The organism is Flavobacterium psychrolimnae (assembly GCF_003312425.1).
Lineage (GTDB): Bacteria > Bacteroidota > Bacteroidia > Flavobacteriales > Flavobacteriaceae > Flavobacterium > Flavobacterium psychrolimnae.
The window spans coordinates 173,014-230,684 of the sequence record NZ_QNUX01000001.1 but is presented as its reverse complement, the minus strand read 5'-3'; the positions used below and the strand labels follow the sequence as shown (position 1 = coordinate 230,684).

Annotated in this window: 45 protein-coding genes (2 of these 45 only partly in view); 22 read left to right on the top strand and 23 right to left on the bottom strand. The window is 32.9% G+C overall.

What is annotated here, in order from left to right:
- Positions 1-428 carry the 5' portion of a non-canonical purine NTP diphosphatase gene (locus tag DR980_RS00980; protein ID WP_113633400.1) on the bottom strand. Its footprint begins 151 nt before the window's first position, so the window shows 428 of its 579 coding nt (coding positions 1-428); its start codon is at positions 426-428; the stop codon falls past the left edge of the window.
- 1,222 nt (positions 429-1,650) lie between these two features.
- Positions 1,651-3,159, bottom strand: coding sequence for an FMN-binding glutamate synthase family protein (locus tag DR980_RS00975; protein ID WP_113633399.1), 1,509 nt, complete (start codon positions 3,157-3,159; stop codon positions 1,651-1,653).
- Positions 3,160-3,339: 180 nt separating this feature from the next.
- Between DR980_RS00975 and DR980_RS00970 the strand changes: the two genes are divergently transcribed.
- Positions 3,340-5,718 (top strand): hybrid sensor histidine kinase/response regulator, encoded by a 2,379-nt coding sequence (locus DR980_RS00970; RefSeq protein ID WP_113633398.1) that lies wholly within the window; start codon positions 3,340-3,342, stop codon positions 5,716-5,718.
- 29 nt (positions 5,719-5,747) lie between these two features.
- Here DR980_RS00970 and DR980_RS00965 read toward each other — a convergent pair whose 3' ends face one another.
- From DR980_RS00965 to DR980_RS00950, 4 genes are all read right to left on the bottom strand, one after another.
- A complete protein-coding gene (locus tag DR980_RS00965) occupies positions 5,748-6,260 on the bottom strand; it encodes a hypothetical protein (protein ID WP_113633397.1) in 513 nt (170 codons plus the stop codon).
- A gap of 43 nt (positions 6,261-6,303) precedes the next feature.
- On the bottom strand, positions 6,304-7,089 hold the full coding sequence (locus DR980_RS00960; RefSeq protein WP_113633396.1) for an NYN domain-containing protein: 786 nt from the start codon (positions 7,087-7,089) through the stop codon (positions 6,304-6,306).
- Positions 7,090-7,151: 62 nt separating this feature from the next.
- Positions 7,152-7,712: a GDYXXLXY domain-containing protein gene (locus tag DR980_RS00955; protein WP_113633395.1), complete on the bottom strand. Its 561-nt coding sequence runs from the start codon at positions 7,710-7,712 to the stop codon at positions 7,152-7,154.
- A complete protein-coding gene (locus tag DR980_RS00950) occupies positions 7,702-8,985 on the bottom strand; it encodes a DUF2157 domain-containing protein (protein WP_113633394.1) in 1,284 nt (427 codons plus the stop codon). Before DR980_RS00950 ends, DR980_RS00955 begins: the two co-directional genes overlap by 11 nt.
- Positions 8,986-9,272: 287 nt before the next feature.
- On the opposite strand from DR980_RS00950, the gene DR980_RS00945 reads away from it, so the two are divergent.
- From DR980_RS00945 to DR980_RS16450, 3 genes are all read left to right on the top strand, one after another.
- Entirely contained in the window at positions 9,273-10,535 is a 1,263-nt protein-coding gene (locus DR980_RS00945) for an aminotransferase class I/II-fold pyridoxal phosphate-dependent enzyme (RefSeq protein WP_113633393.1), read from the top strand.
- Positions 10,536-10,650: 115 nt separating this feature from the next.
- The gene (locus tag DR980_RS16455; protein ID WP_244199230.1) at positions 10,651-10,866 is read left to right on the top strand and encodes a hypothetical protein; all 216 of its coding nucleotides are present in this window, start codon (positions 10,651-10,653) and stop codon (positions 10,864-10,866) included.
- On the top strand, positions 10,863-11,129 hold the full coding sequence (locus DR980_RS16450; RefSeq protein WP_244199229.1) for a hypothetical protein: 267 nt from the start codon (positions 10,863-10,865) through the stop codon (positions 11,127-11,129). Before DR980_RS16455 ends, DR980_RS16450 begins: the two co-directional genes overlap by 4 nt.
- Before the next feature lie 90 nt (positions 11,130-11,219).
- On the opposite strand, the gene DR980_RS00935 is transcribed toward DR980_RS16450, so the two are convergent.
- Positions 11,220-12,338 carry a GTP cyclohydrolase gene (locus tag DR980_RS00935; protein WP_113633392.1) on the bottom strand — a complete coding sequence of 373 codons (1,119 nt, stop codon included), beginning with the start codon at positions 12,336-12,338 and terminating at the stop codon, positions 11,220-11,222.
- A gap of 21 nt (positions 12,339-12,359) precedes the next feature.
- The gene (locus tag DR980_RS00930) at positions 12,360-13,295 is read right to left on the bottom strand and encodes a transporter (protein WP_167400515.1); all 936 of its coding nucleotides are present in this window, start codon (positions 13,293-13,295) and stop codon (positions 12,360-12,362) included.
- Positions 13,296-13,419: 124 nt separating this feature from the next.
- Between DR980_RS00930 and DR980_RS00925 the strand changes: the two genes are divergently transcribed.
- From DR980_RS00925 to DR980_RS00905, 5 genes are all read left to right on the top strand, one after another.
- Positions 13,420-13,701: a DUF4834 family protein gene (locus DR980_RS00925; protein ID WP_113633391.1), complete on the top strand. Its 282-nt coding sequence runs from the start codon at positions 13,420-13,422 to the stop codon at positions 13,699-13,701.
- 48 nt (positions 13,702-13,749) lie between these two features.
- Entirely contained in the window at positions 13,750-16,158 is a 2,409-nt protein-coding gene (locus DR980_RS00920) for a YfhO family protein (RefSeq protein ID WP_113633390.1), read from the top strand.
- A 64-nt stretch (positions 16,159-16,222) separates the two neighbouring features.
- Positions 16,223-17,515 carry a glycosyltransferase family 4 protein gene (locus DR980_RS00915; RefSeq protein ID WP_113633389.1) on the top strand — a complete coding sequence of 431 codons (1,293 nt, stop codon included), beginning with the start codon at positions 16,223-16,225 and terminating at the stop codon, positions 17,513-17,515.
- Positions 17,516-17,551: 36 nt separating this feature from the next.
- On the top strand, positions 17,552-19,021 hold the full coding sequence (locus DR980_RS00910; RefSeq protein ID WP_113633388.1) for a lipopolysaccharide biosynthesis protein: 1,470 nt from the start codon (positions 17,552-17,554) through the stop codon (positions 19,019-19,021).
- A gap of 175 nt (positions 19,022-19,196) precedes the next feature.
- A complete protein-coding gene (locus DR980_RS00905) occupies positions 19,197-19,505 on the top strand; it encodes a hypothetical protein (RefSeq protein ID WP_113633387.1) in 309 nt (102 codons plus the stop codon).
- Positions 19,506-19,508: 3 nt separating this feature from the next.
- On the opposite strand, the gene uvrA is transcribed toward DR980_RS00905, so the two are convergent.
- Complete coding sequence (gene uvrA / locus DR980_RS00900) at positions 19,509-22,304, bottom strand: excinuclease ABC subunit UvrA (protein WP_113633386.1); 2,796 nt, start codon at positions 22,302-22,304, stop codon at positions 19,509-19,511.
- 187 nt (positions 22,305-22,491) lie between these two features.
- On the opposite strand from uvrA, the gene DR980_RS00895 reads away from it, so the two are divergent.
- The 9 genes from DR980_RS00895 (at position 22,492) to DR980_RS16275 (ending at position 37,376) form a co-directional block, all read left to right on the top strand.
- Positions 22,492-25,293 carry a triple tyrosine motif-containing protein gene (locus DR980_RS00895; protein ID WP_113633385.1) on the top strand — a complete coding sequence of 934 codons (2,802 nt, stop codon included), beginning with the start codon at positions 22,492-22,494 and terminating at the stop codon, positions 25,291-25,293.
- Positions 25,294-25,769: 476 nt separating this feature from the next.
- Positions 25,770-28,895, top strand: coding sequence for a glycoside hydrolase family 2 TIM barrel-domain containing protein (locus DR980_RS00890; RefSeq protein ID WP_113633384.1), 3,126 nt, complete (start codon positions 25,770-25,772; stop codon positions 28,893-28,895).
- Between the two features lie 12 nt (positions 28,896-28,907).
- Positions 28,908-30,314, top strand: coding sequence for a CIA30 family protein (locus DR980_RS00885; RefSeq protein ID WP_113633383.1), 1,407 nt, complete (start codon positions 28,908-28,910; stop codon positions 30,312-30,314).
- 35 nt (positions 30,315-30,349) lie between these two features.
- Complete coding sequence (locus DR980_RS00880; RefSeq protein WP_113633382.1) at positions 30,350-31,189, top strand: glycoside hydrolase family 16 protein; 840 nt, start codon at positions 30,350-30,352, stop codon at positions 31,187-31,189.
- Positions 31,190-31,216: 27 nt separating this feature from the next.
- Complete coding sequence (locus DR980_RS00875; RefSeq protein ID WP_113633381.1) at positions 31,217-33,019, top strand: carbohydrate binding domain-containing protein; 1,803 nt, start codon at positions 31,217-31,219, stop codon at positions 33,017-33,019.
- Between the two features lie 170 nt (positions 33,020-33,189).
- Positions 33,190-35,490, top strand: coding sequence for a beta-glucosidase BglX (gene bglX / locus DR980_RS00870; protein WP_113633380.1), 2,301 nt, complete (start codon positions 33,190-33,192; stop codon positions 35,488-35,490).
- 6 nt (positions 35,491-35,496) lie between these two features.
- Positions 35,497-36,252 carry a glycoside hydrolase family 16 protein gene (locus tag DR980_RS00865; protein WP_113633379.1) on the top strand — a complete coding sequence of 252 codons (756 nt, stop codon included), beginning with the start codon at positions 35,497-35,499 and terminating at the stop codon, positions 36,250-36,252.
- A 343-nt stretch (positions 36,253-36,595) separates the two neighbouring features.
- Positions 36,596-37,180 (top strand): RNA polymerase sigma factor, encoded by a 585-nt coding sequence (locus DR980_RS00860; protein WP_091171946.1) that lies wholly within the window; start codon positions 36,596-36,598, stop codon positions 37,178-37,180.
- 52 nt (positions 37,181-37,232) lie between these two features.
- Complete coding sequence (locus DR980_RS16275; RefSeq protein ID WP_165151563.1) at positions 37,233-37,376, top strand: hypothetical protein; 144 nt, start codon at positions 37,233-37,235, stop codon at positions 37,374-37,376.
- A 108-nt stretch (positions 37,377-37,484) separates the two neighbouring features.
- Here DR980_RS16275 and DR980_RS00855 read toward each other — a convergent pair whose 3' ends face one another.
- The gene (locus DR980_RS00855; RefSeq protein WP_113633378.1) at positions 37,485-38,135 is read right to left on the bottom strand and encodes an endonuclease III domain-containing protein; all 651 of its coding nucleotides are present in this window, start codon (positions 38,133-38,135) and stop codon (positions 37,485-37,487) included.
- An 88-nt stretch (positions 38,136-38,223) separates the two neighbouring features.
- Here DR980_RS00855 and bcp point away from each other — a divergent pair, with 88 nt between their 5' ends.
- Positions 38,224-38,676, top strand: a complete 453-nt coding sequence (gene bcp, locus DR980_RS00850; RefSeq protein WP_113633377.1) for a thioredoxin-dependent thiol peroxidase — start codon at positions 38,224-38,226, stop codon at positions 38,674-38,676.
- A 147-nt stretch (positions 38,677-38,823) separates the two neighbouring features.
- Here bcp and DR980_RS00845 read toward each other — a convergent pair whose 3' ends face one another.
- The gene (locus tag DR980_RS00845; protein ID WP_113633376.1) at positions 38,824-40,284 is read right to left on the bottom strand and encodes a TonB-dependent receptor; all 1,461 of its coding nucleotides are present in this window, start codon (positions 40,282-40,284) and stop codon (positions 38,824-38,826) included.
- A gap of 94 nt (positions 40,285-40,378) precedes the next feature.
- Here DR980_RS00845 and DR980_RS00840 point away from each other — a divergent pair, with 94 nt between their 5' ends.
- The gene (locus DR980_RS00840; RefSeq protein WP_113633375.1) at positions 40,379-41,143 is read left to right on the top strand and encodes an MBL fold metallo-hydrolase; all 765 of its coding nucleotides are present in this window, start codon (positions 40,379-40,381) and stop codon (positions 41,141-41,143) included.
- Positions 41,144-41,154: 11 nt separating this feature from the next.
- Entirely contained in the window at positions 41,155-41,655 is a 501-nt protein-coding gene (locus tag DR980_RS00835) for a hypothetical protein (RefSeq protein WP_113633374.1), read from the top strand.
- A gap of 58 nt (positions 41,656-41,713) precedes the next feature.
- On the opposite strand, the gene DR980_RS00830 is transcribed toward DR980_RS00835, so the two are convergent.
- The 4 genes from DR980_RS00830 to DR980_RS00815 all read right to left on the bottom strand — a co-directional run bounded on the left by DR980_RS00830 (position 41,714) and on the right by DR980_RS00815 (position 46,014).
- Positions 41,714-42,361, bottom strand: a complete 648-nt coding sequence (locus DR980_RS00830) for an alpha/beta hydrolase (RefSeq protein WP_113633627.1) — start codon at positions 42,359-42,361, stop codon at positions 41,714-41,716.
- Between the two features lie 5 nt (positions 42,362-42,366).
- A complete protein-coding gene (locus DR980_RS00825; protein WP_113633373.1) occupies positions 42,367-42,717 on the bottom strand; it encodes a hypothetical protein in 351 nt (116 codons plus the stop codon).
- 4 nt (positions 42,718-42,721) lie between these two features.
- The gene (locus DR980_RS00820; protein ID WP_113633372.1) at positions 42,722-43,975 is read right to left on the bottom strand and encodes a dihydroorotase; all 1,254 of its coding nucleotides are present in this window, start codon (positions 43,973-43,975) and stop codon (positions 42,722-42,724) included.
- Positions 43,976-44,085: 110 nt separating this feature from the next.
- Positions 44,086-46,014, bottom strand: coding sequence for a vWA domain-containing protein (locus DR980_RS00815; protein WP_113633371.1), 1,929 nt, complete (start codon positions 46,012-46,014; stop codon positions 44,086-44,088).
- Between the two features lie 182 nt (positions 46,015-46,196).
- On the opposite strand from DR980_RS00815, the gene DR980_RS00810 reads away from it, so the two are divergent.
- Positions 46,197-47,309 carry a lactonase family protein gene (locus DR980_RS00810; protein WP_113633370.1) on the top strand — a complete coding sequence of 371 codons (1,113 nt, stop codon included), beginning with the start codon at positions 46,197-46,199 and terminating at the stop codon, positions 47,307-47,309.
- A 60-nt stretch (positions 47,310-47,369) separates the two neighbouring features.
- Here the strand turns inward: DR980_RS00810 and DR980_RS00805 are convergent, their stop codons facing one another.
- The 8 genes from DR980_RS00805 to DR980_RS00770 all read right to left on the bottom strand — a co-directional run.
- A complete protein-coding gene (locus DR980_RS00805) occupies positions 47,370-48,722 on the bottom strand; it encodes a DEAD/DEAH box helicase (RefSeq protein WP_113633369.1) in 1,353 nt (450 codons plus the stop codon).
- A gap of 88 nt (positions 48,723-48,810) precedes the next feature.
- Positions 48,811-49,182: a response regulator transcription factor gene (locus DR980_RS00800; RefSeq protein ID WP_113633368.1), complete on the bottom strand. Its 372-nt coding sequence runs from the start codon at positions 49,180-49,182 to the stop codon at positions 48,811-48,813.
- A 10-nt stretch (positions 49,183-49,192) separates the two neighbouring features.
- Positions 49,193-51,364, bottom strand: coding sequence for a DUF4838 domain-containing protein (locus DR980_RS00795; protein WP_113633367.1), 2,172 nt, complete (start codon positions 51,362-51,364; stop codon positions 49,193-49,195).
- A 69-nt stretch (positions 51,365-51,433) separates the two neighbouring features.
- Complete coding sequence (locus DR980_RS00790) at positions 51,434-52,705, bottom strand: YaiO family outer membrane beta-barrel protein (RefSeq protein ID WP_113633366.1); 1,272 nt, start codon at positions 52,703-52,705, stop codon at positions 51,434-51,436.
- Positions 52,702-54,144 (bottom strand): glycosyltransferase, encoded by a 1,443-nt coding sequence (locus DR980_RS00785; protein WP_113633365.1) that lies wholly within the window; start codon positions 54,142-54,144, stop codon positions 52,702-52,704. Before DR980_RS00785 ends, DR980_RS00790 begins: the two co-directional genes overlap by 4 nt.
- Positions 54,144-55,205, bottom strand: coding sequence for a HEAT repeat domain-containing protein (locus DR980_RS00780; RefSeq protein ID WP_113633364.1), 1,062 nt, complete (start codon positions 55,203-55,205; stop codon positions 54,144-54,146). The genes DR980_RS00785 and DR980_RS00780 overlap by 1 nt, the downstream gene beginning before the upstream one ends.
- Positions 55,206-55,562: 357 nt before the next feature.
- Entirely contained in the window at positions 55,563-56,828 is a 1,266-nt protein-coding gene (locus tag DR980_RS00775; protein ID WP_113633363.1) for a YaiO family outer membrane beta-barrel protein, read from the bottom strand.
- On the bottom strand, positions 56,825-57,671 hold the end of the coding sequence (locus DR980_RS00770) for an LTA synthase family protein (RefSeq protein WP_113633362.1). It continues 1,544 nt past the right edge of the window; only the last 847 of its 2,391 coding nucleotides appear in the window; its start codon lies off the right edge, out of view; it ends in the stop codon at positions 56,825-56,827. Before DR980_RS00770 ends, DR980_RS00775 begins: the two co-directional genes overlap by 4 nt.

Here is a 57,671-nt window from a genome sequence, read left to right as displayed (position 1 = left end):
ATTTTTTCCAAAGTAATCTCACCTTTTGCAATTCCTGTAAAAAGATGTTGCTCTCCTTTTAAATTTAACGCAATTACGGTTTTAAATTGCGCTGATCTATTATTTTTATCGGATAGATTAACTAATAATTTATCCATATTATCTTCGGAATTACGTTGCTCGCCGGCATAACGTGCGGAGAAAACTCCTGGTTCTCCATCCAAAGCGTCCACTTCGAGTCCGGTGTCATCCGCAAAACAATCAAATCCGTATTTTTCAGTGACATAATTTGCTTTTTGGATTGCATTGCCTTCAATAGTTTCAGCTGTTTCTGGAATATCTTCAAAACAGCCAATGCTCTCCAAACTAACAATGGTTATGGATTCAGGAAGCATGCTTTGTAATTCGTGGATTTTATTTTTATTATTAGAAGCGAAAACGATTTGCATTTTTTTTAGTTTTAATTTTCAAATATACATTTTCTGCTAATTATGGATAGTGCCAAACAGTTTTTTATTTATCCGATCATATATTTTCAGGGTGCTGAAGGGGTAAGTTTCTCAAAATGAGATGAATTACGTTTAAATGAATATATTAAATATTAGTTAAAATATTGATAATCAGTAATTTAAATGTTTTATAATTGTATCTTTGAATGTGGTTTTGATTGATCACTTGAATAATTTACCAGTTTTGTGGTGATAATATTCAGATACTCAATTATACTGAACGGTAGCGTTGATAATGGTAAATCGAAACTAACAATTGGAGGTCTCTCACGAGACCTCCTTTTTTTGCAAAATATTTTCTGAAACTGTTTTAGAAAACACACAGTGTTTAAAAAGCTTCTATGTAATTAAAAATCAGCATGTTAAATATTAGTTAAACTACTATAAATTAGTTTGTTATGTTTAAAATGTTTGTATCTTTGGGTATGGTTTTGGTTTATTGTTGAATATATCCATCTGCAAAGAGAAGAGTATTTAATAGTTAGTAGTGTCGAAAGATATATACCGATAACAACAAACCAAAGTCCATATTTGGAGGCCCTTTAAAAAGGCCTCCTTTTTTGTTTATTTAGCACCCTAAATAACATATTCATATTAAATTTTTATTGAAACAGTTTAGAAATCATGTATTCAGGTTTCTTTTCAAAATCAAATTTTCAAAATCAAATAAAGGAAACAAAAAAACATTAATTTAATAATTTTAAATAAAAGTTAAAATATTGATTTTCAATTAGTTTAATTAAAAATAGTTGTATATTTGAATGTGATTCTGATTAATTACTTGGGATGTTAATCTTATAATGAGATTGATAACTCATAATTGACTCTATCAGTAACGGTATGAGTTAGTATTGGTAAATCAGAATCGACAATTGGAGGACTCTCAAGGTCCTCCTTTTTTTATTGTTAAAATTAAAAATTCCTCTTTATTTAGAAACTGATAGTAATACGTTAATTGTGAGTTAAAGTGTTTATTTTTAATATTTTATGTATTTTAAAATCTTAAATTTACATGTGGTTTTGATTAATTACTTGAGTTATCCATCTTGCAATAAGATCTGGTCATTCAATAATCAGCTATACGTAAAGTATGAGTTGATAATGGTAAATCAGAATCAACAATTGGAGGGCTGTAAAAGTCCTCTTTTTTTTGTTATTTAATTTAATGTTTGGTGACACTTTTTAAGTTATCAGGAAAATATAAATCAGATAAATGAGTAAATTCATCCCCACGCATAAAGATATTGATATCTACTTCAGCGAAGCTTTTTTTACCAGCGGCTGCAAGAAGTTCATTGGCAGAATGTAAAGTATTTTTGTGAAAATGAAAAACGCGTTCCGCTTTATCAGTAACAACTAATCCTTTCATCAACATTTTATTTTGTGTTGCAACTCCCGTAGGGCATTCATTATTGTTGCATCGCAAGGCTTGGATACATCCCAAAGAAAACATAAAACCGCGCGCACTGTTACAAATGTCAGCACCTAGAGCAACTGCTCTTAATATAGAATATCCTGAGATGATTTTGCCACTGCTAATAATGCGGATTTTGTCCCTAATTCCAAAACGGACTAACGTTTTATTTACAAAAATAAGTCCTGGTTCTAATGGCATTCCTACACCATCAGCAAATTCTAGTGGCGCAGCGCCAGTTCCTCCTTCGGCACCATCAACGGTTATGAAATCGGGATAACAGTTTTGCGAAATCATTTCTTGGCAAATCATCTCGAATTCTCTAGTTTCTCCAATGCATAATTTAAAACCAATTGGCTTTCCATTAGACAACTTACGTAATGTTGCTATGAAATCAATTAAACCTTTAGTGTTTTCAAAAGCTGAATGACTTGGTGGCGAAAGAATTGTTGTATGAGGTAAAACACCTCTTATTTTTGCAATTTGTACTGTATTTTTTGCTGCTGGAAGAACACCTCCATGACCTGGTTTTGCGCCTTGCGATAATTTGATTTCTATCATTTTTACTTCTGGCAGATTTGCTTTTTCAGTAAATCTTCCTCCATCAAAACCACCTCTGTCATCGCGGCAACCAAAATATCCGGTTCCTATTTGCCAGCATATATCGCCTCCTTGTTGATGGAATTCAGTTAAGCCTCCTTCTCCGGTATTGTGATAGAATTTTCCTTGCTGTGCACCTTTGTTGAGTGCTACTATTGCATTTTCACTTAATGAACCAAAACTCATTGCCGAAATATTTAATAACGAGGCTGAGTATGGTTGGGTACAATCTGGTCCGCCAATTGTAACCCGAGGAAGTTCTTCATTGACTGTTGACGGGAAAATAGAATGTTTTATTCCTTCATAATTTGGTTCATTCAGATTGAGTTGTGTTCCAAACGGTGTTGTCGAATCAATATTTTTGGCTCTTTGATACACAAGGGAACGTTCGTTTCTTGAAAAAGGTTTGCCGTCAGTGGAGCGCTCTATGAAATATTGTTGAATCTCAGGCGCTATCATTTCAAATAGATACCTGAAATAACCTAAAACAGGAAAATTTCTTAAAATAGCATGTTTGTGCTGCAGAGTATTGGCAAAACCAACGACTAATAGCAAAATTAATAGCAGCATTAGCAGTAGCCCCTTTTGGAAAAAGAAATAAATGACAGCTGTAATAATTAGTGCGGATATTCCGATAAAGAAAAATTTTTGTCTCATTGTAAAAGTTGTTTCAGCCTGTAAAATACTACTATTATTAAATATTTTGGACTTTTATCAGTGTTATTTAAAAGTAATTGTTTTAATTCACCAAAAAATAATTTTTAATTTGGAAGCTATTTCTAAAACCAAAGATTTTTTTTTACCGTATATATTTTGCTTAATCATAAATTATTAAACATGAATCATAAAATATGTAAACAGATTTGTGCTCCTTTGAAATTATTATTTTTTATCCTGTTTTTTTCAAGCACTTATTCACAATATGTATTTAAAACCGATGCAATACCTCAAGAAATTTCTTTGCACAACTACACCAAAATTGTAGATGTAGGGCAAAGAAGTTTGGATATAAAGTATGTTATTGCAAATTATAACATCTTAAATCCTAGAAAACTTCAAACGGATAATGATGATTTAGGTTTTACTCAAAATAATTTTTGGTCGAAAACAGAAATACAGAATCCTACGAATTTTAAAATGAATTATTATCTGGAAACGGCCCGGCCAATAACAGATATAGTAGAATTGTATATCGTGGATGTTGTTTCAGGTAAAATAACGACCAAGATTAGTGGTGATAATCTGGATTATTCTAAACGTAGTTTTGATAATCGCAAAACTATTTTTAAAATTAAAATAGAACCAAAAGACAATCTGCAATTATTTCTACATCTCAAAAGCGATGGTGAAGTAATAAAAATTCCTGTAAAGCTATATTCTGCGGAAGGTTTCATGGAAATTATTTCAAATGAGCAGCTGTTTTTTGGCATTTTTTATGGGATTTTAATTATTGCAGCGATTATTTATTTTTTCTTCTTTTTTGCCTTAAAGGAAAAGATATTCTTATATTATAGTTTGTATGTTTTATTTGTAGGTTTATTGCAATTTGCTTTAGATGGTTTTTTCTATAAATATGTTACTCCATTTGCGGGATGGTTTTCGAACCACAGTGTATTATTTATTGCAATAATTGCTGTCTTTTTGTCGGGTAAATACAGCGAACTGTATTTAAAAGTTAAAGTAAACAGCAAGAAAATTTATCTGCTGTTTAATACAGCTTACGTGTTATTATTTTTCTTACTGTTTTGCATCATTTTTATTCCATCAATTTTGCTGTTTTCTTATATTTCAATCAATGTGCTTACACTGGTGTTTTTGCTGTTGATTGTTTATACGATAATATACCTTTATTACAAAAAAAAGCCGGTTGATTCTTTTTTTACTGCTGGTATTTCATTTCTAATTATAGGATTCGGAATATTTATTTTATATAATTTTGGATTATTGCCTAACAATTTTTTTACCCAAAACAGTTCTAAAATAGGAACAGGTTTAGAAGTTATCTTTCTTTCACTTTCGATGTCTAATTTAATTAGAAATTTGAAAAATGAGAAAGATGAACTTAATCGTTTGGCTTTAATTCGATCACAGGAAATGAATGAATTAAAATCTTATTTCTTGTCTAATATTAGTCATGAATTGCGAACGCCACTGAACGCAATAATGAATTTAATTGATTCTATTTCTAATGAAGTTCAGGATGATAAAATCAGAAAAAATTGCCAAATCATAAAATATTCTTCTCATAGTTTATTGAGTTCTGTTAATGATATCTTGGACTTTTCTAAAATTGAGAAAGGAGAATTAAAATTGGAAAAAAAACAATTTGATCCTGAACGCGTTTTGGAAAATTTAAAGAATAATGCCACCAATATTGCTAAAGAAAAAGGATTAAAATTTGAGTTTTCCAAATCAGATGCAATTCCAGATTTTTTAATTGGAGATGTTGTACGACTTCATCAGATTATTAATAATGTGTTGAATAATGCCATTAAATTCACTTCGACAGGATTTGTAAATTTTAATGTTGATAGTGAACTTAAACCTAACAATAAAGCCAGTTTAATTTTGACAGTTTCTGATTCAGGTGTTGGAATTTCAAAAGACAAAATGGAGCGTATTTTTGATTCTTTTTCTCAGAATAATATTGACAATAAGCGAAAATTTGGCGGTCTTGGATTAGGTCTTTACATCGTAAAAACTTTGGTCGATATGCAAAACGGAACCATTGAAATGGAAAGTAATCTCAATGAAGGGACAACTTGCGTTATTACAATTGATTTTGATATAGCAGCGGAGCAGAAAAAAATTGAGCCGGCTAAACCGGTTATTTATGATTTGGAAGGAAAATCTATTTTAGTAGTTGAAGACAATCCAATCAACCAAATGGTGATAAAAATGATTACCAAAAAATGGTTGAATACCAGCGTTATGTATGTTAATAATGGTCAAGAAGCATTGGAAGCTATGAAAATAAATCAATTTGATATTGTATTAATGGACTTGCAAATGCCTATTATGGATGGTTACGAAGCGACAATTGCCATTAGAAAAGGTGAAGCAGGTGTGCAAAATACTAACATTCCAATTATTGCAGTTACTGCTGATGTTATGGAAACCACTAAAAATCGTGTCAAAGAAATTGGGATGAATGATTATTTGTCTAAACCAATTAAGAAAGAAACTTTATATGAAATAGTTAAAAGATTAGTCTAGTGTTTCCAAGTGTAATTTTTTCAAAAAATTTATTGTTTTAATTGGCCTAATGTATTTAATGTCTGTGTTAATTCTGCCGGTTTGCAGGTTCCTATTAGCAATTTTTCATTGGTGTTAAATTCAAGTTGGAGTCCTTTGTTGCCCGAAACATTGTAGGCTTTTCCATTACCAAACAAATTGAATCGGATGCCCCAGCCGCCGTATTCTGAGATTGCAGCATATTGTCTGACGAATGATTTTGAAATTGTATTCCAAGCATACTTTTTGAAACTTAAATGAAACGGAAAAAAACGCACGTAAATCCCATCTCTTTTGATAATAGTGTCTAGACGAAAACTAACAAAAAGCAATGTAATTAATGCTGTTAATCCTGCCGTGAGTAGTAGTCCCGTTTCGCTCATTGGTTTATCACCAAACTGCTGACCGTTGATGACTTGTTTGTATACTCCAAAAAGAAATAGTGCGTTTATTCCAATTATAATCATCCAAACCCACCACTGTTTAAAACGTTGTCTTTCGCTAAATAAAATTTCGTTGTCCATTTGTGTTTTTTTATCCTTGTTTTAAGGTAATCTAGCCTGTATATTAACTAAAATGCAATCGCACATAAACGTGTTTAATTCCTTTTTTATCAGAATCTCTTTCATCGATTTCTAATATATCAGTCAATGATTTGAGCATAGGAGTAAGTTTAGAAAAACCATAATTTCTTGGATCGAATTCTGGTTTTCTCTTTACAATCATGTTTCCCACATCCCCAAGAAATGCCCAGCCGTCATCATCACAGATGTCTTCAATAGAGGTTTCAATAAGCTCTATTGTATCTGAATCTATTTTGTTTAATGACTTTTCGACGGGTTTTTCAATAGGTTTCCCAACAGGTTTTTTAGTGTCTGAAGTACGTTTTTTTGCTTTTTTCTTAATGGCGCCATCTAAAACTTCGATGTAGATGAAACGGTCGCAAGCTACAATGAATGAGTTTGGTGTTTTTTGTTCGCCTATTCCAATGACTTTCATTCCGGATTCTCTCAATCTGATGGCTAAACGTGTAAAATCAGAATCACTGGAAACAATACAAAAACCATCTACTTTATCAGAATACAATAAATCCATGGCGTCAATAATCATCGCGGAATCCGAAGAGTTTTTCCCAACCGTATAGCTGTATTGTTGAATAGGAGTAATGGCGTGTTCCAGCAAAACACTTTTCCAGCCACCAGCATTTGGTTTAGTCCAATCGGCGTAAATCCGTTTGGTGGTTGGTGTACCAAATTTAGCAATTTCTTCCATCATCCCTTTTACATTGCTGTATGGAACGTTGTCAGCATCAATGAGAACGGCTAATTTTAATTCTATAGTATCTTGTGACATTTTGTAATGTTATTAATTTTCGTACTTGAAAGGTACAGATTATTCTTTTGAATTGTATTTTTTTATTTTTTGGATGCTAAATCTTTAATGGAAATTTCATTTATACGAACATCTTTCAGTACTGCTTCTCCATTTTTTACAGCCACTAAAGCATACGTTTCGTTTTTCTTTTTGATAGAGAATTCCTGATAGATTTTCTCGGCTTTTTGCGCAATATCTTCATTCATATAATACCGATTGAAAGGAAAGTCAATTATTATTTTGGAGTTTGGATATCCTAAACTAATTTTCGTTTTAATATACGATTCGTTATTTTTTGGTCTAATTTTAGAAATAGAACTGACTTTGGCGAACCCATTTTTGTCAGTATTGAGTGTTGCAAAAACCGTTTCACCATTCCGCCATTTAATATTGTTTTGCACCGTGATTTCTCTTTCTTTAAAAAATAAAGTAATGTATTTCCCTCTAAACGGATCGTAAGGATCTATTGGAGCCGTCTGGAATTTGAATTCGGTTCCAGTTTTCATGATATCTTCCTGATGGAATATCATTTGCAATGGAACGTAAAATTGAGCGATAACAACCAATATGAAAATTAGGATTGTGATTTTCTTATTTTTCATTTCTATTTCTTTTTTTAAGGATGAAATAATTAGCTAAGAAGAATCCTAAACCAATCGTTATAAATAGAATCCCTCGAATGACGAAACTTAAATCCGTATCGAAAAAACGACACGTAATAAGAATAGTAATAAGGAGTAATCCAAAATTCAATATTCCCAGATGATTTAATTTAATACCTCGTTTGACGTCGAAGATGCCAATGAATAATACGATTGCATTGGCGACTATTGAAAACTCATAGCCACTAATAAGAGGAAATATGTTCATCAAGAATACAAGTTCTAAAAGATAAATTTCCTTAAAATTTGTTTGGTTGTTCTTCTTGTAAAAGAAAAAAGCAGCGATTAATGTAAGTACAAAGGCAGTTATGAATTCTATCGAAAGCAATGTTTCTGAAATTGAATCCGTTTTGTAAAAAGATTTATCCCAAAACCATTTAAAACTATACAGCAATAACAGATAAAGTATTCCTAGTTTTCCAATAATCAAAAAGCTGTTGTTTTTTAATTTCTGCTGGTCAAAAAATTGCGTTTTACCAATAAAATAAAAAATCGTGAACAAACTCATGTAGCTAAAATGCATTAAATGTCCATTTTTATGGGCAATCGTGCCGAGGCAAATTACAATTGATACAGCAATAAACCAGTTGTGAAACAGTGTAAAATTGCTTAAAGCTTTGGTTTTTATCAGCTGATAATAATGCGGAGCTATTCCTAAAAGCAGTAACCAATACAAAAAAGAATGAGTACTTGGATAGGTAAAGTAATTAGCATTACAGCCATAATACGTAATTCCTGCAATATATAAAAGTGAAACTATAGAGGATTGAAGCAGATAAACCAGCGGTAAACTCAATAGCATCCAAGAAATAATAAAGGAATTAATATCTCCCGGAATATTATAAACCTGAGCGACTAATGAAATGCTTGCGCCAATGGCAAAGAATAAAAAAACGGACGAAGTTTCTTTCCAAACAGTGCTTTCAGATTTTTTTAAAATAGAATAACCACATAATAATTGACCTATAAGAAGCGGAAGGAACGACAGGATTATTTTAATTAATCGGGAAAGATTGTCCCAATTGTGAGCGAAAACAAGAATAATTCCAAGTCCAACAAGTATAGCTCCCAAAATTCCAAAAATAGAAGAGAGTCTGTTGTGATTTTCTTCTTTTTTTTGGTGGAAATATTCGCGTATTTTTTCGGCGGTTTCTGTAGTCACTACATTCGCTTGAAGTAGTTCTTCCAGTTCATTTGTTATTTTGTCAGACATAAACTATGTTTCTATGAATCAAATATACAATGTTTATCATTGAAAACGACTCGAAGCTTCCGCTTTAGTATAATCCTTTTTAAGTATCATTAGTTCATTTTGTATTGTCATGTAAAGAAATCACGCACTATTTCAGAGTCTCAATAATCATATATTATGTAGCATAAATTAGTTCCAGAGAGACAATAACATAAAGCCTGAAAAATAAATTTGCTTTCAAGTCCATTATAAAATTTAAATAATTATTTTTGCAACTTCTTAAAATTAAAATTATTACTTGATATATTATGGTAAAAGATTTATTCGAAAGGATTCAAAACAATAAAGGACCATTAGGAAAATGGGCTTCACAAGCTGAAGGTTATTTTGTTTTTCCTAAATTGGAAGGTGAGTTGGGTCCAAGAATGCAGTTTGGTGGAAAAGATATTTTGAATTGGAGTTTGAATGACTATTTAGGTCTTGCTAATCACCCGGAAGTGCGTAAGGCAGATACGGAAGCAGCAGCACAATACGGTGCAGCTTACCCAATGGGAGCGCGTATGATGAGTGGTCACACTAAATATCATGAGCAATTAGAGAATGAATTGGCTGCTTTTGTAATGAAAGAGTCGGCATATTTATTGAATTTTGGATACCAAGGAATTATGTCAACAATTGACGCTTTGGTTACTAAAAATGATGTAATTGTATATGATGTAGATGCTCATGCTTGTATTATTGATGGTGTTCGTTTGCACATGGGGAAACGTTTTACATACCGTCATAATGATCTTGCCAGTATGGAAAAAAACTTGGAACGTGCTACAAAATTAGCTGAAGTAACTGGAGGAGGAATTCTTTTTATTACAGAAGGTGTTTTTGGAATGCGTGGACAACAAGGAAAATTGAAGGAAATTGTTGCCATGAAGGAAAAATTTAATTTCCGTTTGTTGGTTGATGATGCGCATGGTTTTGGAACCCTAGGAAAAACCGGTGCCGGAGCAGGTGAGGAGCAAGGTTGTCAAGATGGAATTGATGTTTATTTCTCTACTTTTGCAAAATCTATGGCTAACATTGGTGCATTTATAGCAGCTGATAAAGACATTATTGATTATTTGAAATACAATTTACGTTCTCAAATGTTTGCAAAAGCATTGCCAATGATTCAAACAATTGGATCTTTGAAACGATTAGAATTGTTGCGTAATCACCCAGAATTAAAAGATAAATTATGGGAAAATGTAAATGCGTTGCAAAACGGATTGAGAGAACGTAATTTCAATATTGGAGATACAAATACTTGCGTAACTCCAGTTTACCTTGAAGGAAGTGTACCAGAAGCAATGATTATGGTAAATGATTTAAGAGAAAATTACGGTATTTTCTTATCGATCGTAATTTATCCTGTAATTCCAAAAGGAATTATCTTGTTGAGAATGATTCCTACAACGTCTCATACTTTATCAGATGTTAATGAAACATTAACTGCTTTTGAAGCAATTCGTGAGAAACTTGAAAATGGAACGTACAAAGAAATCGCAAGCAGAACTACGGTTGATTTAGACGCATAGTTTTCTGCTTAATTTAATATCGAAAATCCATCAGCTTTTGTTGATGGATTTTTTTTGGATTCAATCCAAATAATAAAACAGTATATTTATTAAATCAATAGTAAAACAAAAAATTATGAAAAAGATAATTGTATCAGGTCTAGTGTTAATGAGTGTTCTGGTTTCGTGTAAAAAAGAAGAAGAGAAACAAGTGGAAACAATACCAGATGCATTGGAAAAAATAGTTGTTGAAGAACAGGTTTCCGATGAATGTTACAGCGGTAGTATTAAAAAAGATACTATTTTGATGAATTTGACTATCAAAGGGAACGAAGTAACATTGGGAAATTGAGTTATAAATTCTATGAGAAAGATAAAAATCAAGGAACACTTGTTGGGGAACTGAAAGGTGATACGCTTATTGCAGATTACACTTTTATGTCTGAGGGCGTTTCATCCGTTCGTCAAGTTGCTTTCTTGAAAAAAGGAAATACGTATGTTGAAGGTTATGGCGATGTTGTTGATGATAATAAAGGCAAAGTGACTTTTAAAGATAAAAAACAATTAAAATTTGATGGAAATGTAGTTTTGTCAAAAGTAGATTGTAAAATGTGATTGTATTAAAAACATTTTATAAAAAAACTAAGAAAATCCATCAGCACAACGTTGATGGATTTTTTAGTTTTTTTATAAAATGTAATTTCTTTACAATTCTTTTCTATAAGTACATCGTCGTTTGTGAATTTGTGGATCAAAATGTTTCCATAAATTGATGCTTGCTGCATTATCAGCTAATTCAGGAGTTCTGAAACAATTTATAATTCCTTTTTCTCTGAAAGTTTCGTAATATTCTTTAAATATAATGGCTGTAACAGCTTTATTTTGGTATTCTGGCAATACACCAATAAGGTAAAAAATCACGTCCTTACTTTGTTTTTTAGCTCTCAGCAAATGAAGGAATCCAAACGGGAATAATTTTCCTTTTGCCTTTTGTATCGCCTCTGAAAAGGAAGGCATTACAATGCTGAAAGCAACTATATTATGGTCTTTGTCTTCCACAAATTTGATAAACTCAGGATTTATGAAACTGATGTATTTCTTCTTGAAATATTCTTTTTGCGTGTCTGAAATAGCTACAAACGAAGATAAGGAAGCATAAGACTTATTGAATAAATCAAACATTTTATCTACATGTGGCATTACTTCTTTGGTGGTTTTAAAATTAAGCGGGCTTAATTGATACCTTCTTTTTACCAAATCATTTGCCTTTTCAAAAAATTCTGGTTTTACGTTTGAAAAAGGAAATTTACTTTCAATATATTCTTTTTCTTTAACATAACCCAATTGTTCAAAATGAGTTGCATAATACGGATTATTGTACCACGTAATCATCGTTCCCATCTCATCAAAACCTTCGGTAAGCACACCAACTTTATCCAAGTTTGAAAATCCCATTGGACCTTCAACATATTCTAAATTATTTTTTCGACCTAATTCATAAACTTTTTCTAAAAGTGCTTTTGTCACTTCAATATCATCTACAACATCAAACCAGCCAAAACGAACTTTCATTTTTTGTTGGTCTTTTACTTCACTCCAGTTGATTATTGCAGCAATTCTTCCTACTATTTCGTTATTTCTTTTAGCTACGTAAAAATACGCTTCAGCAGTTTCGAAAGCGGGATTTTTAGTTTTATCAAATCCTTCAACTTCTTCTCCAATTAGTGGCGGAACCCAGTTTTTATTGTTTTTGTATAGTGAAAAAGGGAATTTGACAAATTCAGTTAATTCACTTTTTGTTTTTGCTTCTTGTATTGTAATCATTCTTTTTTTGAAATTCTATGTTTATCCTTTTTTAGTCTTTTTTGCTCTTTTCTCGGCTTTCTTTCCAGAATCACCGGAGTCTATATTTATGCGTACTTCTTTATAATTAGCATCGTAACGCCATGAAAATCCAATTCCGCCATACAGAGCAGAAGGTGTGTCTTTCAAACTTGTACTAATCGAAGCGTCAATTTGCATGTCTTTATTCAATAAATAAGCGGCGCCTCCTCTAACAATTGCATCGCTGTAAAAATCACTTTTAAAGCCTTGATTTTCCACGAAACCGGACCATTTATCATTAAATCCTCGGGTTAATGTTAAGACATATCCATAACTAGGAAAATCAGTGGTTATATAATCAGCTATGATATTAGTTACAAAAACCCATCTTCCGTCACCCAAATGGTTTTGCGTTATCAGTATTATTTTTGGGGAGATACTGGATTCCGCAGAAAAGGAATACGGATTGTCTGCCATGGTGAAATTGGCTCCGGCAAAAACAGAAACTGCTGGAACTAGTTGGCGCCAATTAAAAGCTCTGTTGGCTTTCCAGCTGTAAATATTTACTTTTTTTTCGTAATTTTTAAAAGGATCGTAAATCAAATATTTAGCTCCTAGAACGGTTTGCTTGAAGTCTGCTCTTTTTGAACTATTGAATAAGTTGGTGTATTTCTCGTTTTGGTATTGTATGTCGGCAATCAATTCTAATTTCTCCATAAATAATCCCCATCGTAAGGTGGCGTCAATTCCAAAACCATTGGCATCATAATTCAACAAACTATGATTTTGTTTGATACCATAAACGCCTGTTTCTATCTGGATTACTGATTTTCCAACTGCGAAAGCCGACATCGTTTCTCCAGGTCTGTTCGAATTTATTTGATCAGTATGTTGGCCATAATGAATACCAGGAATCATTAAAACTGCAGCGATAAGTAAGATTTTGATTTTGGACATATTATTTTTTTTGAGTTAAAAAGTAATAACGCTTTTCAAATGTACTATATTTTATTATTTATTTAAGAGAGATATTTTAATTTTGAACGGTTGATTTATTAATTTTGGAAAAAATTACACTTATATGCAAACAGCTTCTTTCATTGGTTTTATAAAAGCAATATTTTATATGATCGCTTTCTACTATATTTTCAGATTTTTAGCGAAATTGTTTTTGCCATTAATAGTTAAAAAAGTAGTCGAAAAAGCAGGTGAAAATATGCAGAAGCAACAGCAATATGCGCAAGACAATACTTGGAAAAAAACACAAAGTAAGGATGAAGTAATATACAATACCGCAAATGCTAAAAACCCACGCGAAACCAAAAAAGTGGGAGATTACGTTGATTACGAAGAAATAGATTAAATTTGTCGTTATTTGCAGTTTTTTTATTCTAATCCAAACTTTTTTAAATTGAAAATAATAAATAAGTTCTATCCGCACGCCCTTGCCATACTTGGTTTTGTATTCGTTTCTGTTCTTTATTTTTATCCTGTATTACAAGGAAAACAAATTTTTCAATCGGATATTATGCAATATACCGGAATGGCTAAAGAGCAAAATGACTTTAGAGCCACGGATCATATAGAACCTTATTGGACTAATTCAGCTTTTGGTGGAATGCCAACGTACCAATTAGGAGCAAAGTACCCACACGATTACATTGGCGCTTTAGATGATGCATTGCGATTTTTACCGCGTCCTGCAGATTATTTATTCTTGTATTTTCTCGGGTTTTATGGTTTGATGCTGGTTTTAAAAGTCGACCCTTTGAAAGCCTTTTTTGGAGCATTGGCTTTTGGTTTATCTACTTATTTAATAATCATTCTCGGCGTTGGTCATAATGCTAAAGCGCATGCTATTGCTTATATGCCGCTTGTTATTGCCGGATTTATTCTGGTTTTTCAAAAAAAATATATTCTGGGAGGTTTGATTACACTTTTTGCGACAGCACTGGAAATCAATGCGAATCACTTCCAAATGACATATTATTTATTAATTTTCCTATTGATTCTTTCTGGGTATTTTATCTATCAGCAAATCAAAGAAAAGGAATATAAATCGCTGTTGTATTCTTTTGGGACGTTAGCCATAGCAGGAATTTTTGCTCTTGGTGCAAATGCGACTAATTTATTGGCCACAGCGGAATATGCAGATTTCAGTACACGTGGAAAAAGCGAATTGAGTTTTAATCCTGATGGTTCAAAAAATACAAACAGCAGTGCGCTGACGCATGATTACATCACGGAATACAGCTATGGAATAACCGAAAGTTTCAATCTTATAGCACCTCGACTATTTGGTGGTTCTAATAATGAAGCTGTAGGGAGGAATAGCAATATGTTCGAATTTATGATTGGTCAGGGCGTTCCGGAAGACCAAGCTGTTGATTTTGTTTCAGGAATGCCAACTTACTGGGGCGATCAGCCAATAGTTGCGGCTCCGGCGTATATAGGAGTGGTGGTTTTCTTTTTGGGAATCTTGGCTTTATTCATCGATAAACGCAAAATAAAATATGTATTTCTTTCGGGAGCTGTCGTTGCATTAGTACTTTCATGGGGGAAAAATTTCCCTTTATTGACAGACTTCTTTATCGATTATGTTCCAATGTACAATAAATTCAGAGCGGTATCTTCCATCCAAGTTATACTTGAATTGTGTTTTCCAGTTTTGGCTATTATGGGATTACAGTCTTTCTTTCAATTGGATAAAAAATTACAATGGAAAGCCTTGTATGAAACAGCTATTTTGGGTTTTGGAATCATTGTAATCTTGTTTTTTAGCAAAAGTTTGTTCAGTTTTTCTGGTGGAAATGATGCTTATTTTCAAGAAACGTACGGTCCGGATTTTGTAAATGCATTAAAACAAGACAGGATGAGTTTGTATAGCGCTGATTTATTGCGCTCCGCTTTTTTTATCTTGGTAACTGCAGGAGTTTTGTGGTTAGCAATCAAGGACAGATTTGCCCAAAATACGGCTATTATAATCGTAGGATTATTGATGGTTTCCGATTTGTTTTTTGTAGATAAAAACTATGTTTCAGGTAAAGATTTTGTTAGCGGAAGTCAAGTTGAGGTGCCTTTTCAAGAGTCACCTTCTGATGTTGAGATTCTAAAAGACACCTCCCATTATAGAGTATTTGAGGTTTCAGGGAATTTATCCAGTGCTAGAGCTTCTTATTTTCATAAATCAATTGGTGGCTACAGTGCCGTAAAACCAAGAAGAATGCAGCAATTATTTGATTACCAAATTGCCAATAACAATATGGAAATCCTTAATATGCTGGACGTAAAATATGTGATTCAAACCAATAAAGAAGGAAAAGAATTTCCAACTTCAAACCCAAATGCCAACGGAAATGCTTGGTTTGTAAGCCAAGTACGATTAGTCAATTCTGCTGACGAAGAGATGAAAGCGTTGGATAGTTTGGATTCTAAAAATGAGGCAGTTGTAAACAGTAAAGATTTTGAAATTAAAAATACTGCTTTCGCCAAAGACAGTTCAGCGACTATAACTTTAGAAAATTATAAACCTAATTATTTAAAATATACTTCGGAAAACGCAAAAGAAGGTTTAGCCGTTTTCTCCGAAATGTATTATGGAAAAGGCTGGAATGCGTATATCGATGGTAAAAAATCAGATCACATTAGAGTGGATTATGTTTTAAGAGGATTGCAAATCCCGGCAGGAAAACACACGATAGAATTTAAGTTTGAACCACAAGTCGTAAAAACCGGAAGCACCATAACGTTGATTAGCTCCATAGGAATGTTGTTACTTTTAGCAGGCGGGATTTATTTCGAAAGGAAGAAAAAGATTTAAGATTGTTGATTAACGAATTTTGATTTTTGATTTTAAATTATCCTATTAAAACAAATCCTTGAACTTGGAACAAAATAAAATTTTAATAATTACCTATTATTGGCCACCGGCGGGCGGTCCAGGCGTGCAGCGTTGGCTTAAGTTTGTCAAGTATTTACCAGACTTTGGTGTTCAGCCTATTGTTTATATTCCAGAGAATCCTACGTATCCTATTATTGATGAAAATTTAGTTAAAGAAGTTTCGGATAAAGCAATTATTCTGAAACAGAAAATTTTTGAACCCTATCAATTGGCTTCTTTTCTTTCAAAAAATAAAACTAAAAAAATCAGTTCAGGAATTATTCCAAATCAGAAAAAGCAATCTTTTCTAGATAAGGCGTTTCTTTGGATTCGCGGGAATCTCTTTATTCCTGATGCGCGCGTTTTTTGGGTAAAACCATCGGTTGCTTATTTGGAGAAATATATTCTAGACAATGATATCGATACTATCATAACTTCCGGACCACCGCACAGTCTGCATTTGATTGGATTAGAATTAAAACAAAAATTAGATTTAAAATGGTTTGCTGATTTCAGAGATCCGTGGACTACTATTGGCTATCACAAATCATTGCGACTATCCAGTTTCGCTGCCAAAAAACATAAAGCTCTGGAACATCAGGTTTTGAATACAGCCGATACAATTATAGTCACGAGTAAAACTACTAAAACGGAATTTCAAGCGATTACTACTAAACCTATTTCGGTAATAACGAATGGTTATGACACGGAACAGGTCGAAAAACAAACTTTAGATACTAAATTTAGTTTAGCACATATTGGTTCTTTTCTTTCCGAAAGAAATCCTTCGATTTTATGGGAAAGTTTAATTGAGCTGGCAAATGAGATTCCAGATTTCAAAACACATTTAGAAATTAAACTAATCGGAGCTGTCAGTCAGGAAGTATTAGAAACGATTACTCAATTTGGTTTAAAACCGTATTTGAATAATTTGGGTTATGTTTCGCATGTAGAAGCGATTGCACACCAGCGAAAATCACAGGTTTTGTTGCTTATCGAAATCAATTCTGAAGATACCAAAAGTATTATTCCAGGGAAATTATTTGAATATATGGTTTCAAACCGACCAATTATTGCTATTGGACCAAAGGATTCTGACTTTGCAGAAATTATTACGAACACCAACACCGGAGTATTTTTTGATTATTCAGAGAAAGTGAAACTTAAAAGTGTAATTTTGGACTTTTATAATCAGTTTTTGGAAGGAAAATTACAATCTAATGGAGTTGGTTTACAAAATTATTCCAGAAGAAACCTAACCAAACAATTGGTTGAATTGCTTGAAAGTTTAAATTAAAAGCGTGGTTTCTTCTTACCTCGCAATGATAAAATAATGGGAATAGTATTAAATCAATCTTTAAAGAATACGATAATTACCTATTTGGGTTTTGGAATTGGGGCCATAAATACGTTGTATTTGTACCCTATTTTTTTGGGCGCTACCTATTATGCTTTAACAAATTATATACTTTCTGTTGCCAATGTTATCATGCCTTTATTTGCCATAGGAATGCAAAATACGTTGGTAAAATTTTATTCGCAATATGAAACGGATGAAGAGCGATCTCGTTTTTTATCTTTTACCGTACTGTTTCCGTTACTTTTATCTATTCCTTTAATTCTGATTGGATATATTTTCTTCGATGATATTTTATTCTTTGTATCAAAGAAAAATCCGGTTGTTAAGGATTTTATTTGGCTGATTCCATTTATCGGATTGTGTATGGCTTATTTCGAAATTTTTTACGCTTGGGCCAGAGTTCACATGCATTCGGTTTTTGGGAATTTTGTCAAAGAAGTTGGATTAAGGTTGTTTTCATTATTAGCGTTGATTGGTGTCTATTATAATTGGATAACGGTTGTAGATTTTGTTTACATTACGGCTGGTATTTATTTTTTGGCACTTATTATTACAATGGGATATGCTTTTTATATCAAAAGACCAAGTTTTCAGTTTGCAATTCCTCATAACGTAAAAGGTTTAATGGAGTATACTTTTTATATTATTTTATCAGGAAGTGTGGCTAATTTGCTTTTGGATGGCGATAAAATAATGCTAAATCAGTATATGGTTATCGAAAATATAGCCTATTATTCAATTGCAACCTTTATTGCTTTGGTCATTTCAGTCCCAAGTCGTGCGATGCATCAAATTGTATATCCAATTACTGCAAAACTGATGCATGATAACAAATTCGATGAGTTGAATGTTTTGTACAAAAAGACTTCAATAAATTTACAAGTTGTTGGTGGCTTTGTGATGTTGGGCATTTTTGTCAATATCAATCAGTTATATGAAATTGTTCCTAAAGAATACAGCGGTGGAATTTTAGTTGTGTTTATGATAGGATTGTCTAAATATTTTGATTTGATATTAGGGAATAATAATGCTATTATTTTTAACACAAAATATTACAGAGCCGTATTATTTCTTGGTGTATTTCTAGTTGTTGTAGCCATTGGACTGAACGCAATATTTATTCCTTTATACGGAATTATGGGATCTGCTTTTGCTACTTTATTATCGATAACTTTATATAGTATAGCCAAGTTACTTTTTGTGGTAAAACGATTGCATTTATATCCATTTACAAAACAAACATTGTATTCTCTGGCAATAACACTGTTGTTGTTTTTGATGTTTTACTTCTGGGAATTTCCTTTTATTCCAATGGTTAATATTGTACTGAAATCAGTTTTAATAACCCTTTTGTACGTTTATATTAATTACAAATTTGTTATTTCTGTCGAAATCAATCAAGCTATTGATGTTGTTTTTAAGAAATTAAAACTTAAGTCTTAGTATTTTTCTTTGATACATAAAGAAAATAACTCATTCATTTTCTTTTCTTTAGGAAAAGTCTTTTTATTTAAATATTTGAAATATCACTAAAAGTGGGTATTGTGGAATTTTAATTTTGCTATTATTTTTGTAAAAGTTATTTAAAAGTATAACAACAAAAAATAGACAAATCGTAATGAAAAATAGTTCTTCCCCAAAAAATACAAATGATGCTGATCTAATTAAATTTACATCTATTCTAAATGATAAAACAAATAATGGATTTGTAGTTTTAGAACGAAATGATAAATTGCCTTATGCGGTATTATTAAAAAAGAAAAAGAAGGTAGACCATGTTTTTAATTTTTGCATCTTTTGTGCTACTCTTGGACTTTGGTCAATAGCCTGGATATATATTACACAAGTTTCATCAAAAGCTAAAAAAATACTTATAGCAATTGATGAAGACGGAAATCCATTTGAAGAGAAATGTTATATGGGGTAATGTTTATAATTTATCCTTCAAATATTTTCCTGTAACAGATTCTTTCATTTTTACAACTTGTTCTGGAGTTCCTACCGCGAGTAATTTTCCTCCATTTTCTCCTCCTTCAGGTCCTAAATCAATAATCCAATCCGCGCATTTTATCAAATCAAGGTTGTGTTCGATAACAATAATCGAATGTCCTTTGTCTATCAATGCATCAAAGGAAGCCAGTAGTTTCTTGATATCATGAAAATGCAATCCGGTTGTAGGTTCGTCAAAAACGAATAAAGCTTTGTCTTTGGTTGCTCCTTTCACTAGAAATGAAGCTAGTTTTATACGCTGCGCTTCTCCACCAGAAAGTGTAGAAGAGGATTGTCCCAACTGAACATAACCCAATCCCACATCTTGCAACGGCTGTAATTTCTGAGTGATTTTAGTTTGTTTATTATCTATAAAAAAGGCAATAGCATCATCAATAGTCATCGTTAGAATATCGTGAATGTTTTTGCCTTCAAAAGCTACTTCTAGTACTTCTTTCTTAAATCGTTTCCCGTTGCAGGTTTCACAAGGCAGTTGGACATCGGCCATGAAAACCATTTCCACGTTTATAGATCCTTCTCCTTTGCAGGTTTCGCATCTTCCACCATCAACATTAAAAGAGAAATGTTTGGCTTGATACCCTCTTATTTTTGATAATTTTTCCTTGGCATACAATTCCCGAATATCATCGTAGGCCTTGATGTAGGTCACAGGATTAGAACGGGAACTTCTTCCTATTGGGTTTTGATCTACATATTCTATATGTTTAATTTGCGAAAACGAACCGGTCATTTCAGTAAACTGTCCTGCTTTTTCGCCTACATTTTCTAGCTTTTTCTGCATGGCCGGAAAAAGAATTTTCTTTACCAAAGTACTTTTTCCGCTTCCAGAAACTCCGGTAATTACCGTTAATACATCCAATGGAAAAGTAACATCAATATTTTGAAGATTATTTTCTCTGGCTCCTTTTATTTCTATAAAATTTTTAAATAATCTTCGTTTTTTAGGCACGGTAATTTCTAAATCTCCATTCAAATATTTTGCGGTAAGTGAAGTTGATTTTAATATTTCATTATAAGTGCCTTGGGCGACTAAATGACCTCCTAGAGTTCCAGCTTCCGGACCAATATCTATAATCATATCAGCGGCTTTCATTATATCTTCATCGTGTTCTACTACAATTACCGTGTTTCCTAAATCACGTAAAGAAAGCAGAACTTTTATCAAGCGCTCTGTGTCTTTTGGGTGTAAACCAATACTTGGCTCATCCAAAATATACATAGAACCCACTAAACTACTTCCAAGCGAAGTCGCTAAATTGATACGCTGCGATTCTCCTCCCGAAAGCGTTGCTGAATTCCTGTTTAATGTCAGATAATCTAGTCCTACTTCAGTTAAAAAGGACAAACGGTTGTTGATTTCCACTAATAAGCGTTTCGCAATTTGTTTTTCATAAACATCTAAATCAATGTTTTTGAAAAAGGTAACCAAATGTTTGATAGGCAAATCAACTAAATCGGAGACTGTTTTTTCATTGATTTTCACGTAGGAAGCTTCAACTCTTAAACGTTTTCCTTTGCAGGAATGACATTTGGTTTTGCCTCTGTAACGCGAAAGCATGACTCTGTTTTGTATTTTGTAATTCTTTTCCTCTAGCTCTTTGAAAAAGTCATTTAAACCCTGAAAATAGCTATTTCCATTCCAAATCAATTCTTTTTGGTCTTCGGATAATTGGTAGTATGGTTTGTGTATTGGAAAATCAAATTTGTACGCCTTGTTGACCAATTCATCTTTGTACCAACTCATGCTTTCGCCTCTCCAAGGGAATATTGCGTTTTCAAAAACGGATAAAGTGGTATTTGGCACGACTAATTCGGCATCAATTCCTATAATATTTCCATAGCCTTCGCAAACAGGACACGCTCCATAAGGATTGTTAAAACTGAATAAATGAACGTTGGGTTCCAGAAATGTAATGCCGTCTAATTCAAAATTATTAGAATAGGAATACTTTTTATCGGAGTTTAATTCTTGTAAATGGCAAATTCCTTTTCCTTCAAAGAAAGCAGTTTGCACTGCATCAGCCAATCTATTATAAAATTCTTCTTCGCCTGAAGTGTCGTGATTAATGACAATTCGGTCAATGATTAAGAAAATTTCTTTTTTATCTAATGAATCTGGTAAATCGTCCAAACGGACCATTTCATTATTTACTAATATTCGGGCAAATCCTTGTTGCAAAAGGACTTTTAGTTTGTCTTCCAATTTTCGTCCTTCTTCCAAATGAATCGGCGCAAGCAGCAACCATTTACTGTCTAATTCAAACGTTTTTACATCGGAAACCACATCAGTAACCGTGTTTTTTTTGACTTCACGACCTGAAATAGGGGAATACGTTCTTCCGATTCTGGCGAAAAGCAATTTAACATAATCGTATATTTCTGTTGAGGTTCCTACCGTAGAACGTGCATTTGTAGTATTCACCTTTTGTTCGATTGCAATCGCAGGAGCAATTCCTTTGATGTATTCTACTTTTGGTTTGTCCAATCGTCCAAGAAATTGTCTTGCATAAGAAGACAAACTTTCTACATAACGACGTTGCCCTTCGGCATATAAAGTATCAAAAGCCAAACTTGATTTTCCAGAACCCGAAAGTCCTGTTATAACCACTAATTTATTTCGGGGAATGGCTACATCTACATTTTTTAAGTTATGTACTTGTGCGCCTTTTATGATGATATTTTTCTTTGGATCTAATTTCGAAAGGTCAACTTGCATAAAAATGATAATTTTTACAAAAGTAATCAATTTTCGACAGAGAAAAGGGATTGAACAACTCACAAATAATGTTTAAAAGGCCGTCTGAAATCTCTTTTTCCTTCTTGTATGGTTTTTATGTTTTCTATCCCGTAAATAAATACTAATTTTAGGTTTATTTTTGAAAAAAAATTAACAACAAGACCCTTTGAAAACAAAACTTTACTTCATTCTTTTTTTATTTTCTTTTTGTGCGTTTTCGCAAGAGTTACCGCCAATTGTAAAATATACGTCAACTACCTATGGTGCGGGAAACCAAAACTGGATGATTGCGCAAGATCAAAATCATTATGTTTTTTTTGCTAATAATGAAGGTTTATTAGAGTTCAATGGATCTAATTGGGAGTTATATCCATCGCCAAATGAAACGATTGTTCGTTCCGTGAAAGTAATTGGGAATAAAATTTTCACGGGTTGTTATATGGAATTTGGTTTTTGGACCCGACAAGCAAATGGGAAATTAAAATACACTTCTCTAAGTAAAACATTAAAAAATAAGATTCTTGATGATGAACAATTTTGGAACATATTAAATTATGATCAATGGGTAATTTTTCAATCCTTGAACAGAATTTATATTTACGATACTAAAACAGGTGGTTTCAAAATTATTACTCCCAAAAATAATATTACCAAATCATTTCGAACAAAAAACGCCATTTACTTTCAAACAATCAATGAAGGACTTTTTGAAATAGAAAGCGGAAAAGCACGGTTAGTTTCTAATAATCCAATTTTGCAAAGCAATAAAATTGTCAATGTTTTTGCTATTGATGAAGGGCTTTTGATTCAAACACAGCAGAATGGATTTTATAAACTCATAGGAACTTCATTAACTAAATTTTCTACTGATGTTGACTCGGAATTGGCAGCCAGTAGCGTGTATAGCAGTCAATTGCTTTCGGACGGGAGTTTTGCTTTGGGAACCGTTTCTAATGGTATATTTATTTTAAACAATAGCGGAAAAATTAAATATCACATCACTCAAAACAAAGGATTGACTAATAATACTGCGCTTTCTTTATATGAAGATGCTGATAAAAATCTTTGGGTAGGATTAGACAACGGAATCAATTGCATTAATCTGCAATCTCCAATACAAAATTTTGTTGATGACACGGGAATTCTGGGAACGGTTTACACTTCAAAACTGTACAATGGAACTTTGTATGTAGGAACGAATCAAGGTCTATTTTATAAAAGTTATAAGAGTAAAGATGACTTCAAATTTGTAAATGGAACTAAAGGACAGGTTTGGTCATTGTTTGAACACGATGGGACGCTTTTTTGCGGTCATGATTCGGGGACATTTGTGATTGAAAATGCTGTGGCGAAAAATATATTTTCAGCATCAGGAACTTGGAAGTTTGAAACGGTACCCAATCAAAAAGGACTTTTGCTTCAAGGGAATTACTATGGAATTTCAGTTTTGGCAAAAATTAATAATCAATGGGCTTTTAGAAATAAAATTGCCGGATTTGATTATTCTGCTAAATATTTTGAAATCACAAATGACTTAAATGTGTTTGTAAGTCATGAATACAAAGGAGTTTACAGACTGGAATTAGACAGTAAATTGTTGAAAACGAAACCTTTTGTTACCTATAAAACCCCCACAAAGGGAAAAAATGCCAGTTTAACAAAGTTCAATAACATCATCTATTATGCAAATAAAGAAGGTATTTTTAAATTTAATGAAAAGACAAAACAATTCAGTAAAGATGCATTATTAAGTGCTGTTTTTGAAAAAGATGAATATACTTCTGGAAAATTAATTGTGGATAATTCTAACAAGATATGGTTGTTTTCAAAAAATTACATCCATTATTTTTCATTGAGTAAATTGAGTAATCAACTAAAACAAAATGTGATTCCTATTCCAGCTTCGTTAACAAATTCGATGTTGGGCTATGAAAATATTACCCAAATTTCTAATTCTAATTATTTGATTGGAACGACTGACGGATATTATATTTTAAATCTTAACGAGTTGAGTTTTAAAAACCATAACGTCTCTATTTCCGCAATTACTACAAATAAGCTGAATGAAAGCACTGAAAATCGTTCGATTCAGGGAGAAGGCAGTTTTAATTATGATGAAAATAACATTACTATAAATTACACGGTTCCTGAATTTAATAAATACATTAATGCTGAATTTCAATATTTATTAGAAGGATTTCAAGACGATTGGAGTGAATGGAGTGCGAAATCAACGGTAAATTTTAAAAACCTTCCTCCCGGTGAATATACTTTTAAGGTCAGAACTAAATTTGCTAATTCTACTCTGGAAGATATAGCGGTATATTCTTTCACTGTTGAAAAACCTTGGTATTTAACCCATATTGCACTGTTAGTATATTTATTTTTTATGATTGTAATGGCTCGATTTATCCATAAGGCATATAAAAATTACTATCAAAAACAAAAGGAAAAACTGATAGAAGAGAATAATCTTTTATTGGAAATTAAAGAATTGGAGAACGAGCAGGAATTGATGCGCATCAAAAACGAACAACTTTCGCAAGATGTAGATACCAAAAATAGAGAGTTGGCTGTTTCAACGATGAGTTTGAATAGTAAAAATGAGTTATTGGCGTTCATTAAAGATGATTTAAAGAAAACACCAGATGATGGGAACAGAAGCATAAAATCTGTCATTTCTACAATTAACAAGAACATTACAGAAGGCGATAGTTGGAGTGTTTTTAAGGAAGCTTTTGACAACGCAGATAAAGACTTTTTGAAAAAGATGAAAGTGGCTCACCCAGCCTTAACACCAAATGATTTGAGATTATGTGCCTACTTGAGATTGAATCTTTCTTCGAAAGAAGTAGCGCCTTTGTTAAATATTTCAGTACGAAGTGTCGAAATAAAAAGATATCGTTTGCGTAAAAAAATGGAATTAGCGCATGAACAAGGGCTTGTTGAGTACATATTAGCTGTATAGTTTTCTTCAATTCCCTCAAATAGAACTATACATTACCACAACATTAACGTTATTGTTGTGGTTTTTTTGTTTTGTAGAAAAAACGGTTATCACAATTTCTTCTTAATTTTCAATGCTTTTTTAAGTATTGTAAATTAAATAGTGAATTTTTTGCATTGTATGTTTTTTGTTGAGGTTCTTTTTGATTTATTATTAGTGTTTCCGATTAATTTTATAATATCATAAAAAGCCAAAAAATGAAGAAACCAATTTACATTAGTACTTACTTATTATTGAAGACAAGTTCTTGTCTTTATAAACCAATATTGATAAATAGAAATTAGTCCAAATAGTTAAGAGTTTTTGCAATTCGGATTAATATAAAAATGTAAGCAAGAAACTATAAGTGAAAAATGATTTATACTTTATTTGCTCATTACACTAAAATAAATATCGTTCAATAATTTTTGAAAGAATCAAATTAAATTTATTAAAATATGAAAATCAATATTCTAAGATTACTATTTTTCTTAATAACAACAACTGTTATTGCGCAGTCTAATAACGTTTCGGTCGTTTCTAACGAGAAGGGAATGAAATTAGTTGTTGATGGAAAAGATTTTATGATCAACGGTATGAACTGGGATTATTATCCTATTGGGACTAATTTTTCCTATAGTCTATGGAAACAACCAGATGATGTTATTAAAGCTGCTCTTGACTCTGAAATGGGTTTATTGAAAAACATGGGAGTTAATGTAATTCGTCAATACACGGGTGTCCAACCAAAATGGATTCAATATATTTATGAAAAATATGGTATTTATACTATGCTTAACCATTCTTTTGGACGTTACGGACTAACTTTAAATGGAAATTGGGTGCCTAATACCGAATATTCTGATTCTCGAACTCGTAAATTACTTTTGAAAGAAACAAAAGATATGGTTCAAGAATATAAAAATACTCCAGGACTTTTATTATTCTTATTAGGAAATGAAAATAACTATGGTCTTTTTTGGGATGGTGCTGAAACGGAAAACATTCCGTTAGAAGATCGAAAATCTACTGTAAGAGCACATTCATTATATAAGCTTTTCAATGAAGCTGTTTTAGAAATGAAACAAATTGATGCCTCACATCCTATAGCGATTTGTAATGGAGACTTATTGTTTTTAGACATCATTAAAACGGAATGTCCGGACATTGACATTTTAGGTACTAATATGTATCGTGGTGTTTCTTTTGGTGATGCTTTTGCAAAAGTTAAAAATGAAATAAATAAGCCTATTTTATTTACAGAATTTGGAGCTGATGCATTTAATACCATTAATAATAGTGAGGATCAAAAGTCTCAGGCATATTACATGGTGGGAAACTGGAAAGAAATTTATGAAAATGCAGCAGGAATTGGTAAAGCGGGAAATTCACTTGGAGGTTTTACGTTTCAATTTAGTGATGGTTGGTGGAAATATGGTCAAACTAAAAATCTAGACATCCATGATAATAATGCCTCTTGGTCGAATGGAGGATACTCATTGGATTTAGAAGGTACTAATAATAATATGAATGAAGAGTGGTTTGGTATTTGTGCCAAAGGACCAACAAATGAACGTGGCTTATATGATCTTTATCCACGTGCAGCTTATTATGCATTGAAGCAAGCACATAATGTAAATCCATACGCTTCAGGCGAAAATCTTGAGAGCATACAAAATTCTTTTGCAAATATTCAGTTAATGGATGCTGTTTTAAAAGCTCGTGGAGATAAAGCTGCGCTATTGGGTGGTGGTAGCGAAAAAATTCGTATTAGTAACATGAGAGCTGAGTTTACTACATTTAATACAGGTGGAAGTTTAATTACAACTCCGAAAACTGCAGATCCTGAATCAACTGTATATCCTAAAAAGCTTGGATTTGACCACATGCAATCCTTTTTTGTAGGAGTTGAAGGTAATCCTTCCTCAAACATGCGTGCCAATGTCAATTTCAGCATACTTGGTAATGTTGCTGAAAATCCAATTGATGAAGTTTTTTATGAAAACCGTGGTCGTAGTAGAACTGTATTAACTGATAACGGTCCTCTTTTATTAGATGATATAAATAGAGTTAAAGTCTACAATGCAAGTTACACTTGGGATGCTAAAGATTTTGAATTAAGAGGTTTCTACAGGACAGGCCATTATCATTGGGGTTACGAAGGCGATTTTTTCGGATTGTATCCTGAGGCAAATTATGGAGCAAATTTAGATATTTATAATGGAGAAACTTCTGGTTTTGAAATTGATGGTAAAAGAGCATTAAAAGGTTTTAAAGCTGCTTTCGGACCACAATTATGGTGGGGTGCAAATCCAGCAGTTTTATTGAAATACGCTACAAAACTTGGTATGTTTGATCTTGCGGGTATTTATCATGAAGATATTGCTGATGCTCCGGAAGCTGTTTCATCAATTGCGGTTCCACTACCTAAAACAAGAAGACTTTCTATTTATTCAAAAACTAAATTTGGAGATTTAGGTGTTGAGCTCGGTGCTATTTGGGGTGGACAACCTCTAAATGGTAGAAGATTTCAATTTACTGAAGGACAACCAGGAAATTATGTAATTTATACTGATGAAGTTAAATCAACTGATAATTGGGGAGGAAAAGCTAAATTAACGTATTCCAAAGGTTCATTCAATTGGTACGGACAAGCTGCAGCTATGGGCTTAGTCGCTAATGGTGGTGCTGATTATACCAGAACATTTACCGGCTGGAGATTAAAAGACAGTGGAAGTGGAAACCAAGTAAATGTTCTTTCCGGATTTACTTATACCACTGGAAATTTCCAAATTGCTCCAAACTTTTTGTGGCAAAAACCAATTGTGGCGGCTATGCCAAATGATGTGCAAGCGCCAGGAAGATTACGAAATATTCAAGATGATCCATTTGCTGTAAGAGGAAATAGAGAAACAGTGGGAGGAGAATTATTGCTGACTTATGATCCAACACCTGCGACTTGGATGTATGAATGGGATAATGACATGACTGAGGACGCTAAGTTTGCAGTAAGTACCGGATTTGTATTTCGTCATTTACCAACTACTCAAGATGCTGCTGTTGGAATTCTTGCTGATGGGCGACAAACGTTTGCTTTTCCTACTTCTGCTCCTGCACATGACTTATGGGAATCAAATACACGTATAGTTTCTAAGTTAACTCCGGATTTTGGATTAATAGGTAATATTTACTTTGGAAATGCCCAAGCAAATGGTGGTGATGCTAGATTAGTGGAGCGTCTGGGAGGTGACATACGAGTTATCTATAATAAATCGAAATTAGTAAGTTCTATAAAACTTAATGATTGGGGACCATTTGATTATCATCGAGATTTTAACTTGACGTATCCTTTGCAGTTGATGCTAGATTTATCTACTTCATTAGGAAAGCCTAATTGGTTTATATTACCTGACACTAAAATTGGTATTCGTGGAACGTGGCGTACACTTGATCAATATTCTCCACGCTACCTTCCAAATGTTGCTGATGAATTTGCCACTTCACCGATAATAAGTCCAGTAGGATTCCCTAACGGAAATGAATGGGAAATTAGAACATACATACATATTAATATTGGAAAATAATAAAAATAAAATATGAAAAAGAGTAACTATAGAGATTCAAAAATCATATTCCTACTGGGATTGATACTCATTGTAACAGTTGGATGCGAAAGAGAGCTTTCCGATGATGTTGAGTTTGCAACGTTTCCTAAAACAGCTGAAGTTTTTATCGATGGTTTTAGTGGAGGTCTAAATTATTTCCCCTTTAGTGGTTCAAAAGCAAATGCATTTACAGTAGACCAAGAGGTAAAATATAAAGGTACGGCATCAATGCGATTTGACGTTCCTACTGTAGGTGATCCTAATGGTGCCTTTGCAGGGGCAATTTTCCCGGATGCTACGGGACGTGATTTATCGGATTATGATGCATTGACTTTTTGGATTAAATCCACACAAGCAGCAACTTTAAATGAAGTGGGTCTTGGGAACGATTTTGGGGAGAATAAATATTTAGTCACAATGACTAATGTTCCTTTATCTACAAATTGGACTAAAGTTATAATTCCTATACCTGATGCTACTAAATTGACTCTTGAAAAGGGAATGTTTTGGTATGCTGAAGGAGCTGAGAATGGTAATGGATATACTTTTTGGATTGATGAATTGAAATATGAAAAATTAGGGACTGTTGCACAACCAAAACCTGCTATTTTTAATGGTGTTGATAAAAAGGAAAATAGTTTCATTGGTTCAAATGTTACAATTGATGGTCTGACTCAAACTTATAATTTGGCTTCGGGTATAAATCAAACTGTTTTGGCAGCACCTTCTTACTTTAAATTTAGTTCCTCAAATATTGAGGTTGCAAGAGTTAGTGAGTTAGGAATCGTTACAATTGTTGGATTTGGTACAGCCAAAATAACCGCTGCTGTAGCAGGTGTTAAAGCGTCAGGTTCCTTGACAATTGAAGCTTCTGGTAGTTTTGGTTCTGCACCTGTGCCAACTCAAGCAGCAGCTAATGTAATATCGTTGTTTAGCAATGCTTATACAAATGTACCAGTTGATTTTTTTAATGGATTTTATGATGGTTCAACAACTAAAACGTCTGATATAAAAGTTGGTTTTGATAATTTTAAATACTATTCGGATTTAAATTATGTGGGTATTGAGTTCAAAAATCCTGCAATAAATGCGACAACAATGGGTTTTCTTCATTTAGATATTTGGACCGCAGATACAACAAATACACCTTTTGTAGTCAAAATAAGAGATAGAGGCGCTAATGGTGTAATTGATACCAATGTTTTTACAGGGGGACCAACAGTAGATGATAAAGAAATATCATATACAGTTCCAGCAAATCAAATAACTCCTGGACAATGGATTTCAATAAACATTCCGTTAACTGGTGATATTGCTTCGCAAAAGGGAAATTTAGCACAAATTGTTTTTGTAGGAGATATTAATTTTTTACTTGATAATCTATATTTCTATAAATAATTTATTGGTTTTAATAAATAATAAAAACACTTAAGATGAATAAAATAAATCAATTTAAAATAAGAGCACGACAATTATCCATAATACCTTTTTATGTAGTTTTTTCCTTTTTTGTATTTTCTAGTTGTTCAACTGATGAGAAGCAAACAGTAGCGACATTTAATAATTTGGTAATGTCGGATGAGTTTGATGTTAATGGTAAACCAAATAGCGAAATTTGGAATTATAATATTGGAACTGGAAATAATGGTTGGGGAAATGGAGAGTTGCAATACTACACAGATCGCACTGAAAATGTAACGGTACAAAATGGTGTACTGCTTATCACTGCAAGAAAAGAATCTTTTAATGGTTCTTCCTATACTTCTGCAAGATTGTTGACTAAAGGTAAATTTGAACAAGCTTACGGTCGATATGAAGCGCGTATACGAGTGCCTTATGGGCAAGGGATCTGGCCTGCTTTTTGGTTATTAGGGGCTAATTCCGATACTGTTGTTTGGCCACAATGTGGGGAAATAGATATTATGGAATATCGTGGACAAAATCCTACAACAATTTTAGGAACAGTTCATGGTCCAGGTTATTCAGGTGGGAATTCAATATCAAAAAGTTATAATCTTTTAAATGATCGTTTTGATACTGGTTTTCATGTCTATGGCATAGAGTGGGGACCTGAATATATTAACTTCTATGTAGATGATGTGTTATACAATCAAATTACACCTAGTGATGTGACAGGAGAATGGGTGTTTGACAAACCTTTTTACATTATAATTAATTTGGCTGTAGGAGGCTCTTTTGTTGGTTCTCCTAATAGCGAAACGGTCTTTCCACAAACTATGTTAGTAGATTACGTAAGAGTTTATAAAAAATAATACCAATTAACCCAAAATATAATAATTATGAAATACTTAATCAATAGCGCTAAGCAAATTGCAATTTTGATCTTAACGATATGTTTATTTGGATGTACAAATGATGATTCTAAATATCCTAAAGTGGTTGCTGGATTTACTTATACAGTAAATCCAGCAACAGGAACAGTTACATTTATAAATATCTCAGAGAATTCTAAAAACTACGAATGGGATTTTGGAGATGGTGAGACTTCTACTGAAATAAATCCGATAAAGTCGTATGCTGCCGGTACGTATACTATCGTTTTAATAGCAAATAATGTAGCAGGTGGTTCGGATACGTTTGAGGACGAAATTACCATAACAATTCCTACTACTCCTTGTACTACTGAAGCACTAGAATCGATAAATGCCGCAACTTTAAATATGACATTTAAAACAGAACCTGCAGCAGGAACTATTGTAAATGACGGGGCTGATTTTGCATGGGTGTCAAACCCTAGTTTTGATAATGCATTAAATAGTTCATGTAAAGTGGGTAAAATCACAAAATTAGGAAACAATCCTTGGGATAACACACAAATTAATTTAAATGCCAAATTAGATTTCAATACCAATGGAGGATTGAAAATGAAAGTTTACTCGGCAAAACCTGGTTTTAAAGTTAGAATCAAATTAGAAGAAATTGGTAATCCAAATAATAACACAGAATTAGAAGTACCTACAACAAAAACAAGTGAGTGGGAAGAATTAACGTTTCCTTTTGCAGCTTCTCAAACCAATAAGTTTAATAAAATTGTTCTTTTCTTTGATTTGAATGCAAATAATAAAGATACTTACTATTTCGATGATCTTAAAGTATATGCAGGAACTGGTGGTGGAGTTACTCCTGGCGCATTTGATGATGGTTTATTAACTAATGGTAATTTTGAAAGCGGTAGCAGCTCTTGGATTATTGGAGTTGGTACTGATCCTGCTCCAGTTAAAACTGTAAACGGTGATACTTTTTATTCGGTAAATGTTACAGCGGCTGGAAATTCTTATGATGTAAATGTAAGCCAGAAATTAGCGATAGTACAAGGCGCAACATACACTTTGAGTTTTGATGCATGGTCAGATAGAGCAAGATCTATAATAGCAGGAATAGGATTGAGTGGAGGAGATTTTTCTAATACGGTTCAGACAGTAAACATTACTACAACTCGCACGAAATACACAATTACTGTAACAGCTAGTAACTTTGGCGCAAGCGATGCACGTGTATTGTTTGATTTAGGTGCAGCAATTGGCGAAGTAAATATTGATAATGTATCCCTATTTTTACAAGGTTCAGGAGGAGGTACTGGTGGTTCAGGAACGACTACCGGATTAGCACAAAATAGTGATTTTGAAACAGGAGCGCTTTCTGGATGGATTGTTTTTCAAAATGGAGGTACTGCTGCTTTAGATAATACAACAAGTAATAATGGTGGTACTTGGTCAGGTAAATTAGTGACAAATGGTCCAAGTAATCCAGCCTTTAAACAAGAAGCTGTTGGTGCAGGAACAGTAAAATCTGGGGATAAAATCACAGTTAAGTTTGATGTTAAAGGTTCTGTTGTACAACCAGGTGCTGTATTTAATGTTCTGCTTTTTGGTGAAGGTGCTGCAGGAGCATCGTTTACACATGTTTTTAATCCAGCTCCAACTTTAACTTCAACATGGACAACATTTACGGGTACATATACAATACCTTCAAACGCTGATGTATCTAAAGGATTGTCGTTCTTAATTGAAGCAGTTTGTGGTGGAGATGCAGGTTGTAAGGTAACTGCTAATATCGATAACGTTTCTGTGACTATTAATTAAATATAAGTTTTTTAAATAGTTAAAGTGTACGTTTGCTAATGCAAAATAAGATATAATTTTAGTTTAGACTGGTGTTTTTTTACAAGTTTAGAACTAGAATAATTTGATAATATTGAAAATAAAAAGGTCGGAATTTATTTCGGCCTTTTAATTATATAAAAAGTTTAGAGATGAAAAATAAATCCTTGTTAGCATCATTTGCTATAGCAGCTCTAATAGTTGCAGGTTGCAGTAATAAAATCTTGAAATCGCCTGTTTCATATTCTAAAGAAGATGTTTTAGAGACTAGAGTGGATTCTGTGCTTCAACTGATGACTCTCGAAGAAAAAGTTGGGCAACTCAATCAGTACAACGGTTTTTGGGATATTACAGGTCCAACTCCAAAAGAAGGTCAGGCAGCTAAAAAATACGAGGACTTAAAAAAAGGTTTAGTAGGATCGATGCTGAATGTAAAAGGAGTTAAAGATGTAAAAGCATTGCAAAAAATAGCGGTGGAACAAACCCGATTAGGGATTCCTTTGCTTTTTGGATTTGATGTTATTCACGGTTATAAAACGATTAGTCCAATTCCGCTCGCTGAAGCAGCAAGTTGGGATTTAGAAGCGATGAAAAAATCGGCTGCAATAGCTGCTGAAGAAGCCGCTGCCGTAGGACTGAACTGGACTTTTGCACCCATGATTGATATTTCCAGAGATGCCCGCTGGGGACGAGTTATGGAAGGCGCCGGCGAGGATCCGTTTTTAGGGAGTAAAATTGCCGTTGCACGTGTACAAGGTTTTCAAGGCGAAGATTTATCGGCTGTGAACACTATTTTGGCTTGTGCCAAACATTTTGCAGGATATGCTTTTGCCGAATCTGGAAGAGATTATAATACGGTTGATATAAGTGAAACGGTGTTGCAAAATACCATTTTTCCACCTTTTAAAGCGGCTGTAGATGCAGGTGTACGAACGTTTATGAACTCTTTCAATGAACTGAATGGCGTTCCCGCAACAGGAAATGCCTATTTACAAAGAGAAGTTTTAAAAAGAGATTGGAAATTTGATGGTTTTGTAGTTTCGGATTGGGGTTCCATCAACGAAATGATTCCGCATGGTTTTGCTAAGGACAGCAAACAAGCGGCTGAAATAGCGATTAATGCAGGTTCAGATATGGATATGGAATCCAGTTCGTATGTGGAACATTTGGTTGCATTAGTCAAAGAAGGCAAAGTCAAAGAAAGCGTTATTGATGATGCTGCAAGACGAATTTTGAAAGTTAAGTTCGAATTAGGTTTGTTTGACGATCCATACAAATATTGTGATGAAAGTAGAGAATTGGCAACAGTTGGAAAAGCGGCCTTTCATGAAGGAGTTTTGGATATGGCCAAAAAGTCTATCGTGCTTTTAAAAAATGAAAAGGAATTATTACCTCTTAAAAAATCAGGTCAAAGAATCGCCTTAATTGGTGCTTTGGCAAATGATAAAACGAGTCCATTGGGAAGTTGGAGAATCGCTGCAGACGATAATTCGGCAGTTTCTGTTCTGGAAGGATTACAAAAGTACTCTGGAAATCAACTTACTTATGTAAAAGGAGCCGATGTAACCGAGGGAAGAACGCAGTTCATTTGGGAAACTAAAATAAATACGACGGATAAGAGTGGATTTGCAGAAGCTATTGCCGCTGCAAAACAAGCTGACGTAGTAGTTATGGTTTTGGGAGAACACGGTTTGCAATCAGGTGAGGGAAGAAGCAGAACCGATATTGGTTTACCGGGTGTCCAACAAGAATTATTAGAAGCAATTTACAAAGTCAATCCTAATGTAGTTTTGATTTTAAATAATGGTCGTCCATTAGCGATTCCTTGGGCTGATGAAAATATTCCTGCAATAGTGGAAGGTTGGCATTTAGGAACACAAAGTGGAAATGCCATTGCGCAGGTTTTATATGGTGACTACAACCCAAGCGGAAAGTTACCAATGACTTTCCCAAGAAACGTAGGTCAGGTTCCTATTTATTACAATTATAAAAATACGGGAAGGCCAGTAATGAACGAACCAGAAAGTGTATTTTGGTCGCATTATATCGATGAAAAGAATACGCCTCTGTATCCTTTTGGTCACGGTTTAAGTTACTCTAAATTTGAATATTCGGATTTGCAATTATCATCCAAAACATTTGCTAAAAATGGTAAGATTGAAGTTTCTGTAAATTTAAAAAATACTGGAAAAGTTACCGGAAAAGAAGTCGTTCAATTATATATTAGAGATTTGATAGGAAGTATAACGCGTCCGGTAAGAGAGCTGAAAGGGTTTGAAATGATAGAATTACAGCCTAACGAGACCAAAAAAGTGGTATTTACAATCGATGAAAAAACAATCGAATATTTTACAGCCAATAGAAAATGGGAAGCAGAAGCTGGAGACTTTAAAGTATTCATCGGAGGCAGTTCAGTAACAAAGTTGGAAGGTGATTTTCAATATTCTAATTAAAATAAAATGAAAAAAATATTGGTACTATTACTTGTGGTTAATTTTTCTTTTGCACAACAGAACAAACGAAAATTAGTTTGGGAAGAAAATTTCAGCGGTAAAACGTTAAACGAAAAGAGTTGGAATTTTGAACTTGGCGATGGTTGTCCTAATTGCGGTTGGGGAAATAACGAAAGACAATTGTACACGAAACAAAATCACAAGCTTGCTAAAAACAAATTGGTCATTACAGGTAAAAAAGAAGGTGATAAATACACTTCGACACGCATCACTACCAAAGGTAAAAAAGAGTTTCAATACGGTCGTTTTGAGGCCAGGGCAAAGTTGCCTGTTGGACAAGGAGTGTGGCCTGCTTTGTGGATGTTAGGTTCTAATATAAATGAAGTTGGCTGGCCAAAATGTGGTGAAATCGATATTTTAGAATATGTTGGGAAAGAACCCAATATGGTTTTTACTTCTTTGCACACGCAGGACAGCCACGGAAATACGATAAATACCAAGAAAACAAGATTTGATGATATTGAGGAAGGTTTTCACATTTACGCTATAGAATGGACGAAAGACAAAATCGATTTTTTTGTGGATGATACTTTAGTGTATACGTTTCAGCCTAAAAATAAAACAGAGGCAATTTGGCCTTATAACCAGCCTTTTTATTTTATTATTAATATGGCAATAGGAGGAAACTTTGGTGGGCCAGAAGTTGATGATAATATTCTACCGCAGGAGTTCATAGTTGATTACATCAGAGTCTACCAATAATCGTACATAATCAGTAATATAGTTAAAACTAAAATAAAGTTTGATTCTAATGCATTAACAATCAGACTTTATTTTGGTTTTTTTTTATTTTTAAGAATTCCTTGACATAAACTATTCTTTTTATTCAACGGCATGCTATTTGTATAGTAAATGTGAAAAAAAGAAGAAAAATTTTAACAAATTTTATTCATGATATGTTAATTTTCATTAATTTTACTTGCATGTTAAAATAATATTTAGTTAAATTTGAAAACTTAACGAACCTAATCCAATTTAGCCTATAATAGAAAACTACTTTTTAGAGAAAACTCTCCAATTTTAATTAAAACTAAAAAGTATTATTATGGTTAATATACAACTCCCAGACGCGTCATTAGTTAAGGAATATGTCGCAGGTAATGAGGATGCCTTAGCTAAACTAATAAAAAGGCATGAATCAAAAATCTATGGATTTATTTATTCTAAAATCCCCGACAGAGATATTACCAACGATATTTTTCAAGATACCTTTATCAAAGTGATTAAAACTTTGAAATCAAACTCCTATAATGAAGAAGGTAAATTCTTGCCATGGGTCATGCGTATTTCCCATAATCTGGTGGTTGATCATTACCGTAAAACGAAAAAAATGCCCATGTTCAGAGAAACAGAGGAATTTTCTATTTTCTCAATTATGTCTGATGATTCTTTGACGATAGAAAATAAAATAATATCGGAACAAGTAGAAATGGATTTGAAGAAATTAATTGAAGAACTTCCAGCGGATCAAAAAGAAGTTTTGGTGATGCGAATGTATCAAGACATGAGTTTCAAGGAAATTTCGGAATCTACCGGAGTGAGCATCAATACCGCCTTAGGAAGAATGCGTTATGCTTTGATGAATTTGAGAAAAGTAATTGATAAACACCAAATTGTTTTAACCAATTAACAATATCTTGAAATTTGCTGCGTTGTAATAGAAAACAAATATGTATTACTATATGGCAAAAACTTACTCAAAAAAATCATTAGTTTACCAAACGATGAAACCAAGTAAAGAAACAATTTCTTTTTTATTAGGCTATTCCAAAGCGTTAACCATAATAAAAGTAGATAATAAAAGTTTCGAAATTATATCGAATTAGAATTGTATTAATTGATGAAAAGTCAGTTTAAATATTCTAATAAGTATTGACTAAAATAAAAACCGCTTATTCTTAATGGGAATCAGCGGTTTTTTGTATTTAGTTAATTTATTTTTTATAATAAGCGTCAAGTACTGTTTTTCGGCCAATCGTTTTCGTAATTATATCTTTTTCTAAATTCCAACCACGAGCCGGAGAATATTCTCTTCCGTACCAAATAATCTGAAGATGCAAGTCATTCCAGATTTCCTCAGGAAAAAGACGTTTGGCATCTTTCTCCGTTTGGACTACGTTTTTTCCATTGGTTAAATTCCAGCGGTACATCAAGCGGTGAATGTGCGTATCCACAGGAAACGCAGGAACACCAAATGCTTGTGACATCACGACACTGGCTGTTTTATGTCCTACGGCGGGTAATTCTTCCAGAAATTCGAAACTTTCAGGTACTTTTCCGCCGTGTTTGTCAATTAAAATATGTGATAAACCATGAATTCCTTTAGATTTCATTGGCGATAAGCCACACGGGCGAATAATTTCCTTTATTTCCTCCACAGACATTTTGATCATATCGTATGGATTATCCGCTTTTGCAAAAAGCAATGGCGTAATCTGATTTACTCGCACATCTGTACATTGTGCTGATAACAGAACAGCTATTAATAATGTATATGGATCTTTATGATCCAGCGGAATTGGAATCGTAGGATATAATTTTTTTAACGTATTTATAACAAAAGTTACACGTTCTTGTTTATTCATTATTCATTAAATTTGATTGTAAAGAAAAACAATTTCAACTGCAATAGCAATATTCAAATTCAATTCAAATAAGTAAAAAATACAAATAATGACAACATTAAAAAAAGGAGATAAAGCACCTAATTTTTCAGGCGTAGATCAAGATGGAAAATCACATCAATTAGCGGATTATTCAGGGAAAAAATTAGTAGTTTTCTTTTATCCAAAAGCAAATACGCCGGGATGTACTGCTGAAGCTTGTGATTTAAGAGACAATTTTGAGAGATTTCAAGCTAATAATTACGCGTTGTTAGGTGTAAGTGCTGATTCAGCGAAAGCTCAAGCGAAATTCAAAGACAAGTATGAATTTCCTTTTCCATTACTTGCTGATGAAGATAAATCTGTAATTCAGGCTTTTGGAGTTTGGGGACCTAAAAAATTCATGGGTAAAGAATATGACGGAATCCACAGAACCACTTTTGTAATTGATGAAAAAGGAATCATCGAAGAAGTAATTTCTGATGTAAAAACGAAGGCGCATGCAGCTCAAATACTTAAATAAGTATTAGTGTTGCGTTTTTAGGAGTTAGTTGCTAGTGTAATTTAATTAAGTTTCTAAAACTGAATTTAGATTTTGAAATGCAAAGAAAAGTCCAGAGTTGAGGTTATAATTTACCGCAATTCTGGACTTTTTTATGATTTTAATGTACTAGTTGCTTTCGTTCAAAACTTTATTTGGATCAAATCCAAAAAGTCTGTGTTCTTTAATTATTTCTGCAATACCGGAAGGAAGCATTTGTTCCCAACCTGGTTTTCCATGATTAATCATATTCAAAACTTCACGGGAGAAAACTTCTAGAATTGAAGGGTCATAATCGTCAATATCAACTACTTTACCATTGAATTTAAAGAATTTATAAAGTTCTTTCATTCTTGGATGTACTTTCAAATTCTCGGATGTAATAATTTCTCCATTTTCACCAATCATTGGATACAAGAATACTTTCATATCGCGGTAGAATAATTTTCCAAAAGCTTCCAGAATTCCACCACTTAAATGTCGGTAATATTTCTCGTCAAAAATATCTATTAAATTATTTACGCCCATGGCTAATCCCATTCTGGCTTTGGTATAATTCGCAAAATACTCCACCACTTTATAGTATTCCTGAAAGTTTGAAATCATTACGGTTTGTCCAAGAGAACACAATAATTCAGCTCGATCCATGAAATCTCTTTCATCAATCTCACCATCGGAACGAAGATTTGAAAGTGTGATTTCAAAAACTACCAGTGTATTTTCAGCATTTACTTTATTCTCGTTTAAGAACATTTTCAATGATTTCTCATACATGTCCATATTAACTTTTGTAACCGGACGAAAACTTCCTCTAAAAGCAAGTATGTTTTTTTTGTATAAAATAGCTGCAGGAAGTATGTTTTTTCCATCAGGATTAAACATTACCGCATCAGTCATTCCGTTTTTGACTAATTGTAAACTCATTAAACGATTGTCTACATCAGCGAAACGGGGACCTGAGAAATTTATCGTGTCAATTTCTAATTGATCTTTGTCTAAATGATCGTATAAATAACGCAAAAGACGTTTTGGATCATTGTATTTGTAGTAAGCCCCATAAATTAAGTTTACACCAAGGATTCCAAGAGTTTCCTGTTGCAAACGAACATCAGTTTCTTTAAAACGAATGTGAAGAATGATTTCGTTGTAATCTTCGTCTGGTTCAATTTGGTAACTTATTCCAACCCAGCCGTGTCCTTTAAATTGTTTGGCAAAATCAATAGTGGCAACGGTATTGGCATAACTAAAAAACATTTTGTTAGGATGTTTTTCTCTACTTAGTCTTTTTTCTATTAGGTTTACTTCATGAGAAAGCATTTTTTTAAGTCGGCTTTCAGTGACATAGCGACCGTCTTCTTCAATACCATAAACGGCATCACTAAAATCTTTGTCATAGGCTGACATTGCTTTTGCGATTGTTCCGGAAGAACCACCAGATCTAAAAAAATGTCTTACAGTTTCCTGTCCAGCTCCAATTTCAGCAAAAGTTCCATAAATATTTTCGTTCAAATTGATACGAAGTGCTTTATCTTTAATTGAAGGGATTTGTTGGATGATTTTATCACCTTTTAATTTTATTTCTGTATCCATTTTCTTTTAATATGGCTAATATTTCGCAAAGTTAATGAAATAGGTTTCTAATGAAAGAGAATTAACCCTATTTTTGCAAATAAAATAAAGAAAGTTGAAGGTATATTTTTTAGGAACTGGTACGTCACAAGGGATTCCTGTTATCGGGAGCAATCATCCCGTTTGTAAAAGCACTGATTTTAAAGATAAAAGACTGCGAGTTTCGGTATGGATTTCTTGGGAAAATTACTCTTTTGTTATCGATTGCGGACCTGATTTCAGACAACAAATGCTCTCCTCAAATTGTCAGAAAGTAGACGGAATTCTTTTTACCCACGAACACTCAGATCACACGGCAGGAATTGATGATATTCGTCCTTTTAATTTTAAACAAGGAGAAATCCCAATTTATGCACACCAGAGAGTGATTCATAATTTGAGAAAACGTTTTGATTACGTTTTTGAAACAGTAAATAAATATCCCGGTGCGCCATCTGTGCAAACTATCGAAGTGGTCAATAATCAATCCTTTTCAATTGGAAATAAAACAGCTGTTCCTATAAATGTGATGCATGGAAATCTTCAGGTTTTTGGGTATCGAATAGATGATTTTGCCTATTTAACAGATGTGAAAACTATAGAAAACAGTGAAATTGCAAAACTGAAAAATCTAAAAGTATTGGTTATAAATGCTTTGCGGGAAGAACCTCATGATACGCATTTCAATTTGAAAGAAGCGTTGGATTTTATAACTTTGGTGCAACCCAAAAAAGCGTATCTCACTCACATTAGTCACATTATGGGATACCATGAAGAAGTTCAAAAAAATCTTCCGGATAACGTCTTTCTGGCCTACGATAATTTAGAAATTACAATTTAATTTTATTTAAAATGAAAAAATCATTATTCCTTTATCTAACTATTTTGGCTGTGCTTTCAACTGTTTTTACCTACATGTTTTTAAGCAAACAGGTTACATTTGAACAAAATAGATACGATAAAACCACAAAAAAATTAAGAGACAGTTTAAGCTTAGTTTCGAATCAGTTAGTGGATGCCAACTATTTTTCTTTAGAAAAGAATGAAAATGCGCAGAATTATTTTGATCCAGGAAATGGAGATAAAATGATTCAATTCGAAAAATTAATTCCGGTTGTCACTGAAAAATTATTGGATTTTAACGCCAACCCAAAAGGAAATCCTTATACCGGTCAAGACCAAATTGGGACTAATAAATTTATTATTAACAAAGTAAGAATATTAAACCACAGATGGATTATTGCGGATTATAGTGATGGTGAAATTTGGGGCGAAGTTTTGTTAAAATACTTTGTCAATCCTGATGAAAGCATTTCTTTTGAAGTGAATCAATCGCTGTTGTATCAGAAATAAATAATTGGTCGAAGTTTTCAGATAGTATACCCTGAAAACTGCGACTGATTACTGAAATTTATTTTTCCTGAAGCCAGTTTTTGAAGTCATAAAAGTTCTGTGGAGCAACTCCATGACCAATTGGATATTCTTTATAGGTTAAATTTATTCCTAAATTTTCTACTATTGCAGGCGTTTTTCTTGCCCATTCTACTGGAATTACCTGATCTACCGTTCCGTGTGAAGCAAATATTTTCAGGTTAGTAAAGTTGTTTTTTAGGTAATCCTCAGATACAATTTCTAAATTTAAATACCCGCTCATAGCTACTACTTTCTGAACTTTTTCAGGATAAGAAAGTGCAACTGCGTAACTCAAAATAGCGCCTTGGCTGAAGCCAACTAAAGCAATTTGTTTCTCATCAATTGGATAATTGGCAATTAACTCATCAATAAATCCAGCTATTAAATCCCTAGAAACTTTAGCTTGTTCGTGGTCAGAAAATTTGTTTTCGTCCGCATCAAAGTTAATGGCGTACCAAGCAAAAGCACCGTATTGCATATCATAAGGCGCACGCGCTGAAATAATGTAATATTCTTCCGGAAGTTCAGTAGCAAATGAAAATAAATCTTCTTCATTGCTTCCGTATCCATGCAATAAAAGGATTAGAGGATTCTTGTCTAATTTTATTTTTGGTTCTCTTATTTTGTATTCTAAAGATAAATTCATTGTAATTATGATATGTTTGATAGCCATTTTTGATAATAAGCCCCTAATAATGGAACTGGTTTTGTTTCTCCTTTTATAGCACTTGTAATGCCATACGACCATAAAACAAATACGAAAATCCACATGGGAGCGGATATCATCAAGCTGTCAAAATTGCTGATGATTAATCCCAATGATATGAATGTTAAGGTAAGTCCTAGTCCTTGTCGGATGTGAAAAGAAGCAAATGCATTTTTATCCTCTGAATTTATTGACATTGCTATAAAAACACCGATTCCCAAGATATAACTGGTAATCGCGGCAGTTTTACCGGACTCTGAATTATTATTATTATTATTATTATTATTATTATTCATTTTTCTATGCTAAAATTAATTTTCCTTGATTCACAATTCCGTATACTTTTCCTTTTATTTCAGCACCTAGAAAAGCACAATTTTTAGATTTGGATAAAATAGATGATTTTGTAAAAATGCTTTTTGGTTCAGGATTAAATAAGGTAATATTTGCTTTTGAACCTTCATTAATCGTTTCTGTTTCGATTCCAAAAGTTGTTTTTCCGGAGGTCAATTTATCTATTACGGTTTCTAATGGCAATACAGTCATCAAAGCTCCAAAAGCACTTTCCATTCCAATTGTTCCATTTTTGGCACCGTCAAATTCCATTTTCTTGTGTTCAATATCTATCGGATTATGGTCAGATGTAATCATATCAATGGTTCCGTCTTTTATACCTTTCAACAAAGCCTTTCTGTCGGTTTCAGTTCTAAGTGGCGGCGAAACTTTATAACGCGTATCAAAACCTTCCAGTTTTTCATCGGTTAAAACCAAATGATGCACAGCAGCACTGCACGTTACATGAAGTCCGTTGGCTTTAGCCTCTTTGATTAACTGAACTGATTTTTTAGTAGAAATTGTCGGAATGTGAAGTTTTCCTCCGGTATATTCTAACAGGAATAAATTTCTTGCGATTTGTAATTCTTCGGCAAGATTTGGAATTCCTTTCAAACCCAATCGGGTAGAAACTATACCTTCATTTGCCACTCCGTTTCCTTTTATATTTTCGTCTTGGGAAAAAGCAAGAATCAATCCATCAAAATCCTGAACGTATTGTAAAGCGATTTTTAACAAATTAGCATTATCTAAACTTTTATTATAATCGCCAAAAGCAACTGCTCCGGCTTTTTTCATATCATACAATTCTGCCATGTCTTTTCCCGCACTTTCTTTGCTCAAAGCGCCAATAGGATACAGTTGAGTTGCAAATCCTTGTGCTTTATTCAAAACAAAATTCACTTGAGATTGATTGTCAATAATAGGGAAGGAGTAGGGCTGTAGTGCGATTGCTGTAAAACCACTTTTGGCAGCAACAGTAAGTCCGTTTGCTATGGTTTCTCGGTCTTCAAAACCAGGTTCTCCAAGAGAAACGCTGCTGTCAAACCAGCCTTGTGAAACGTGTAAATTATCAAGTTTTATTTCGTCTGCTTTATCTGGATTTGGAAGTGATGTTCCAATTTTTTTTATAAAACCATCAACAATTAAAATATCTGCAGTCTTATTATGAAAAGGACTTTTTGAATCGATAATTTTGGCGCCTCTGATGATTAATTTCATATGTAGATAATATTTATTTTTTAATGGAATATGGAATTCGTATTACTGCATTAACTTTTGCAACCAGACAAATTTCACATTTATTTTTTCAAGTATTTGACCTCCGTTATTTACTTTACGAATCGTATAATTGCCATTTCGCTAATCAGAAATAACAGTGCAAAGATAACAAACCATTTCCAAATTTGATTGTCAGTTCTGTCAGTTTGTAAAGTATCAAATAGCGATGGGATGGATTCGATTGTTTTATAGTCAGAAAGAATATTGTCATTGGCTGAAGCCAAATCACTTTCAGTTCTGTTATAATTAAAACTGATGTTTTCAATCCATTCTTTTTTATTGTAAATGCTAAAATTTCCTGCTTGTTCCGGATAATCATTGAAAGTCATTTTGACTTTATTATTCAGAATTTGTTGAATAGGAATAAATTGTTCATCTGAGCCTTTTACTGTTAAAATAGCGTCTTTGTTTAAGGATGCTTCTGTCAAATGAGGGTTGTTATTTCCAATTGTCAAAGCATTTACACCGTTGTTTTGATTGTTCATCGCCATCTTGTAAAATGTAGGCACAATTAATGGAGATTGCTGAAAATTAGAATTTTCGGTATTGATAGGAGCTGCAAAAACGGCAACTGCTGAAACCGAATTTGTTATCGATGTCAAGAAAACACTTTGGTCCTCATAAGACAAAGCAGCAGAACTGGAACTGGATATTATAAATGAACTTTTAGTTTTTGGATATTGAAAATTAGTCACTTTATTTTCAAAAACGCTATTGAATATTGGATGATTGAAGTTGATTTTATTAATCAGCTTTTCTCTGTTTTCTAAAGAATTGAATCTAAGATTTCCAAAATTCGAAATAAAAGAATTCATATTGGTAATGGAACTTATCGCCGAAGGAATTACAATTAAATTGCCGCCTTTTTCTACAAAAGATTTTAATGTGGTCGCTAAAGCTTGAGGAATTTCATCTAATTCATTGAGAACAATTGCGTCTTGTTCTTCCAGTTTATTGTAGTCTAAAGTACTTAAAGTATAATTGTTAAAATTGAATTCTTCACTGGTGTAAATTCGGGAAAGGAAGTTGCTTTTTACCGGTTCTCCAATACTGATAATATTGGTTTTCTTAGTTTTAGAAATGCTAAAATATAACGTGTTATCATAAGTCAATCCATTGTCAACTATTGAAAAATAACCATGAAAAGCTTGCTTTGGAATGGTAAAGTTGAGATTTTTTTTCTTTGTTTCTAAAGTTACTATCGTTTTAGCAATAAGCTTATTTTCATTGTATAGAGAAATTGGAATCGGTTTGAAATCATCTCCATAACCGGATATTTGGACGCTAATTTCATAAAAATTGTCCAATGTTTTATTGATGAAAACGCTGTCAATAGAAACATTGTTTTTTTGTTCTGCTTTTGGGATTATGAATAAAGGAGAATCAGTTACATCACTATTTTTCAATTGTTTTTCATCAAGACCAATAGCATCGGTAATGATAACGATATCTTTTTTAAAAGCTGATTTATGCGCTTTTATTTTGGCCATTATATTGTCCAATTGGAACGGAGTAGCACTGTATTTTAGATTTTGCAAGGCACTACGAACCGACTTTATATCCGTGTTCCAATAATTTTCGGAATTGGTGAGCAAAGAAAAATTGAAGTTTTCCGGAGTTTCTTCTAGTAATTCCTGAACAGCTCGTTTTAGCAATTCCCCTTTTTTGCCTTTGGCTTGCATACTAAAAGAATTGTCCAAAATGATATACAATTCATTGTTGGCATTTTTGCTGTCTTTGGACTTAAAAAAAGGCTGGGCAAATGCTAAAATAATGCAAATTAATAGCAATAAACGACAGCCGAGAAGAAGCCATTTCTTGATTTTAGAGCTTTTTCTGGTTTGAATTGAAAGTGCTTTTAAGAAACGAACATTAGTGAAATATTCTTTTTTGAAACGGCGTAATTGAAATAAATGAACCAAAATTGGAACAATCAACAAGAACAGAAAGTATAAAATTTCGGGATGTTTAAAATGCATTCTGAGGTTGAGTTTACTTCACTGGATTTTATTTTCAATGAAGTTCATTGAATTTCGTGAGTCAAAAATACAAATTTGTTGACAGTTTTAGTTGAAGTTGTTATAATTTTTCAAAGGAATAAACAATTGACATTCATTATTGATATAATGTGTATTTTAGCTTTTCAATAAAATTTAAAAACATGAAAAAGCCGTTTGCTATTGTTCTACTAATTTTCATTTTTACAAGTGTTCAGGCACAAAAAAATAAATTCAATTTACTCATTGGAACCTACACTCAAAGCTGCGATAGCAAAGGAATTTATGTATATGATTTTGATTCAAAGACAGGTGATTTCAGTTTTAAAAATGCGACTGAAAAAGTTATAAATCCAAGTTATTTGACGGTTTCAAAAGATAATAATTTTGTTTATTCCGTAAATGAATTTGGTGCCGAAAGTACGGTAAGTTCTTTTAGTTATAATCCAGCAAGCGGAAAATTAGACTTAATCAACAAGCAAAGTTCAAAAGGTGCTGATCCTTGTTACATTATAAACGATGATAAAAATGTAATTGTTGCCAATTATTCTGGTGGGAATGTTTCCATTTTTGGTAAAAATAATGATGGAAGTCTTACTGCAGCAAAGCAAGTAATCCAGCATTATGGAAAAGGAATTAACAAGCAAAGACAAGAAGGTCCTCATGTGCATATGGTTCATTTTTCTCCAGATAAAAAGTTTGTTTTGTCTAACGATTTAGGGAATGATAAAGTGTATTCCTATGGCTATAATCCTAATGCTGAACATACTGTTTTAGAACTGAAAGACAGTATTTCAGTAAAATCTGGTAGTGGACCCAGACATTTGACATTCAGTAAAAATGGAAAGTTTGTTTACCTATTACAGGAATTAGACGGTGCGTTAACGGTATTTAGTTACTCCAACGGAATATTAAAGAAGATTGACGAAACGACTATTTTAGCTAAAGATTTCAAAGGAACGTTCAGTTCTGCGGATATCCATATTTCGCCTGACGGGAAGTTTTTATATGCGTCTAATCGCGGTGAAGCCAATAACATTACAATTTTTAAAATTCTAAAAAATGGAAAATTAGTATTGAAAGGAAAAACCAGTACTTTGGGAAAAGGACCTAGAAATTTTGCGATTGATCCAACAGGTAAATTTCTTTTAATAGCACATCAATATACCAATGACGTGGTAATTTTTAAAAGAAGTAAAAAGACCGGATTACTTACTGATACTGGTAAAAAAATTGCTTTATGTTCTCCTGTATGCTTGGTTTTTACCAAGAATTAATAAATACAGTCAAAGAAAAAAGGCTAAAAATGATTGTCATTTTTAGCCTTTTTTACTTTACTATTTGTTCTTGTCTTTTCTCTTTTTGTCTCTGGTTTTTAGCATGTTTCTATTTACAGAACCATGTGTTTTCTTTTTGGTAACACCAGGTCCACCCAAATTGACTTTCTTATTCTTTTTACTTTTCTCCTGAAAAGCTCCATCTCCATCAAGTTTCTGTTTTTTCATCAAAAACTTAATCGGTTGTCTGTCTTTTTCAGGCTCTATTAATTTGGATGAAACTTCAACGGTTTCCGGGAAAGGCTCAATTGCCAATTCCATATTCATCAGTACTTCGACCTCTACTTTGAACTCTTCTTCGCGAGGCGCGATAAAACTTATTGCGGTTCCTGAAGCATCAGCACGACCAGTTCTACCAATTCTGTGCATATATAATTCTGGCATTTCTGGCATTTCAAAATTGATTACGTGTGTAATATTCGAAATGTCTAAACCTCTGGCCATAATATCTGTGGTAATCAAACCACGTAAATTTCCTTCTTGGAACAAAGCCATCGTACTCAAACGATAATTTTGTGATTTATTAGAGTGAATTACTCCAAACTGACCGTCAAAATCTTCTTCGATTCGCTCGAGAACCATATCCGAAATCTTTTTATTATTGACAAATACCAGAACACGACTCATATCCTCGTTATTATGCAACAAGTGTTTCAGTAGGTTTATTTTGGTATTGAAATTAGGAACTTGATAGGATAATTGTTTGATGTTTTCCAATGGTGTTCCTGAAGCGGAAAGCGTAACTTCTTCCGGATAATCAAAATAATCATTCAAAATTGCATCTACTTCATCCGTCATTGTAGCCGAAAAAAGGATGTTTTGACGTTTTTTTGGCATCATCGCTAAGATAGCAGTCAATTGCGTACGAAATCCTAAATTTAGCATTTCATCAAACTCATCGATGACCAGTTTTTGCATCTCTTCAAAACGAATGACATTGTCCAGTGTTAAGTCCATGATTCTTCCTGGAGTTCCCACTAATATGTCGCAACCTTGATAAACGGTCGTTTTTTGAGTATTAATATTCACACCACCAAAAATCCCAATAGTTCGAACCGACATGTATTTTGTCAGTTTTTCAACTTCTTCCACAACTTGAACTACAAGTTCGCGTGTAGGAACCAGAATTACTATTTTTGGTGTATGTCCTGGAGTGAATTTATATAGTTTTAACAAGGGCAATAGGTAAGCAAATGTTTTACCGGTACCAGTTTGAGCGATTCCCATCATATCTCTTCCGGACATGATCACAGAAAAAGTTTTTTCCTGAATTGGAGTGGGAGTAGTGAATCCTAAATCATCAATCGCTTTTTGTACGGATTTCGGAAGGTTGAATTGCTCAAAAGTAGTCATTTGCTTAAATTTTTTGCAAAGATAGTCTTTTTGAAAGTAATGCTCAAAATCAACATTTTTCTGAGGCTATTTTAGCATCATATATGAATTAATGATTTAATAATCGCTTCACTCGTAATACTAATTCGTTTGGATTAAAAGGTTTTGCAATGAAATCATCGGCGCCAAGTTTAAATGCTTCGCTAACAGAATGTTCCTCTTCTCCCAAAGACGATAACGCAATTATAGCTTTATTTTCGTAATTACTTTTTACAAAGTTAATTACTTCTAATCCTGATTTATACGGCAATAATAAATCAGTGATAACCATATCAGGATTTATGGTGTGTAATTGTTCAATAGCACTGAGACCATCTCTAATTACGCTCAACTGATATCCTTCTTTATTTAGTATGAATGTGAGGATTTTAATCATTAACTCATCATCTTCAATAATTAGTATTTTTTTATCGCTGTTCATTTGAGCTATTTTATTTGTTGTAAAGTTCAATCTCATCAATCATTACCATCGGTTTTTTGTTTTTCTGTTTTCTCCAACTTGGTAAATCTTCCTGATTCTGTACGACCAATTTTATTTTTTCAAAAGTGCTGAAACTTTTATCCGTAATCTCTATTTCATTAGTTTTTACTTCATAATTTTCTATTAAATTTACGAATTTTTTTTCAGTTATCACGTTCCATTTTTTGTTTTTATATCCAAATATTGTGATTTTTTGTGGTAGAAAAATCCAATTTCTTTGATTATCTAAAAAGTGCATCTTTATACGATTAAAATCTAAATTTTTTGTAATTATCTCTATTTCAGGATCGTTTCCATACCATCCTATCCAGTTGATGTTGTAATCTTTGTGGCCATTTATTCCATCAACAAATCCCGCACTTCCTTTTCCTGAGTATTCTGTTGCTGGCGGTGTCAGAAAATTAATTTCTAGTTTTTCTCCAAGATGTGTTGCCGTATTTTTAGTTATTTCCAACCAATTCTTGTAATATTGGTCAGGTGATAATCCGTCTTCGCTCATTTCGTAAATTCCAAATTCATTGCACGCTTCAGCGAATTTCGACACTCTTTCATTGAGGCCGGGTTTTACTTCCTTTTCACCATTGGCATTGACGATAAACATCCCGTGTTGCTCTTTCCCGTAATACTTTGATTGCTCAAAAAACACATATTCTAATGCAAGACGTAATTTTTTTACTCGGGAATATAAAACAGGATCTTCATTTACGGATATGGAAGCTTCGTCCAATAATTGATCATATTGATCCATCGCTTTTGGAGATAGAAAGGTATTTCTACTTTGAATAGGTCCAGAATAAATGTCTAATGTACGATTCGAATTTTCTTGGTTTTTGGACAAGAGATTTAAATATTCTTTAATTGAAGATGCCGCATTTCCGTAAAAACCTCTTAAAAAATCGTCGGTTGTTGATTCAATATCTATTTCGGTATTCCATAATAATTTAGCTAAAAGATATTGTCTTAATTCCGAAAAATCTCCGGGAACATCAGCGTAACCTTGGACAAATAATCCTTTGACATTATTTTGTTTGAAAAGTTTATAATTATCTGAAAAGGTATTGATGTTAGGAAAAGGAGATAAATAGTTTGAAAATTGCACGGTATAATCCCATAAATACAAGTTGGAAGCCGTTTTGCCCCAGTTTTGTAATATTTTGATAAAGGATTTGTTTGCAGGATCGTTCTGTATCGATTTTCCTCTGTTCAATTCGATAGGGCAAAATAAAGTGTAAATATTCGATTGTATTTTTAAATTAGTTGGTGCTTTGTAGGTGTGTTGATACGCCAGTGTAGCAATTTTTGTTTTCGGAAAATGTTTTGCAATTTTATTCATGAAAAAGTAAAGAGAGCCTTGCGGTCCTCCATGTTTTTCATTCAATGATTTGCATTTATCGCACTCACAATATACGGCGTCATCATTTTGACTAACTGATATAAATGATGCTTTAGGATTGTCAGTAATAATTTGAGTCATTTTTTTTATGACATTATTAACGACAGTTTCGTTAGTCATGCAAAGTGATTCCGGTCTTCGTTTCCCTTCGTATAAAGCAAAAAAATCAGAATTTGTTTTGAAAAATTCTTTTGGTGGTAAAAGTGTATGAAATGAATGTCCCCAAATACTGAAATCGTCCAAATGCCAATCTAATTTATGCCAATCGCGGAAATCTTCATCAAAAGCATCTGGATAAAAAAGTACCCGATATTCAAATGAAGGATTATGTATTTGGGTTGTGTTTTTTGGAAAAACAACACGATTTAATTTTGGAATATAAAGATCTTTCGAAGTGAATTTTCTAAATCCCCAATTTTCAAGTAAAGTATAAACGGCGTATCGAAGCAGTTTTTCATTGGCTGCAGCCAAAAAAATAGTGGCATCATCACTTTTGATGCTGAAACTGTTTTTGTCCTTTTTATTTTTAGAATTTGTAATTTGGAGATGAATAGCTGCTTTCAATTTTCCATTATTTTCGCTACTGCCTTGAATGATAAAAGGATTAGAAAAGCTTTTGTCTAAATACTTTTTTAAAATGTTTGCAGCTGGTTTTGCATTTTCGTTGATGAATTCAATAGCATTTTCCTCCCCAGGTTTATTCTCAATAATAATGTTAGATTGAGCCATAGTTTTGAAGTTAAAAAGAACCAAAAAAAACAGAAAGTAAATCAAGTTCAACTGTTTATTAAACATATTTTAGAATTTATATTGGAACATTAACGATAGCTCCAATTCATTTTGTGTTAAGTTTCGAACGTATTCTTGTTGATTATAGGTGAGTTGAATTCCCATTATGTAATGATTGTTGAACATGTTGTAATATCCGGCACCTATGCGATACGAATCTAGTGAGATTCGCTCTTTGAATTGTCCTAACGTAGTTCGCTCTTCCGGAGAAGAACCATAACCAGAGGTTAAAGTTACGTAATCAAATCGGGTATCAAAATAATATCGCATAGTCAATGTTACTGCAGGATAGTACTCTTGTTGGTCTTTTTGAATAAAAGTTCTCAGATTAATCCAGTAGGATGCTATGTATTTCCCGATACCAATAACTACAGTATTAAATTCAGTGCCATCTTGGGTTTTTAAATAACGGAGACCTAAATCGCCTTCCCAACCTTTTTTAAAATTCTGATAAAAAGAATATCCCAATCTTATTTCTGGAAAAACAAGATCCTTACTGAATGTTGCGCTTACATAGGAATAATTGTTTTTGCCGGTAAAAAAATACGATTCGGCTTCATATTGAATTCCATTTGCAATACTTTGCCCGGAGGACAAGCGATCAGCATAATTAATTCGTCCAATCAAAGAACCCCACTGACGCTCCCTTATGTATTGAAAACCCAGTAAATGCCACGGTCCGTATCCTTTTCTGTCGAAAGTAGTAAAACTGTAATTGACACCTGCTCGATCTGATTTAAGCTTTGATTCCAGCTGATAAATAAGTTGTGTCACGGCATCATCATTGGGATTTTTTGCTTGTAATGTTTTTAAATATTCATATTCTTTTTTTCTATCCTTTTGTAATTGGTATACAGTGAGTTTTTTTTGTTCGAAGTTTTTATTTTCAGGATGTTTCGCAATGGCTTGGTCTATTGTAACTAAAGCGTTATTGTAATTTTTTTCTTCTAATTCAAGATTGATTAAATAGTTGAAAGTATCTTCATTATCAGGATTTTTTTCGATGTAATAGTTGTAATAATATCTAGCGCTGTCTTTTTTTTGAAGTAAATCATAGTTTCTTCCCAAAAGTAAATAGTAGTCTAAATACGCAGGTGCAATTTTTTTTCCTAATAAAGCTCTTTCAATGTTTTTTTCATAGTTTTTATTGGTTTGCATGTCTTTTATAATAACCGTGAGCAGACTATCAGAATCAATTTTTTGAGCTGATAAATCTGGGTTAGACAGAAACAATAAAAAAATTAAAAAACTGGCGGTATTCAAAATTTTGTTTAGAATCATGATGTTACTTTTTCAGTTGTTGCAAATCCTTTTCGAATCATAACGCCCCATTTTTGTTCTGTTTGTCTAAAAAAGAACCAATAACCCTTTAATGATGCGTATACATTCAAAGGATGGTATACAAATGGTTCTATAATGGCCATGAAAATCAAGATTGTTAATTCTTTGTAATTAGCGTAGCTTTTGTACAATAAATCATCAATTAGGATAGATATTAGCGTAATCAGTAAATAAAATATATAGACAAACAAGCCCATAGTTACGAGATATTCAATATTTACGGCGTGGTTCAAAAATCCTATAATCAGTGCTATAACTCCAAGTAATTCAACTATTGGCACTAAGAATTCAAACACAAAGAAAAAGGGCAAAATCAAGAATGCTGTTTTACCATATTTGGGATTTAAAAACATTTTTCGGTGTAGGAACAGCGTTTGAACAAGTCCTCTGGCCCATCTGGTGCGTTGTCTTAGCAATACTTCTCTTGTTTCTGGAACTTCAGTCCAGCACAATGATTCCGGAATATATTTAATTAAGAATTTTTGCTTCCTTTCATGCATGTGTTTTCTCATTCGGGTGATCAGTTCCATATCTTCGCCTAACGATTTATGCCAATAACCGCCTACTTTAATGGCTATTTCTTTGTCAAACATTCCTAATCCGCCAGAAACTAAAAGTAAACCGTTGATTTGACTCCAAGCCATTCTGCCAAAAAGAAACGAGCGAACATATTCTAATTCCTGAAATCTAGGGTACCAGTCTTTAGGGAAATGCACTTTATGCAAAAAACCATCTTTTACCTCACAGGAATTCGATATTCTGATTCCGGCACCCGTTGCAATTACTCGGGTTTCATTTTCCATAAATGGCTTTGCTAATTTTAGAATTGTATCTCTTTTGAGAATGCAATCGACATCAGTACAGAGAAACAAAGGATATTGTGACGAATTTATTCCTGCATTGGATCCATCCGCTTTACTTTTTCCGTTTTCTTTATCCACGACCATAAGTTTAGAATATATGGGATTGGTAGATTTATAATGTCCTCGCACCGGTCTGGTCACAATTTTTTCCTGATAATAGAAATCAATTTTTACTAATTCAAATTCCGTGATCAATTTAGTTAACGTGTCATCTGTACTTCCATCATTGACAATAATGATTTCATATTTTGGATAGGTCAGTGACAATAATGATTTTACATTATAAACGATGCTGACTCCCTCATTAAAAGCTGGAGCAACAATGGATACGCCTAGCAAATGATTTGATCTTATAAGAATATCTTCCGAAATATATTTTTGGTATCTAAGATGTTTTAGTATAGCAAAATAGGAAAGAATGGAAAGTAAAACGTAGAATAAAATATAGGTAAGTGAGAAAAGTGAAATGAATATTTCATAAAAATGGATAAGCTGATATGTGAATCTGTTTATCATTATAAGTATATTTCTCTGACATGTTTTGTCATTTTTGTAATATCAAAATCATTGATCGCTACTAGATCTAGTTCTGTTTTGTCTATTTCGTTCAGGCATGCAACCGCTTTTAGTTTTACATCTTTATTGGTCGCTTTCCGAATTGTATTTTCTAAAAAAGGAACTATACTTTCATCACCGATTACAATTAGTGTTTCTAGAATTTCTAATTGAATATCGGGAGATACTTTATTGAAAAGTTGTATCAAATCCGTTTTAGCCTCTGTCAGAAATAGCTCTCGAATTGCTAAAATCGACTCTTTTTTTAAAGTATCATCATCATTGTAAAGTAATGCAATAATTCCTTTGGCCTGTTTTCTATAATTGTAGTACACCATTATTTTCAGCCCTAATTTCGTGACTGAATTGTTTTCTGTTTCAATCCATTCATCAATATTTTTAGGAATAGCGATTTTTTTTTCATGTAAAACATCCATTATTTTTATCATGTTCAGATGCGATATAGCGGACGATTGTTCTTTCAAACTTTCCATGTGATTTTCAGATAAGGAGATGTAAGCCATGTTAGCATTAGACCGAATCACAATATTTGGGTGTCTCAGATAAGGTTTTATCAAAGCACTTCCTTTTTTATAATCTAAAGCCTGAAAATGATAAAACCCCTCGCATTTATAAAAACTTCTAAAATCACGGATTAATCGTGCGGAGTATTTATCAAGATTCAAAGCTTGGTAAAAAACATTGATCTGTTCCGATGCTTTTCCTTTTAAACTGTGCTTAAAACGAATCATATCATTGATGATCATTTCTTTGCACCAAGTTTTATGCAGCGGTATTTTTTCTTTAAAGAGAGATAGTTTAGTCCTGAATTTTTTGTCGTTCCGATCTGAGAGAATGATTTCCGTCAAAAAAGTCTCTGCTTTATTGCTTATTGCTTCTCTTCGAGGTTTGTTGTGTTCGTAGCGTATTCTTTTTAACAATAAAAAAATTGTCAATAATAAGGTTGAAAACAATAGGAATGGAATAATGTAATATTGCAGGTAGTTAGTTATTAAGTCCATGATTAGCAGTATTTTATAATATAATATTACAAATAAAATAATGCGTAAAGAAATATTTTCGACGTAGTACAATTAAATCCTTTAAAAAGACCTAAACCCAAAAAAGTAGTTTTGTTTTCAACAGAATTTACTTTTTTTATAATATTCTGTAGTTTAAAATTTTGGACAGAAATTGCTTTTTAAGAATCTTAAAACTGGGTGTCTTATTCAATTTTTAATACTAATTACGTATGAAAACCTATTTGAAATAAATGGATTTCTTGTATAAAACACTTACTATAATTCATTGTAAATAAAAAATCCTTCCTTTGAGTGTACAAAAGAAGGATTTAAAAAGTCAAATTAGAACTCTATTTTTTATTTAAATTTCAATTCCCACGAAAGCGCTAATGAATAAATCCAAAAGAAATTTCCTTGGTCAAATATTATTTCTTGGTGTGAGACTGCAAATTGTGCTCCCCAAGCGTTTTGTTTATTTGCAGAGGTAAAATAATAACCCATATTGATTCTTTGAGATTCTAAATCAACGAATTTTGCCGCATTTTCGTTGATGTTAAATTGATTAATTTCCGGAGAAAACCCCACACTGACAGCAACACCTAAATAGTTATCAGCATCGCTTCGGTATTTTCGGTAAGTGAAAGTCCCGGATTTGCTGGTTCCTGTTTCTCCTGGAGTAAAATAAGGACGGAATGATAAATAACTGTTTCCAGTATACCAACCTATTGATCCTGTGTAAATATTAGTTGTAGTACTGTACTTTAGGGTTCGGAATCCTAATGAAACTTCGAAGCTTTTAGGCAATGATTTGAATAACTCAGCACCATATTTTACGTCAGGAAACAGGAACGTATTAGCAATCCCAACATTTACATAAGCATAAAGCCCTTTGGCAATTTTTGGATATAAATCCACTTCATATTGCAATCCATTTTCGTTGAATCTCCTATTGTAATTTACTCTTCCTATAATGCTTCCATATTTAGTTTGTCTCCTGTACATCAATGCATAATATTGCATTGGATCAAAAACATCGGAATAAAGATCTACCGATGCCGTTATTCCAATGGCATTTCGGCTCAAGCCATTGTTTAAAGTTGCTTTATAATCTTTGGCTTTCTGATCGTCAGGATTTTTCTCTAATACTAACTCAATTGTGCTTAATGCTTCTAATGGATTATTTGTGTTTTCTTGCGCACTAGCCTTTAATAACAACAGCTCGGAGTCATCAGGAAATGTTTTTAAAGCGTTATTTGTCATATCTATTGCGGCATACGGTAAGTCAGCCCACAATTCATTTTTTATGGCAGCTATCCAGGTAGGTTTATTTTCTTTGTCTTTTTCGAGGACATAATTAAATTCTTTTCGGGCTTTTTTATATTCACCGTCCCATGAATATGTTGTTGCCAAAAATGATCTGATATCATGGTAATCAGGATATTTTGTCAGGATAAATAATAAGGTATCCTGCGCTTGTTTCCGTTGTAGGTTGAAAGCTAAATTACGGGCATTTTCGAAAGAAGCGTCCGGATCGCCATCAAATTTAATTTCTTGTCCTGACATTTGAAAGCTGCCAAAAAATACGACTAGAAAAGTTAGTTTTATAATTATTTTTGCCATCATTTTTTTAAGGATTTTTTAAAATTTGAGTATTCATTATTTTTAGGATATAATGCCAGAAGGCTATCCATCATTCTGTTTGAATCTTTAAAATTCTGCATTCTATTGTATGCTTGAGCCAGTTTATAGCCCAATTCCGCATCATTTATTTGATTCCCTAATGCTTGTTTGCCAATAGCTACTGCTTTTTTATTTTGGCCTGACCACCAGTAAACATCCATCAGCGCTAAATAGGAATCCCCATAAAAAGGGGTTCTGCTGATTACTTCCAATAATTCCTTTTCTGCATTTTTATAATCACCATCCCAAGCTAATGTTCTGCCTTTCAATGTTCTCACGTCGCCATAGTTTGGAAGGTCATTCAAAATATAATTGCACAATAAACGTGCTTTTTCGCGCTCTTTTTTGAATGCTAAATCTCTTGCCAAAAAGAAAATCTGATCGCGATCCAGTCCTTTTGTTAGTTTTTTAATGGTCGAGAATTCTTCAGCATTAAATGTATAGGTAGGTTTCTTAAAACTGGAGGCAGCGTTAGTGATTTTATTTTTTGTAGTCAAATAAGAATTTAATTTTTTAAAATCCATAAAAGAACTGCTTACTGTTTCTGTCATATCATTGTCCGTTTCACTCAGATTGAAATTTTCATCAATTTTAAACATATTTCCATCCGAATAGAAATAATCTTTATAAATATAATCATTGATACTTCCTTTATATCGCATCAACGGAATGCTGTGAACATTTCTAAATTGTCTTACAGTGTCCAGTCCCTGACCAAGCCAGGTTGTTTTTTCTAATGGATTGAATTTATAATTATTGGTTAAAAAAGAAACTAAACTAGGTGTT

Bases quoted from the DNA above. Each gene is read 5' to 3' on its own strand.
- DR980_RS00975 (WP_113633399.1), bottom strand. From the start codon at position 3,159: ATGAGACAAAAATTTTTCTTTATCGGAATATCCGCACTAATTATTACA.
- DR980_RS00970 (WP_113633398.1), top strand. From the start codon at position 3,340: ATGAATCATAAAATATGTAAACAGATTTGTGCTCCTTTGAAATTATTA.
- DR980_RS00965 (WP_113633397.1), bottom strand. From the start codon at position 6,260: ATGGACAACGAAATTTTATTTAGCGAAAGACAACGTTTTAAACAGTGG.
- DR980_RS00960 (WP_113633396.1), bottom strand. From the start codon at position 7,089: ATGTCACAAGATACTATAGAATTAAAATTAGCCGTTCTCATTGATGCT.
- DR980_RS00955 (WP_113633395.1), bottom strand. From the start codon at position 7,712: ATGAAAAATAAGAAAATCACAATCCTAATTTTCATATTGGTTGTTATC.
- DR980_RS00950 (WP_113633394.1), bottom strand. From the start codon at position 8,985: ATGTCTGACAAAATAACAAATGAACTGGAAGAACTACTTCAAGCGAAT.
- DR980_RS00945 (WP_113633393.1), top strand. From the start codon at position 9,273: ATGGTAAAAGATTTATTCGAAAGGATTCAAAACAATAAAGGACCATTA.
- DR980_RS16455 (WP_244199230.1), top strand. From the start codon at position 10,651: ATGAAAAAGATAATTGTATCAGGTCTAGTGTTAATGAGTGTTCTGGTT.
- DR980_RS00935 (WP_113633392.1), bottom strand. From the start codon at position 12,338: ATGATTACAATACAAGAAGCAAAAACAAAAAGTGAATTAACTGAATTT.
- DR980_RS00930 (WP_167400515.1), bottom strand. From the start codon at position 13,295: ATGTCCAAAATCAAAATCTTACTTATCGCTGCAGTTTTAATGATTCCT.
- DR980_RS00925 (WP_113633391.1), top strand. From the start codon at position 13,420: ATGCAAACAGCTTCTTTCATTGGTTTTATAAAAGCAATATTTTATATG.
- DR980_RS00910 (WP_113633388.1), top strand. From the start codon at position 17,552: ATGGGAATAGTATTAAATCAATCTTTAAAGAATACGATAATTACCTAT.
- DR980_RS00905 (WP_113633387.1), top strand. From the start codon at position 19,197: ATGAAAAATAGTTCTTCCCCAAAAAATACAAATGATGCTGATCTAATT.
- uvrA (WP_113633386.1), bottom strand. From the start codon at position 22,304: ATGCAAGTTGACCTTTCGAAATTAGATCCAAAGAAAAATATCATCATA.
- DR980_RS00890 (WP_113633384.1), top strand. From the start codon at position 25,770: ATGAAAATCAATATTCTAAGATTACTATTTTTCTTAATAACAACAACT.
- DR980_RS00885 (WP_113633383.1), top strand. From the start codon at position 28,908: ATGAAAAAGAGTAACTATAGAGATTCAAAAATCATATTCCTACTGGGA.
- DR980_RS00880 (WP_113633382.1), top strand. From the start codon at position 30,350: ATGAATAAAATAAATCAATTTAAAATAAGAGCACGACAATTATCCATA.
- DR980_RS00875 (WP_113633381.1), top strand. From the start codon at position 31,217: ATGAAATACTTAATCAATAGCGCTAAGCAAATTGCAATTTTGATCTTA.
- bglX (WP_113633380.1), top strand. From the start codon at position 33,190: ATGAAAAATAAATCCTTGTTAGCATCATTTGCTATAGCAGCTCTAATA.
- DR980_RS00865 (WP_113633379.1), top strand. From the start codon at position 35,497: ATGAAAAAAATATTGGTACTATTACTTGTGGTTAATTTTTCTTTTGCA.
- DR980_RS00860 (WP_091171946.1), top strand. From the start codon at position 36,596: ATGGTTAATATACAACTCCCAGACGCGTCATTAGTTAAGGAATATGTC.
- DR980_RS16275 (WP_165151563.1), top strand. From the start codon at position 37,233: ATGGCAAAAACTTACTCAAAAAAATCATTAGTTTACCAAACGATGAAA.
- DR980_RS00855 (WP_113633378.1), bottom strand. From the start codon at position 38,135: ATGAATAAACAAGAACGTGTAACTTTTGTTATAAATACGTTAAAAAAA.
- bcp (WP_113633377.1), top strand. From the start codon at position 38,224: ATGACAACATTAAAAAAAGGAGATAAAGCACCTAATTTTTCAGGCGTA.
- DR980_RS00845 (WP_113633376.1), bottom strand. From the start codon at position 40,284: ATGGATACAGAAATAAAATTAAAAGGTGATAAAATCATCCAACAAATC.
- DR980_RS00835 (WP_113633374.1), top strand. From the start codon at position 41,155: ATGAAAAAATCATTATTCCTTTATCTAACTATTTTGGCTGTGCTTTCA.
- DR980_RS00830 (WP_113633627.1), bottom strand. From the start codon at position 42,361: ATGAATTTATCTTTAGAATACAAAATAAGAGAACCAAAAATAAAATTA.
- DR980_RS00825 (WP_113633373.1), bottom strand. From the start codon at position 42,717: ATGAATAATAATAATAATAATAATAATAATAATAATTCAGAGTCCGGT.
- DR980_RS00820 (WP_113633372.1), bottom strand. From the start codon at position 43,975: ATGAAATTAATCATCAGAGGCGCCAAAATTATCGATTCAAAAAGTCCT.
- DR980_RS00815 (WP_113633371.1), bottom strand. From the start codon at position 46,014: ATGCATTTTAAACATCCCGAAATTTTATACTTTCTGTTCTTGTTGATT.
- DR980_RS00810 (WP_113633370.1), top strand. From the start codon at position 46,197: ATGAAAAAGCCGTTTGCTATTGTTCTACTAATTTTCATTTTTACAAGT.
- DR980_RS00805 (WP_113633369.1), bottom strand. From the start codon at position 48,722: ATGACTACTTTTGAGCAATTCAACCTTCCGAAATCCGTACAAAAAGCG.
- DR980_RS00800 (WP_113633368.1), bottom strand. From the start codon at position 49,182: ATGAACAGCGATAAAAAAATACTAATTATTGAAGATGATGAGTTAATG.
- DR980_RS00795 (WP_113633367.1), bottom strand. From the start codon at position 51,364: ATGGCTCAATCTAACATTATTATTGAGAATAAACCTGGGGAGGAAAAT.
- DR980_RS00790 (WP_113633366.1), bottom strand. From the start codon at position 52,705: ATGATTCTAAACAAAATTTTGAATACCGCCAGTTTTTTAATTTTTTTA.
- DR980_RS00785 (WP_113633365.1), bottom strand. From the start codon at position 54,144: ATGATAAACAGATTCACATATCAGCTTATCCATTTTTATGAAATATTC.
- DR980_RS00780 (WP_113633364.1), bottom strand. From the start codon at position 55,205: ATGGACTTAATAACTAACTACCTGCAATATTACATTATTCCATTCCTA.
- DR980_RS00775 (WP_113633363.1), bottom strand. From the start codon at position 56,828: ATGATGGCAAAAATAATTATAAAACTAACTTTTCTAGTCGTATTTTTT.